The organism is Vibrio sp. NC2, from assembly GCF_025195005.1.
Lineage (GTDB): Bacteria > Pseudomonadota > Gammaproteobacteria > Enterobacterales > Vibrionaceae > Vibrio > Vibrio splendidus.
The window spans coordinates 265,314-322,984 of record NZ_JANVFC010000001.1 but is presented as its reverse complement, the minus strand read 5'-3'; the positions used below and the strand labels follow the sequence as shown (position 1 = coordinate 322,984).

Below are 57,671 nucleotides of genomic sequence, written 5' to 3'. Positions count from 1 at the left end.
TCTGAGTTTATCGCGATGTACTTGTTGGTTTGGTCTCCCACACTGTGGCAATGTGTAAACCGAGAGCGTTTAATCGAGAATAACTTCACGCAAGGTGGACGCCAATTAACACCGACTGAGCAGCAACAGTGGCGTGATGAAAACGTCATCATGGATGATTTCATTGCAGGCTTACCGCAAGTGCAGCGTCTGTTCGCTCATATTCCGACTTACATGATCTTCGATGATCACGATGTTACCGATGATTGGAACCTTACCGTGGGTTGGGAACATGCTGTCGACCAAAACCAGTTCGCCACTCAAGTCATTGGTAACGGCCTCGCGGCCTACTGGATGTGTCAGGGTTGGGGTAACAAACCGGAGAGCTTCGACGAAACGTTTATCGAGCAAGCAAAACAGCTTTTTGTCGATCAACCGCTCATTACTAAACAGCCGCGCATTAGTAAACAAACTCATAATGAAGCCGGCAATGCAGTGACTATTCACTCTGTTAGCAATATCGAGCCAGACAAGCATCAAGCTTTTATTGAGATGCTGAGTCGCTTTGAAGAGTGGCATTACACAATAGATACTTCACCCAAAGTCATTGTGTTGGATACTCGAACGCGTCGTTGGCGTTCCGAGTCTCGCATGAATAAGCCTTCAGGTTTGATGGACTGGGAAGCCTTGATTGAGTTTCAACATCAGTTAATGAATCAAGATAAGGTGGTGATCGTTTCTGCTGCACCGATGTTTGGCGTGAAGTTTATTGAAACACTGCAAAAGATGGCGACCACAATCGGCAAGCCATTAGTGATTGACGCTGAAAACTGGATGGCGCATCCGGGCAGTGCTAATACCCTGATCAGTATCTTTACCCATACCAAAACACCGACCAATTTCGTGGTGCTTTCTGGTGATGTTCACTACTCCTTTGCTTACGATATCAAGCTTAGGTATCGTCGCAACAGTCCGAACATCTACCAAATCACCTGCAGTGGCATTAAAAATCAGTTCCCTGCTTCGCTGCTTAAATTCTGCGATGTATGGGACCGCCTGTTATACAGCCCTCGCTCAGTTTTGAACTATTTCACGAAGCGTAAGCGCTTAAAAATCGAGAAGCGAAGCCCTGATAATCAGACCTTCTATCGCCTTTCAAACCGCAGTGCGATTGGGGAGTTGAGGCTAGACACTGATGGGAAACCGCAATCGATCACGACACTCAGTGGCGACGGAAAAATTACACGCTTCCCTGAACCTGACTAAGAAAGTGCGCCTTATCGTTCACCTATCCGTAATGTCAGTTTTTAGTAAAGACGCTTGCGATCACACTCTGTAGACCCAATAGTTATAATTATAGTTAATAACTATCAGCGTTACGGAACCCGATACAAATTTTAACTGGAGCTCGTTATGTTCAATTCTCTCACATCAATGTTTAAACAATTGATTGAAGGCCAGGACCTAAGCAAAAACCAAGGAACATCACCTAATGTCGCCATTGCGAGTTTATTGTGTGAAGTCGCGGGAGCCGACCATCAGATCAATGAATCAGAAAGAGTTGCTAAGCTACAGCTTCTGCAACGTTTGCTGGATTTAGACGAAGAACAAGCAAAGGTGCTGCTAGAGCAAGCAGAACCGAAAGTAGAGCAATCAGTCTCGCTGTATGACTTTACATCGCAACTCAGAGACCTGTCTCAGCCAGTGCGAATCGACTTAATCAAAGCAATGTGGGAAGTGGCGCACGCAGACGGAGAAATCGACCCTATCGAAGATTCTGTGATCCGTAAAACAGCGGAGCTGCTCTACGTTGACCACAGTGACTTTATCAAGACTAAGCTGAACGTACTCGGTAAAAGCTAACCAAAGGCTCTCTACTAGCATTAAGCCTCTGTATCAGCGTAATCGATCGCCATGCATGATGCCTTTGAGCTCTAACGGCGTGCCCTTCTTAGTGACATAAAGGCCGCGCTGATTCGATACCAACACACTGCGCTTGCCTTGTGTTTGTTGAATGTATAAGTGCTTGATATTGAATGTCTGCTTATCTTGGGCCTGATCCTGGTCCAATTGATAAAGGTAGTAGTGATTCCCCCAGCGCAAGAATACACCAAACATCTGCTTAGTTTGAGCGACATTCCCATCCATGTCATAACCAATGTACTGCATTTTGACTCGACCATTTTCCAATCGGAGCGAGATTCTCTCCCACCCGACCATCGGGTATTCCGCAGAAAATCGATAGGTACTTTTGGTTGCGAGCCCAGAGATTAAGCCTACATTTAGAATTACAAACAGCGTCAATAAGATAGGCATCCAAAACTTACGATTCATACTTATTGCCCTCGCTCATTGTTATTGTCGCCTTCGCAAGAGACAGTTTTAAACTGATGGCTTATCTCTTTCCAATGTCCATTTATCAATGCGACGGCTTGGATATTCTGACACCCAACGCCAATGCGATGCAGATAGAGCGAATCAACACCGAGCTCTGACACGGCATCCAACTCTTTTATGACGGCTTCATCAAAATTCAAACTATCGTGATAAACATCCATACCTCGGTAGGCACTCTTATCTATAAAAAATGCAAACTGATAAAACAGCATGAGAAGAAGCGCGCTGACTACAATTCCGGCAATACGAGATTGGTGACGAACAATAAAGTGCTTCGCCTTGAACTGACGTGATTGTGGATCCTGTTGCTTTGATTGCCCAGCTTGTTGGTTCATGCCTGAAAGCTTAAACGGTGGCGGTGATGTTAACTCATCGACGATGGTGGTTTTCTCTGAAACGATGCCAGCTTTCTCTGAAAACGCAGCTTCAACATGCGCTTCAGCGGTAGGTATTGGCATCGATAAATAACTACCGACCTGTTTCAAACCATTGAAGCTGTACCCTTCCTTTTGAACCGTTAAGATTTTGCAATCACACTCAAATGAATTTAATGCCGTGCGAATGTTCTTAACCGCGACATTAAGTGAACTGCCCGTCACAACCCTGCCCGGCCAGCAATGCTCAAGTAAAAAGTCTCGACCAACGGCTTTTGGGCTGTTCTTCACTAGATGCTCAAGAATCAGGCCTTCTGAGGGGGATAAGGTGACCCGCTTACCAGATTCCGAATCAATGAGTGTGTTATTAATCAACTCGATGCCCGAAGCGTCTAAGGTGATTTTTTCATGGCTATTGGCGTTCATTTCGGCGAGGTGTTCATAAATAAAAAGGTCATCAAAAAAGTGTTTGTTTGGTCGAACTAATAGCAAACCATACATAGAAAAGAGTAGTGATAAGTTTAGCCAATAATTAAGCTAAATATAAGCTCAGCGAGTAACAATATAAGCTCAGTGAGTAACAATATAAAATAACAACAAGGTGAGTCAGTCACGTAAACTCACTCACCTTTGAACATAGCCAAGGTTTAACTCTAAACTGGTCATGGCCCTATATTAAAACCTCGTCGTTACGCAATCTGAAAACGAGGTCACAATTCTGTTCTATCGAAATTAGAGTTCCAGTTTGAATCCAAGTTCACTTACCATAACTTCAGCGAAGCCTAACTTTACTGCATTCAACTGATTGGCAACTTCGCGCGCTTGCTCTTCGTTTTTAGCCAATATTGCCATTGAATAGACTGGCCTGATCATCGCTTTTTGGTTTGGCTTCTCTTCTGCTATTTCTTGATGTTTTAAGTAAGCAGACGTAATCACACCTTGAGCACTCCAATCGACAACCATTTGTAAATCTTTGCTAATAACCTCATCGACAATGAATTGATTCTCTGGCTCTTTCCAAGCAAGTTCTACTGCGTAGTTTGTGAAAGCGACGTCCGTGTTTAACCACTTATTACCGATGTCTCTGATTTCAGTCACCTCTACAAGCTCTTTAAATTGGAATGGTAAGTTACCAATCAAGTCTCTAACGTGCTGCTCACTGTCCGCTTCAATCACAAACTTAATCATCGGAAACTTTTTATCCCCAATAAAGCTTTGTGATACGAACATATCGTGTACCAAGCCCGCATCAATCAGGTTGGCAAATGCTTTTTTCTGATGAGGCATTGCCTCAAATACGGCTTGGGCGTCATCGGTTTTCCAAGCCACTGACACGCCGTATGCCGCTGCGTGGGCATGGGTTGAAAAAAGAATGGCTGAAAATAGAAAGCTAAAAATAGCTAAAAAGGTTCCTAGAGTTGTTTTCATTATGGTGGCTTCCTAATTAGTCGCGAATAATTTCATACAAGTTAGGGTCAGCAGAAACCCCTTCAATTTTTAAAGGTGGTAATTCTTTTCTCATCGCCTGTATCGCATCATGGAAATGCTTTTTGCTTTCCCACTCTGCAACATTAATAAAACGGTATGTCGCATCCGAGCTTAACGAGCGGTGCAATTTGGTAGAGATATATCCTGGTTGCTTCACCAATACGTCTCGCGCATCTTCCCAATACGTTAACGTAGCGGCTTCATGGGCTGGCTCGACTGAAAAAGTGTTTATCAATACAACGGGTTGTGCCGAAACCAACGCACTTACGCTTAGCGCCCCCAGTGCCAATCCATACTTAATAATGTTCTTCATCCTATTCTCCTTGTTTTGGGTGAGCTAACGCTACCACCTAGCCCTACCCAATCAAGGTCGAGACCTAAGATTTAATATTAATTAAAAAGCTAAATTTCAAACGAATATTATTCACTCGTAAAATAAGCGATGTAGCCATTCACTATTGATAAACCACTTGTTGAAATTAGGTTTCTTGGGATAGTCATTGCCCTCAAATAACAGGCACAAAAAAACCACCTAATAAGTAGGTGGCTCTTCATTTTAATAACTCACAAGATTCAGGCTAACTTTAAGTGTTTAACCTTTCAGTATTTAACCAAGCGCCTCTCTGAAATACAAACGATTACAACATCGTCAGCGCAAGCTTTGCCAAGTTATAAGCATCGACATAACCGGAGTGCTGACGACCTTCCCACTCAATGTTTTTCGCTTCCTGAGCAGCACGGTGACCAATACGTTTTTCTTTCAATCGATTCTGAACTCGATAAAGCGTGGCGATATTCAAGAACTCGCTGAACGGAGGTTCGATGCCTTTCTCAATACACTCTTTGTGTAAGATAAGATCATCACGTCCCCACGCTGCATAGATTTTCTTTGGGCCACCGAAGTTCTTAATCATCGACTTGATAACAGACTCTAATGGGCGACCCTGTTTTTCGATTTTACGAGGTGTAATGCCCGTTAACTCGGCGCAGAATAGAGAGACTTCGTCTTTTTCGGGCTTAACGTAATATTGCGCGCGCTTCACGATGGTTCCAGATACAAGATCGATCTCAGCAAGACCAATTTCAATGATCTCCCCTGTTGTTCCTACACCGTCTTCGCTCCAACAGCACATTTCCAAATCGAAACACACCACTCGATTGTGATTCATACGTCGCCTAATTCTCTCGTCAAAAATTTCGTGAAATTGTACATGAGCCTAATAAAGAACTCGACCCCAGTTGCATCAAGTGCTCATTTAGCCTGCAATTGTGACTCGATTTCGGCCATTTGACTTACTTAGGTACAACATGCTGTCAGTTTTTTGAAGGAGCGCTTCAATGTCTTCATTAGTGCGGATGGTCGCCCCGATGCTTAGAGTGCAACTCAATAGCTGGCCAGAATGCTCGCAATGAGACTCACTCACCGTCTCCAAAATACATTCTAAATAGCGAGACAATGAGTCATGTTCGGTGATGCTCGAAATGATACCGAACTCATCCCCTCCCATCCGGAATAGGTTATCTCCAGACTTCAAGCTCACTGAGATAACCTTAATCACATGGATAAGTAACGCATCACCGGCTGGGTGCCCAAACTTATCATTGATCTCTTTAAACTTATCAACATCAAACACTATTAAGCTAAACGGCTTATCGCTTTGTATCGATTGACCAAGCATCTTATTAAAAGCTCGGCGATTATAAATTTCCGTTAAACTGTCATGATTGGCAAGAAAGCGAAGTTCTTCTGTTCTTTCATCAATCATTCGATACAAGCGCTCTTTCTCTCGAATTTGCAGGTTCACAATATAAGCAAGCAGTAATGAGATAGTGGTACCAACTATGCCGATTCCCGCCAACACTAAGTAACCATTAAATGAAATACATGCATCTATCTTGAAGTCGATGATCCATTCACGGTTAGTTAATGTAATCGTCTTTGTAATGTGCTGCCCAGTTACCGCTTCATAACCATTGGTTTCGAACATTATCGGGGCATCTTCAGCTTCAAAACCGCTATCGGTAACACGCACATAAACGTCCATATCGCCGACAGTAGACGCCAGAAGTTTCTCAAAATAGTATGTGGTACGAACAACACCAATCACAACCCCTAACAAATTGTCCGTTTGACCATCAAACACAGGGTGGTAAACCAACATTCCGCTCTTAGGTGTGTTGCTGTCTAAACCATCTTGCAATAGACGAACTTTGTCTGAAATATTCGCTTCACGTGTTTTTTTAATGTTCTCAATGATCAGATTAAACCGCTCACGAGAAGAGTAAAAACCCAAAACACCGTTGTTCACTGGATCATTCGGATAAATATCTGTCGCGATAAATACGGGCTCGCCATCCAAGACATAACCATAAGTTTTTGGCCCATGTTTAGGGATAGTAAACATTCTATAGGATGGGTATTGAGCTTTCATTTTGGCGGTGTGCTCGGCAAGATCTTCTACCGCTACTTTTTGCATCCACTGCAATCCGATCAGGCTTTTCGAGCCGTTAATCGTTTGCTGAGCAAAACGATCAAATCGATCCCGACTATCGACATCATTAGAATAGAAAAAATTCGCACCGGAACCGATATAAGCAACATCGTTATCAATAAACGCTTTTAAACTGAGCGTTTGATGCTGAGCAAAGCTATCCAGATTCTCATTCAAAGACCTATTTTGATTCGCCGCAACCAAAACAAAACACAACACCGTCATCAAAAATGTGGCAAAAAAGACAACTAACGGCAAAGTTCGTTTCTTCAACCCTGTTATGGGGTCGGTAGTGTGGGGCATACAGCTTCCCATATGATGTTATTTTGAGTCGAAAGTATACACTGCCGGAATGCTAGGCTCTATTTATCTTTGACTCTCACAATGGGATAAAACTAACACTATTTACAACCCATGGACATTTGCGGCTAATAAACCAACAAATCTCGATTAACTTTCAAGCTAACTCACCAAAAAGCCAGTTTATTGAAAACATTAAATAAAGCCCTTAAGCCTTGAATATGCTAGTATCCACCCATATTTATAGCTTGAAAGTGACCATTTCGGCCTTATGCCACTGAGTTTCTTTCCAACCTGTATATTCCTTTAAACCGACGAATATACCGTTAAATCAATTTTAAAGAGAAATCACTATGATCGTTGATTTGAACCTAATCCCACAAACGTTTGATATGCTTCACGCAGGCCTAACTGCATCAAGCGTTTTACTACTGCTAATTGCCGTTTCTCGTAAAACCAAAGTGGTTGAGAAAGTCGTAGAAAAACCAGTAGAAAAGATCGTTGAAGTTGAAAAGCCAGTTGAGAAAATTGTCGAAGTAGAGAAAGTTGTTGAAGTTGAACGTGTGATCGAAAAAGTAGTAGAAGTTGAATCTAAGCTGGCAACAGCACCAACAGATTCTGCAATGCAGCTACTGTCTATCATGCAGCAAGAAGCTCGTTTAATTGACTTCCTAAAAGAAGACCTAACATCATTCTCTGATGAAGAAGTTGGCGCGGCAGCACGTGTAATCCACACTGGCGGTCAAAAAGTACTTGCTGATTACGTAACCCTCTCTCACATCCGTACGGAAGATGAAGAAACACGTATCACGGTTGTTGAAGGCTTCAACCCACAAGAAATTCGCCTAACTGGCAATGTAACGGGTAACGCACCGTTCAATGGCACATTGGTTCACAAAGGTTGGAAAGCAACTGACATGAACCTGCCTAAGCTTGCTGAAAACTACGATGCATCTGTAATTGCACCGGCAGAGGTAGAGCTATAATGGAACACCAAACTCAGCCATCATCGCACGAGTCTTCTTCTCAAGAACATACGCCGCAGATGCATTCACAAGAGCTATCTTCTCAAGAGCAACATCAGGCGCCTAAGTTCAGTGTTGGTATCGATTTAGGTACCACACACTGCGTTTTGTCTTACATCGACACAACAAATGAAGACGCTCGCGTAGAGGTGATGCAAATCCCTCAATTGACGGCTCCAGGTACAGTAGAAACTCGCAGCCAACTTGGCTCGTTCCTATACCAGCCGCACGAACATGAAATGAATGCGGGCTCTCGCGTTCTACCTTGGTCTTCTGAACCTAAAGCACTAGTTGGTGCCATTGCGCGTAACCTTGGTTCGAAAACCCCTATCCGTTTGGTTGCAAGTGCAAAATCTTGGCTATGCCACGGTGGTGTGAACCGTCGTGATGCGTTCCTTCCTGCAGGCAGCCCTGAAGAAGTTGAAAAGGTATCTCCGCTTAAGACAACTGAATTGTACCTTGAGCACCTTAAAGATGCTTGGAACCACGCTAACCCAGAACACAAACTGGCAGACCAAGATGTAACGATCACGGTTCCAGCTTCGTTTGATCCTGCGGCTCGTGACCTAACAGCAGAAGCTGCACGTAATGTTGGTTTCACTCACCTAACGCTTCTAGAAGAGCCACAAGCGGCTCTTTACAGCTGGATTGATAACAGCAACGACACATGGCGTGATGAAGTGAACGTTGGTGACATCGTTCTTGTTGTCGATATAGGTGGTGGTACGACTGACCTTTCGTTGGTTGAAGTAACACAAGATGAAGGCAACCTAAGCCTGAACCGTATCGCTGTAGGTGAACATATCCTACTGGGCGGCGACAACATGGACTTAGCTCTGTCTTACCGTCTGAAGATGAAACTGGCTCAAGAAGGTAAAGAACTGGCTCCTTGGCAGGTTCAAGCAATGACTCACGCGTGTCGTGATGCGAAAGAAGCATTGCTTAACGATGCTGAGCTTCAATCTGTGCCAATCGTTGTTCCAAGCCGTGGTTCTAAACTACTGGGCGCAACACTGAAAACAGATCTGACTCAGCAAGAAGTACAACAAACATTGGTTGATGGCTTCTTCCCGAAAGTAGCGGTGACTGAGCACCCAGTACAAAAGACGCGTGGCGCACTGACTCAAATGGGTCTGCCTTACGCTCAAGACGCAGGTATTACTCGTCACATTGCTGCATTCCTTTCTAAGCAAGCGAACGCGCTTTCTGGAAATAGTGAAACCGCTCAGCAAGATTTCAACCCGTTTGCAAACATGCCCGGTATGCCCGGTACAGAAGCGCCAGCGGCAGACTTCATCAAACCAACAGCGGTACTGTTCAATGGTGGTGTTCTAAAATCTAACCTACTTGCAGATCGTCTTTCAGACACGATCAATGAATGGCTAATTAATGCCGACGCTGAATTTGCTAAACAACTTTCAGGTTTAGACTTAGACCTAGCGGTTGCAAGTGGCGCTTCATACTACGGCGCAGTTCGTCGTGGCCAAGGCGTTCGTATCCGTGGTGGTATCGCATCTTCTTACTACGTTGGAATTGAAAGCGCGATGCCAGCTATCCCAGGTATGGCTCCTCCAATGGAAGCACTGTGTGTTGCACCATTTGGTATGGAAGAAGGTTCAAGCGTACAAGTGCCTAGCCAAGAGTTCGGTCTAGTGATTGGTCAGCCAGTTCACTTCCAATTCTTCGGTTCAACCACTCGTCGTGAAGACCAAGCGGGTACGCACCTTGATCACTGGGCTCCAGAAGATCTGGATGAGCTTCCTGAAATTCAAGTGACACTGCCTGTTTCTGAAGGTCGTCGCGAAGGTGAAGTGGTTCCCGTAACTTTGGCTTCTCGCGTTACTGAACTAGGCACGTTATATCTAGAAGCCATTGCGACTGACAATGGTCAGAAGTGGCATGTTGAGTTCGACGTTCGTGAAGACTCGAATAACGACTCAAACGAACAAGCATAATGAATCAACGGCACCTTAACGGGTGCCGTTACTTTATCAATGCGATTCCCTAGCCCTGTATTAAAAGCATTCCAAAGACAACAATAAGACCAAGATTATCCATTAACTGGTCATCACTTTGGCAGAATAAGGTTTTGTATGGCATCTCCTCGTTTTTTAGTCGGCATTGACTTAGGCACAACGAATACTGTTGTCGCTTACTGTGAAATCAACGACGACCTACAACATGCTCCCGTTTCTCTTTTCGATATTGACCAACTCATCGGCCCCGGTGAAGTGGTTCGCAAGCCGCTACTTCCATCATTTCGTTATCATCCCGCACAAGGTCAGATCTCCCCTTCCGATCTCACCATGCCTTGGGAACCGAGCTTAGTTGAAGGCGATATTCAAAATGTCATCGTAGGCGAATGGGCACGAGAATTAGGTGCTAAGGTTGAAGGTCGCCAAGTATCGAGTGCTAAAAGCTGGTTATCTCACCAAGCGGTTGATCGTAACTCCGACATTCTGCCGTGGGCAGGCGCAACTGACGTCGATAAAGTATCGCCAGTTGTCGCAAGCGCAAGCTACCTCAACCACATTCGCCAAGCATGGAACTACCGCAACCCAAGCAATAAGCTGGAAGACCAAGACGTTGTAGTCACCGTTCCCGCTTCATTCGATGAGACAGCACGTAAACTGACACTTGAAGCGGCAGCACTTGCTGGCTTAGGTAAGATTCTATTACTCGAAGAGCCTCAAGCTGTGTGTTACGACTGGTATGCCCGTCATCAACAAACCGCAGCCGATGAGCTTCAACAGATCCCGCTGATTCTAGTGTGTGATGTCGGCGGTGGTACCACCGATTTAAGTTTGATCGAAGCAAGCTTCAACTCAAACAATGGCGATGACCAAGAACTCGCACTCGACCGTATCGGCGTTGGCGAACACTTGATGCTCGGTGGTGATAACCTAGATTTAGCCCTTGCCCACCTTGCAGAGCAACGCTTCAATCAAAACAAAAAGCTGAATGCTTCGAGCCTAACCAAACTGATTCAACAGACTCGCGCCGCAAAAGAGAGCCTGCTTTCTGTTAACGCGCCAGACGATGTAAAGATCACCATGCTGGGCAGCGGTTCAAAGCTACTTGGCGGTACCAAGAGTATTGGTTTAACGAAACAAGAAGTTCATCAGATTGCACTGGAAGGTTTCTTCCCGCTTTCTGAGTTTACGGAAGTACCCGACAAACGACGTAGCGCGGTGGTAGAGTTCGGCCTACCCTACGCAGCAGATCCTGCGGTAAGTAAGCACGTTGCCGAATTCTTAGCGACACATCAGCAAGTATCTAAGGCCGCATTGGAAAAGTCAGACTCTGTTGAGTTTGATGACACCAAACCTGCAATTCCTGTTGGTGTGCTACTCAATGGTGGTGTGTTCAATAGTGAGCTGGTAACAGAGCGAATTACTCAGCTACTGGACAACTGGAACGGTTCTCCTATCACAGTGCTTGATAACCCTCATCCAGATTGGTCTGTAGCCCTTGGTGCAGTAGCTTTTGGTAAAGCACGCCGCGGTGCACAACTGAAAATCGGTGGCGGTGCTGCCCGTTCTTACTTCCTGCATCTGCAAGAGAAGAACAAGATGGGCAAAGCGCTTTGTCTGCTTGCCAAAGGAACCGAAGAAGGCCAAGAGATACGCTTGAACAGCCGTCGTTTCTCGCTGACTTTAGGCGAACCGGTACGATTTAATCTTCTGACTTCAACACACGATCAAATTGCTCATGACACCGCTATTCAAAATGGTGTGATGGTCAATGTCGACGCTGACTTGTTCTCCCCTCTTCCACCGTATATTTCTACACTGGAAGGTTCAGGTACTGCAGAGCTCCAAGCCAACCAAAAAGAACGCGTCGAAGTATTGCTCGCGTGTCAATTAACGGAAGTCGGCACACTGAAAATGGAGTGTGTGAGTACAGAAGATGACACTAAGCGTTGGTTGCTTGAGTTCGAAGTCAGAAACAAGCAAGGCGATGAGTCTGATACCGCTAAACTTCACCCAAGACTGGATGAATGTAAGGAATTGATTTCTCGTCTGTACAGCGGCAACAAGAAGAGTGCTGAATCGAAAGAGATCAAAACACTGTCTAAAGATCTTGAGAAGCGACTTGGTAAGCGTGATGAATGGGACTTCACGACCCTTCGCCATCTGTTTGATACCTTTTCATTAGGTCGTAAACGCCGCCGTCGTTCAGAAGCACACGAGAAGAACTGGCTGCGTTTGGCGGGTTACTCGCTGCGTCCAGGCTTTGGCGATCCGACTGACTCATGGCGTATCGAACAAATTTGGGGCCTTTACCAACAAAACATTCAGTTCCAGAACCACCAAGGTTGGACGGACTGGTGGGTATTCTGGCGTCGTGTTGCCGGTGGATTAAACCAAGAGCAGCAAGAGAGTATCTTGGCTGACATCGCTAAATACCTTCATCCAGGGGCAATGAAAAACCCTAAGACAGCCAAAGATGCACAAGACAATGGCTATGAAGCCATGGTTCGTTTGGCGGCGTCACTTGAGCAACTTGAAGTGGAAGACAAAGTTCTGCTGGCAAGCTGGTTCTTGAGCAAAGCGATTAACCATAACCAATTTGAACAGGCTCACTGGTGGGCGCTAGGTCGATTAGCATCAAGAACGCCTTTGTATGGCAGCCAACACAACGTAATTCCTAGAGAGCAAGCTGAACAGTGGTTACCAAAACTGCTTGAACAGAACTGGCAGAAAGAGCAGATGATCGCCTTCGCTGCTGTAATGATTTGTCGTAAAACCGGTGACCGTCAATTTGATATCTCTGACGACTATCGTAATCAAGTGATTGAGAAGCTAAAGCAAAGCAAGGTACCTGATTCATGGCTAACGCTAGTGAGTGAAGTGACTGAACTTTCTGAGAGCGAGTCTAAGCGCGTATTTGGTGATGCATTACCAAGCGGGTTAAGCCTGATTAATAACTAGTTTCAGGCCTCATTAGATTGGAGCGCTAACTAGTAAAGAAAAAGCCACTTTCGATTCGTTGAAAGTGGCTTTTTTATTGGTGGCTTAAGGCTGGTATGTTTAGTCGACTTATCGCTTCTTGGTTAAGAGCCTTAGCCGTATTGCTGTTCATCATTGTTAATGTTTCGTTCCTGTTGGGTTGATAGGAAAATCCGTATTTTCATAAATATCAGATAACTTTTTCGGTTTCTTGTCTTTAGCTCCTTTGTTCGATTGATTATGAGTTTCGCTTAAAAGCCATTCCTCATGCATTTTTGCTGAATCCAAAAACTCTGGATCTTCCATTGCTTCCTTGCGAAGTTTATTTACACGTTCGAGAGTGTCCCAAATCATAATACTTCACCTCCACTAAGGCAGTAATATAAAGATAGCTCAACCCCATAAAACTTCAACTAAGCCAATGAGATAGCGATCTCAATTTCGAAAATTAACTGCTCTATGTCAGTAAAAATAGTCATCATACACTGGGCTGAAATAGTCGCTTCCTTCCGATGATCTTCGAAGATCATTAGGCATAAAAAAAGCGAGCTCAATGCTCGCTTTTTGTCTGTCTATCTGTTGATCGGATCGTCAATACTCGCTCGATTAAATCACACCGAACTTAAGCACGGTTACCAATTTTAACGGTACCATTTGTAGCAAACCAAAGTGCTTCTGAACGACGGCGGCCTAGTAGAATCGGGCCATCATCGTAGAACAAAAAGTTCTTCCAGTGTTTCTTAAAAACTGACCATTTGGTTTCTAAAACATTGTATTTTTCGTAACAAAAATAAACAGTTACGTCATCTTGCCAATCAATGAAGTTTAGAATTTCTTCCGGCATTTCAGGCTCATCCGCTTCCCAATTTGCCATCCAGCTGATCTCTTCATTCCAGTTCGATGCTTTGCTTGGCCAGTCTTGCGAACTTAGTCTTTCCGCATCAGGGCTTTGAGGGCTCACGTTCTCTTTCCAAAACTGAGATGCTCTCGCCTGTGTCATTGGTTTAATCTTTTCCAAATCCTCTGCCGGCAGCGGCATTGACTGGTGAGTGAAAATCCATTTTCTTTGGTATTCGTCCAAAGTTGTGTATGACATCAAAATTCCTCAAATATCTTCTCAGGCTGATGGATCTACCATGCCTATATGTTCTTTTTGATACAGCGGCGACTAGAGATCGCTTGATATTCGCTGCCTTTAAATTCGTTACTTGTTCTTACGCCTAGATACTATTTAGTCTAGACATTGCGTTTGTCTTCCCAGTTAGGGTTAACTAACGCGGTCAGTATATGGTCTTCCCATTTACCGTTAATCTGTAAGTAATCTTTGGCGAAGCCTTCTCGAACAAAGCCAAGATGTTCCAATACACCCGCACTGCGTTCATTGTGAGGCATGTAGCCCGCCATTAAGCGGTGCATATTCTGCACATCAAACATGTAGTCTTTTGCCATGCTCAAGCCTCTGCGCATGTAACCGTGGCCCTGTGCACTTTGACTCAATGAGTAACCTACATTACAGGCGTAGAACGGGAAACGAGACAAATTACTGAACGATATTGTGCCTAGCATCTCGTTAGAGTCAGCGTTAATCAATAAACAGTAGTAGCCTAGCCCCATTTTATGAAGCTCGTTTAACTTGATCAGTCGCTGCGCCCAACTCGCTCTATCAAAGAACGCGTCTTCGCGAATCGGTTCCCAAGGTTTCAGGTACTCTCTGTTAACCTGAAAGTACTCACTGATCATCGCTGCGTCATCTATTTCAGCCGTTCTCAGAATCAGGTTACCGTCACGCTTATAAATGCGCTCCGGTGTACTCAAATCTTCCATAATCTTGTTCTTATTCGATCAGTTCTTTCTAATACCGTAATCACGAAGCTTATTCGCAATTGAGGTGTGAGATACATTCAAACGTTTTGCAAGCTTACGGCTTGATGGGAAAGACTGGTAGAGCTTCTCTAGAATCTGAGATTCATAGTCTTTCATGATCTCATCCAGCGAGCCGTCTAAGCTCAAGTTCGCCATTCCAGCAGTCATGGTTTCAAGCTGTGGCAGGTGGAATTGCTCAACCGTTAACGTATCTGAATCCAACTCTGTTAGAGCACGTAGAACCATGTTGTCTAACTGACGAATGTTGCCCGGCCATTGGTAGTTACCTAATTGGTCGATTAGTTCTTGAGTCAGCTTTGGTTTCAACATGCCTAATTGCTGTGCGTACTTTGCAACGAATAGCTCCAGTAATGGGGCAACATCGTTTGAACGTTCGCGCAAAGCAGGAATCGATAAAGTCAGCACGTTCAAGCGGTAGAACAGATCTTCACGGAACGAACCTGAGTCGGCTAATTCAGAAAGACGATGGCGCGTTGATGCGATAATACGAACATCCGCGTGCATCTCTTCTTCTTCACCAACACGACGGAATGAACCATCTTGTAGGAAACGCAGCAGTTTGATTTGTAGATGCGGGCTCATCTCGCCAATTTCATCTAAAAATACGGTACCGCCATTCGCTTGTTCGAAAATGCCTTTATGACCTTGTTCATGGTTAAATGAACCCGGTGCATGACCAAACAATTCCGTCTCCGCTACGTCATCAGGCATCGATGCACAGCTTAGAATCAAGAATGGGAATGACGCTCGGTTCGAACGGTTATGACACGCTTTAGCCAGCATCTCTTTACCCGTGCCTGTATCCCCTTCAATAAGCAGAGGTTGATCCAGCATAGCCAGTTTCTTAGCTTGGCTGATCAAGGCTTTATGGCGATTAGAGACACCAACAAAGTGTTCAAAACCTAGGTTATTCTGTTCAGGGATTGCGTCTGGCGTGTTCATCTCTTGGTTGCAAGAACGAATTGTCATTACCGCGCTAGCCAGTACCGCTTCGTTCACATCACCACCAAGGTAAATCGGCAGGATCTCAATAGAGAAATCTAAACCATCTAACACCACAACTTCACGATGGCGCGTTACATCGCCTTCAATCCAACGAGCGAAGTTAAAGCTAGGAACGAACGTCGCTAACGGCTCACCGATCACTTCGTCTTCTTGCTTGTTAAAGAGGTTCAATGCAGCGTGGTTTGCCATATCGATTGAGCCTTTAAGGTCAATCGCTATCACAGGGTCAGGTAGGTTTGCCAGCAGAGCAATCAACTCTGTGTTGTGCCTTTCGCTTGGCATAAATTGGATTTTACGTACATCCTTCACACCTGAAATTCGGCGAATTTCAGCCATAAGTTCACTAAAAGCATCAAAATTAATATCAGGGCAGTTTAAGTAAATAATGCCTTTAACATCAATTTCGATTCCTCTTAAATCAATGCTTTTTGAGGCCAAGATATCGAGCAACTCACGCGTTAAGCCGAGTCTGTCTTCACACAATACTTCAAGACGCACAAATAGTCCTATTATAGGTGTCAGGATAAGTTGACAGTAGTGTGGATTAAGCTCTGAGTTCAGTCAAGAAGAAGAGTAAACATATGTTTACTCTTCACTCGCAAACGACTCAATGTCATACACTTTGTTGGTCAGTAGATCGCTTTGTTGATCAGTAGCTCGCTTTGTTTAAGCGTGATGCGCTTTATTGATAAGCAACTCACTCTATTTAAGCGTAATGCGCTTTATTTCAGAAAGGACGGCTTTACGAAGATCTGATATTTTTACTTTTCGCTCATTATGCCAAGGCATAGGACGCAGCAATGTCATGGCTTTTAAACCCAGTCTCGCAGTGAGAATACCGACACCGAGCCCCTGGCCTGCTCGAGCTGAAACCTTGCCTGCAAGATCCATCGAGACGAGGTCCATACTCGCGTCTATCGCGAGTTCACTGGCACCTGCCGCTGCCATGTTGATCAACACCAACTTGAACAACTTAATACGCGACCAGTAACCAAGCTCAATGCCATACACATCAGCAAGCTTGTCTATCATGGTGAAATTGCGCCACGCCACCAGCAACATATCGGCAGCCGCCAATGGGCTCACAGCAACCAAAGCGGCCGATTCGGTCGAGAATTTAGTGACAATTTGAGTCGCCACTTTATCTTGTTGGGCAACAACGAGTGCATCATACATATCCAAGACTTCAGCATCGCTGTGCGCAGGGTTAATGCTGTTTCGCCATTTATCATAAGCGGGTGATTCAGCGACAATACCGCCCTGCTTCGCAATGTGTTCACAGAACGCTTTGCCTTTACCAACACTCTGGCTTTGCAGTAGCTCTTCACTCTGCTCTTGGACACTGAAATGGTCTTTCAGCGAACGCAGCTTCCACAACTCTTTGCCTATTGCGCCTAAACCTAATGAAGCAATGGCAGCGATAAAGCCAGCCCAGCCTAAAGCTAGCCAGTCAGCGGTTTGAATAGCAGTAATGACAGAGTCAATCGCCTGCCAGCCCACCAGACCGGAGAAAGCGACAAGTAAGCCCGTTCCAAACCACTTCTTCTTTTTGCTCGGTCGAATCACTTGTTCCAATTGCTGCTCAGCTTCACCATCAAGATCGGCTTCCACTTGCGGTGCGACAGGAACAAATTCCTCTTGCTCTGTGAACAGTTGTTGAGCGCCTAAATCCGGGCCAACTTCACTCTTGTCTTGCTCACCAAAAGAGGTCTTCAACGGTTCATCAAAGACCTGTTTCGTTTTTAATTCACTCATTTTAATTGCCTCAATTACTTCAACTTGTCGCCAATGAGATATTCTAAAACCTTGTCGATTCTCAGATGCTGGCAAGGCTCATCGGAATGTTGCTCCATCGGCCTAAAACTCGTGAAATCAAATTGGTTGGTTTCCCAATACTGTTTATTGGGCAGTTTACGCGGCACCTCACCCGGATACATGGTTTGAGGAGCATTATCTAAAGTCACACCTTGCAATGCAGGGACATTATCTGAACCTGACGATATATAACCCGCGCTGGTCGCTTGAATAGACGCGATGCTCATGCAACTCATGTCGATATGTTCAAACGCCGCCTGTTGCCAAGCCGGATGTACCATCTGTTGTAACAGCGATACCAAGTTCGGATGTTGATCCGGTGTCACGTGATCGGCCTTGGTGGCTGCAAATAAGATCTTGTCGATCTTCGGGGCAAACAAGCGTCTTAGCATATTGCTTCGACCATACTTAAAGCTTTTTAGTAGCTGCTCTAATGCGCCACGCATATCCATGAAAGAGTCATAGCCCGCATTGAGCGGCTGTAAGCAATCCACCAGCACGATTTGTCTGTCGAACGTCGCGAAGTGATTCTTGTAGAACGCCTTTACGACCTTTTGTTGATACTCTTCATAACGCGCTTTTAAAACCGCATAGTTACTTGTTTTAGAGAACTTGCCCTCAGGTGCGATGCACGGGAAAAATTGCAGCACAGGCGCGCCTTCAAGCTCACCCGGCAATACGAATCGCCCCGGCTGTACCCAGTGCAACCCGTTATCCTTACAAGTGTGAAGGTACTGAGTATAGCTATCAGCAATGGCGACCAATTTCTTTTCGTCTGCTTCGGCTAACAAGTCAAGGTCACCACGCATTGCGTTCCACTGTTGCGAGTAGGTTTCTCTATCGCCTTTTAGTGCTGTAAATTGAGACTGACTCCAAGTATCAAAATCCATATCCAGCAAAGGTAAATCAAGTAGCCACTCTCCCGGATAATCAACAATATCGAGATAAAGGGTGCTGTTTTTGCTCAGCAGCTTCTTTGCGCCTTTGGCTGGCTTATATTTGATAGCTAGACGAATCTCACTGACATCGCGCGTCGGCACTGGCCATTCTGGTGGCTGTGCATTCAAAGATTCCATCGCTTCATCATAAGAGAAGCGTGGAATCATCATGTTTTGTTGCGGGATGCGCTTTGCGCCAATAATTCTGCCATCTCTCGCTGATGCAAGCAGTGGTAGATTTTTGTGGGTAGACGTATGAAGAAGCTGATTTACCAGCGAAGTAATGAATGCTGTCTTACCCGCACGAGAAAGCCCCGTAACCGCTACTCGAATGTGAGAATCCGTTCCTCTGCTTATAAAGTCACTCATTTCTTGAGTTAGGTGTTTCATTTGAACGACTCCGTGATAGTTAGGCTAGCTGATTATGATAATAGAGAGGCAAGCCTATGTTCTTTCCCTGTTGGGATAGTATGTATGCTTTTGCTTGTTCTTTTACTAATAGTGATAAGTATGCAATACACATTCTTAATGCTAGATGAATAAAAGCCCCTGACTACATTCATAATCAGGGGCTTTAGAATTTTTCTGCGATATCCGACGTTTAATCGTCTTCAATCAACTTGTAGATAACAAACAGTGCAATCTCTGCAATTAGCCAAAGCGCACAAGTAATTGTCACGTATTTATTATCAAAGATGCTGATCCCTTTCAAGATCAGGTCGTAACCAACAAAAGCACCAATCACCACTGCCAAGATAATCTGTAGGATCTGAATAAAACGAGGCATTCCTCTCTCCTATATTCTTATATCAAACTATGTGTTTATCACTATATCATTGATAATAAGACAAAAGTGCAAATAATGCTGCACTTTTGTCTTCAACTTTCTGTCAAGAATTGCAATTCAAACGCTGAAGCTAGCGCCTGTTACTACTTTTGACTTCGGTAAATTATGCTTTTTCAGCTTCAGCAATTTTCACTTTCCACGTATCAGGGCCGATCTGGTGCGCGTTCACGCCGTTAGAGTCAACCGCGACCGTTACCGGCATGTCTTCAACTTCAAACTCGTAAATCGCTTCCATACCGAGATCTTCAAACGCAACCACGCGTGCTTTTTTAATTGCTTTCGCGACTAAATAAGCTGCACCGCCAACCGCCATTAGGTAAACCGATTTATGTTGTTTGATTGACTCTACCGTTGCAGGGCCACGCTCTGCTTTACCAATCATTCCCATAATGCCGGTTTCTTCTAGCATCATGTCGGTGAACTTATCCATACGAGTAGACGTTGTCGGGCCAGCAGGACCAACCGCTTCATCACGTACCGCATCAACAGGGCCAACGTAGTAAATGAACTTACCTTTCAGGTCGACGCCTTCAGGTAAACCTTCACCACTTTCAAGCATGCCTTGAATACGCTTATGCGCTGCATCACGACCGGTTAAGATCTTGCCTGATAGAAGAACCGTTTCGCCAGTCTTCCACTCTTGAACGTCTTCTTTAGTAATTTCATCTAGGTTAACACGGCGTGTATTCGCGCCTGCTTCCCAAGTAATATCTGGCCACTCTTCTAACTTAGGTGGGGTTAGTTCTGCAGGGCCGCTGCCGTCTAGCGTGAAGTGAACGTGACGCGTTGCTGCACAGTTCGGGATCAAGCAAACAGGCTTTGAAGCTGCATGCGTTGGCGCTGTTTTGATTTTAACGTCAACCACAGTCGTTAGACCGCCAAGACCTTGTGCACCAATACCAAGCTTGTTTACACGGTTGAAGATGTCTAAACGAAGCTCTTCTTCTGCGTTCTCTGGACCTTTGTCGATAAGATCTTGAATATCGATGTGTTCCATCAGAGATTCTTTCGCTAGTACTGCTGCTTTCTCAGCCGTACCGCCGATGCCTATACCAAGCATGCCCGGTGGACACCAGCCCGCGCCCATTGTTGGTAGCGTCTTCTCTACCCACTCTGCAATATCATCAGAAGGGTTAAGCATTACCATCTTGGTTTTGTTCTCAGAACCGCCGCCTTTTGCCGCGATTTGAATTTCAACTTTGTTGCCTGGAACCATATTAATGTGAACAACCGCTGGTGTGTTGTCTTTTGTATTAATACGCTTACCTGCAGGGTCCATTAGGACAGATGCACGCAATGGGTTATCTGGATTGTTGTAAGCTTGACGAACGCCTTCATCAACCATCTGTTGTACTGTTTGATCCGTTTCCCACCTAACATCCATACCGATGTTCACGAAACAAGTAACAATACCCGTATCCTGACAAATTGGACGATGGCCTTCCGCAGACATGCGCGAGTTAATCAGAATCTGAGCGATAGCATCTTTTGCTGCTTGGCTCTCTTCTTTCTCATACGCTTTTTCTAGGGCTTGGACAAAGTCTAAAGGGTGATAATAAGAAATGTACTGAAGTGCGTCAGCGACACTGCTGATCACATCTTGCTTACGAATAACCGTCATTGCATGCCTCTTTATTGTTCTGGTTCCATGTGGGTTCATGGTTTGACTATTCAGGCCTAATTGGCTTAGCTTTTTATTGTGTTGAGCTGTATTTAGTTGCTTTAGCAATCGCTTGCATAGCTGTAAACTAAACCACTTGTATTACACCGTTCTAATCAAGAACCCATTTTATTTTCAATTTATGATACTCTTGCTTCCTCTCACACGCCATGCAGTGATCGAACTCTTTGTCACAAATTAAACAAATGAATAACAACGAATTTCGCTCTATCCAAATCAAGCCGCTTGAATATCAATCAACTTTAGCTAAACAGCTGTTTTCCCATATTGAAAACCTACCGTGGGCAATGCTATTACGCTCAGCTTCAGAAAGCCACGTTGATAGTCGATACGATATTTTAGTTGCTCAACCCATCGCCACCTTTGAGACAGTCGGTGCAAAAACGACCGTTAATGTTAATGAGACGTGCGAGGTTTCAGACTCCGATCCTTTCGAACTACTCGACCAATATCAGCAACAGTTATTGCCCGTAACGAAAGAGCACGTTGAGTTGCCATTCGTTGGCGGTGCATTGGGCTATTTTAGTTATGATTTGGGGCGCAGAGTTGAAACACTTCCTTCACTCGCAAAGCGAGACATTGAAGCGCCAGACATGGCGGTTGGTTTGTATGAGTGGGCTGTGATCGTTGACCATCAATTAAAAACGGCGTGTATTGTCGGCAGCAATATCGATGAACATCATGATTGGCTGATGCAGCAAGTGGCTCGGTCAAACCGAACACATGCGCCCTTTGGATTAACCACACCGTGGAAATCCAACATGAGCGAACAGAACTACGCAATGAAATTCGATAGTGTTCAAGAGTATCTGTTATCCGGCGATTGCTATCAGATTAACTTGGCTCAGCGTTTCAATGCCCAATACCAAGGCAGTGAATGGCTAGCCTATGACAAATTGGAACAACACAACTCAGCACCCTTTTCTGGATTTATCCGTTTGGCCGACTGCGCAATCATCAGTGTTTCGCCTGAACGATTCTTAGAACTTAATAGTGGCACCATTGAAACAAAACCGATCAAAGGCACACGCCCTCGTTCTGAAGACCCTATGATTGATGATGCCAACGCACAAGACCTAGTCAACGCCGATAAAGATCAGGCAGAAAACTTGATGATCGTCGATCTGCTTCGTAATGATATTGGCCGAGTCGCAAAGCCGGGATCGGTTCATGTACCAAAGCTCTTCGATATTGAAAGCTTCCCTGCTGTGCACCACTTAGTGAGCACGATACGAGCGGACCTTGATGACCAATACTCTGCAACTGACCTTCTGAGAGCCTGTTTCCCTGGAGGCTCGATTACCGGAGCACCAAAAGTTCGCGCGATGCAGATCATTGAAGAGTTAGAACCGCATCGACGTTCAGCGTACTGCGGCAGTATTGGCTACATCAGCCGAAATGGCAGAATGGACACCAGCATTACTATTCGTACGTTAGTGGCAGAGAACAATACGCTTTATGCATGGGCTGGCGGTGGTGTGGTATTCGATAGTGATTGTGCTTCTGAGTACCAAGAGACGTTGGATAAACTAAGTCGTATTCTACCTGTACTTGAGGAATGTTAAGCATAACGTCATTAGCTGACAGTTTCGCTGCTTAACGGCCAGCGAAAGCTCTATATAAGAAGAAACCGAAATAAAAAGAAACCGAAGGATCGTAAGATCACTTCGGTTTTTTAGTCTTTGAGCTAGAACACATGACTCACAACGCTTTATTAATCTGTTTGAACGACCTTCACTGCAGAGACACCCCACTTCTTGAGCATTTCTTTAAGATCATTGGCTGTGTAAGGCTTACTAAGAATGTCATCCATTCCGCACTGAATACAACGTTCTCGCTCTTCCAGCGTCGTTCCGGCGGTGAGTGCCACAATAGATCTAACGTAACCCTTATCTCTAAGTTTCTCTGTCGCTTCAAATCCGTCCATGACGGGCATTCTGCAATCCATGAAAACAATGTCGTATTCATTATCTGAAGCAAGCTCAAAAGCTTCTACACCATTGCTCGCGGTAGCAGGTTCAATCTCATGTTTACGTAACATTTGTTGGATGATGATCTGGTTCATCTTAATATCATCAACCACCAGCACTTTAAGCAGTGACAATTCGACTTCAGATTCAAAGCCTCTAGCGACACTATCACTCTCTGCTGGTACATCGACAACCTGAAGAGGAATCGAGATGGTAAACGTAGTGCCTGAGCCAACAACACTGGTCACCCCAATCACGCCATTCATCAGAGCCACCAGCTTGCGGCAAATCGCTAAACCAAGCCCAGTGCCCTCATAATTTCGGCTACTTGAGTTGTCAGCTTGTGTGAAAGGTTCAAACAGCGTCTTATGTGCAGATTCGGCAATGCCTACCCCAGTATCTTCCACTGAGAAAACAAACTGGTTTTTGTCCCATTCAATATCGACATTGACGTGCCCCTCTTCTGTAAATTTGATCGCATTACCGATTAAGTTTACAAACAGTTGCGTGATACGTTCTAAATCGCCTTGGAAATGAGAAGGTACGTTAGATGCGACACTGATATTAAATTCGATCTGCTTCTCAATCGCCCGATTGACGAAGATACTTTCAATCGTATTTCTCAAATCATGCAACGCAAATTTCTTAGGAATAAGATCCAACATCCCTGCATTGATTTTGCTGAAATCAAGCAAGTCATTAATGATGGTTCTGAGAAACTCTCCAGATTGACTCAGGTTATTCACTATTTCACGCTGAGAATTGCTGAGTTCGGTATCGCTGATCAATTCTGCACTACCTAACAAACCATTGAGCGGAGTTCTTAGCTCATGGTTAATCATGGCCACAAAGTCGCGCGTTGCCCTCTCGGACTCTTCCGCTCGTTTACGTGACTCAACATTTCGATTGATAGCAAGCTGATGAGTTAATGCACTGCAGATAAGATCGGTCACTAACAACAGTTGGCTTTGAATGAATTCGTAGTCTTGGTCTAACAATCTAACCTTCACGATTAACGCGCCGACTATGACCTTTTCGACCTCTAATGGCACCGTTAGCAAGTTGCCTTGCCAATGAGGTTCTTGAATGTATTGCTCTATCACCTCGACGGCTTCGTCACCATAGTCGTAGGTGTGTAACTGCGGGATCAGCTTGGGAGGCAAAATCAAACGACTGGCTTCGATCAAGTAACTGTTGGTCACATTCATCGTCAATTGTGACAACATGACGTCATCGAGATCATTTCTAAGGAACGCGCGCCCGAAATCAATCAACAGGTTGTCGATTTGTTCTTGGAATTCAATACGGCGTATATTCGCGTTAGAGCGCTTTTCTAACTGACGCAGAGCAAGCTCAAGCTGTTGGTTAGCCTCAAACAGTTCGAGGCTCTTTTGTTCCAACAGCGCTTCAGCCGCTTTCCTTGCCGCGATTTGACGCTTAAGTTTCTTCTCTATGGCAGATGCCGGATCCATATCACTTTTCTACTTTGAGATTAAACCTAACCACGCTTTGGTCATCATTTTGCGGCGTCATTTCAACCGCGATAGATTCACCGTGGTATTCAGCACACCCTTCAATAAGCCCTAAGCAAACGTGAGACATGCACCTTGCGCTTTTATAGTCAAAAACAAGCTGTGCTTCAGTCGTAGTAATAAAGCTGAATTCCGGCGGCTCCGCATCCGGATAGAGCTTCTTCACTTCAACGTGAATATAGCGCTCTACGTGTTGGATAAATTGAAAGGTGGTCGTGCTATGAGCAAGGCTCGCTTTATTAGGCAATGAGGCCAATAAGTTCTTAAAGACCGACTGCCCAAAAACACGCTGTAAACTGGCGGCATCAATATCGGTTTTCTTACTCAAGTTGATAATCAACCTGACAAGGTCTTTGTGGTCATAGCTTCCGACCGACGTGTAGATCCCTTCGTCTTCTGACATCTCTAAAACTTCTTCCAAAAGCTCTAGCCCAAACTTGTCTTCAACAAGCTCTAAAAATTCGGTGAATATGATTCCTTTCATCTCATACCTTTTCTTCTATTTCTTTTTAGAATGGTCTACTAAGTTATTGTTATCAAATTCTTAAACAAAAAAACTACGTTTCATCACCTAATTTTATGACATGGGTAACGCTTACTCGGAAATGTACAAATATTGAATATAGCAAAACCCCTCATTTTGAGGAGATGGGTGACTGCCCCTCCCCTTTATTGTGCTTAGTTAAAGACTGAACTAAGGGTAAGTAAATGAAGACACACTCAAAATTGGTAATCAGCCCACGGTTATGTCTATACTTAAAATCATAATAATCAATATATTGGCTTGATATGAATAAAGAAAACTTCCTTCAACAATTCCAGCTTAACCCTACAGTTGGCTATCATCCCGAATCTGTAGAGCGTGTTTCGCATATCAGTGGCGATCAATTGCGCAAAGCGGCAGTGGTGGTCGGTTTAGTAGAACGAGAAGATGGTTTACATGTCATTTTTACTAAAAGAGCCGCTCATTTAAAGCATCATCCAGGCCAAGTCAGCTTTCCTGGGGGAAAACACGAACTTTCCGACCCTTCTATGCAATTTACTGCACTTAGAGAACTCCACGAAGAGGTGGGGATTCGATCGGATCAAGTTAAAATTGTTGGCCAATTACCTGCATTGAGTACTATTAGTAAATTTTCTGTGACACCGATTGTTGCAATGGTCGATCCTGACTATGAAGCCATCATCGATGAGAACGAAGTGGCCTCGATTTTTGAGGTGCCTGCCACCTATGTTTTAGACCAAGCCAAGTTACACAGCCACACTGTTAACGTTAAACAAATCAAGCATCGTGTTTTTGCGATGCCCTTCGAAGAGCACCTAATTTGGGGCGTTACAGCACAAATCATCCAATCTCTGCAGCGACATGTAGTGCAACAAATTACATAGCAACTACGTTTTGTTTAATCTCTGTTAACAAAATCCACCCTTTCTATAGAACAGATTTATTAATGCAATTTTACGCAAACGTTTCCCTGGTATAAATCTGACCACCCCCGCCATTCGCATAATAAAAACTAATGTCTAGCATGAGCATAAATCACCTGTAGCACGCCAATTTCGTGATCAAAAATCCGTTTTTCGCATATCATGTGACACGCCGTTTCATTACATGATTTAGATCTATTTTTTACAGAAGAAAATTCTGCAGAATTAGCCCCAACTTATTTCCTGTTCCCAAAAAATGAGTAATTTAACATGAACACAACAACTTCTTCGGCAAATGCCGTTAAAGATTCAAGCAAGTTTAACTATAAAGATTTTACCTGGTGTTTATCACTATTCGGTACAGCAGTTGGTGCTGGCGTACTATTCCTTCCAATCAAAGCTGGTGCGGGTGGTTTTTGGCCATTAGTTATCCTAGCTCTAATCGCGGCACCAATGACTTGGTTCGCACACAAATCTCTAGCTCGTTTCGTACTGTCTGCTAAAAACCCTGAAGCTGATATTACAGACACAGTTGAAGAGCACTTCGGTAAGACTGGCGCAAACATTATTACTTTTGCTTACTTTTTCGCTATCTACCCAATCGTTCTTATCTACGGTGTTGGTATCACGAACACGGTTGATTCTTTCCTAGTAAACCAAATGGGTATGGAATCTATTCCACGTCCTCTTCTTTCTGGTGCACTGATCCTTGCTATGACAGCAGGTGTTGTATTCGGTAAAGAACTGATGCTTAAAGCAACGTCAGCAATGGTTTATCCACTAGTATTCGTCCTACTAGCGCTGTCTTTCTTCCTAGTTCCTGAATGGAACACTTCAATGATGGAAACAAGCCCAGAATGGTCTTCAATGCCTTCTATTATCTGGCTTGCGATTCCAATCATCGTGTTCTCTTTCAACCACAGCCCAATCATTTCACAGTTCTCTAAAGAGCAACGTCGTGTATACGGTGAAGACGCAGTTAAGAAAACTGACGCGATCACTGGCGGCGCAGCAATGATGCTGATGGGTTTTGTAATGTTCTTCGTATTCTCTGTAGTGCTTTCTCTATCTCCAGAGCAACTAGCTACAGCGCAAGCGCAAAACATCTCGGTACTTTCTTACCTAGCTAACGTTCACGAGTCTCCACTTATCTCTTACATGGGTCCTCTAGTAGCGTTCGCAGCGATTACTTCTAGCTACTTCGGTCACTTCCTAGGTGCTCATGAAGGTCTTGTTGGTCTAATCAAGTCTCGCTCTGGTTCTTCAATCAGCACGATTGAGAAAGCATCTCTAGCGTTCATCGTTGTTACAACTTGGATTGTTGCAGTAGTTAACCCAAGCATCCTAGGTATGATTGAAACAATGGGTGCTCCAATGATTGCAGCTATCCTGTTCCTAATGCCTGTATTCGCGATGCAGAAAGTACCAGCAATGGCTAAGTACAAAACATCAGCACCTGTGCAAATCTTTACAGCTTTATGTGGTCTAGCGGCTATTAGTTCTGTAATCTACGGCGCTCTTTAATCTCAAGTCCTTTTTATAAGATGACATCCATCTTATATCGCGAGATTAGACAAAAAATATAATGATAATAAATGAGCCTCCCTACTCCCCTTGGGAGGCTCTCTTTTTGAGGTAATCGCTATGATTAGTGTATTTGATATCTATAAAATCGGTGTTGGTCCATCGAGCTCACACACAGTTGGACCAATGAAAGCGGGTAAAGAATTTATTGATGACCTACGTTCAATGGGAAAATTGCGCGACATCACTAAAATCACCGTGGACGTATATGGATCACTATCACTGACAGGGAAAGGTCACCACACAGATATCGCTATCATCATGGGTCTTGCTGGCAATACTCCTGAGAAAGTAGATATCGACTCTATCGCAGGCTTCATTGCTCGCGTAGAAGAAACTGAACGTCTACCTGTTGGTATGCACTGTCATACTGTTTCGTTCCCGAAAGATGGCGGAATGAATTTCCATAAAACCAACCTTTCTCTACACGAGAACGGCATGAGCATTCATGCTTGGGTTGATGACGAAGTAGCTTACTCAAAAACGTACTACTCAATTGGTGGCGGTTTCATCGTTGACGAAGAGAGCTTCGGCAAAGAAGAAGAAAACCCGATTAAAGCACCTTACGAATTCACAACAGCTGAAGAGCTGGTTAATCAGTGTAAAGAAAGTGGTCTTTCTATCAGTACACTGGTTATGAAAAACCAAGCGGCTTTCCACTCAGACGAAGAGTCTCGTACTTACTTCGCAAACATCTGGAAAACGATGCGTGAGTGTATGGATCGCGGTATGAATACTGAAGGTATCTTGCCGGGTCCACTGCGTGTACCTCGCCGTGCAGCTTCACTTCGCCAACTTCTGATTACTTCAGAAAAAACAACCAATGATCCAATGACTGTTGTTGATTGGGTGAACATGTTTGCATTCGCAGTAAACGAAGAAAATGCTGCCGGTGGCCGTGTTGTTACTGCACCAACTAACGGCGCATGTGGCATCATCCCAGCTGTATTGGCGTACTACGACAAGTTCATCCAAACGGTGACAGAGAAAGATTACATCCGTTACTTCGCGGCTTCTGGTGCGATCGGTGGTCTTTACAAGCGTAACGCTTCTATCTCTGGTGCTGAAGTTGGCTGTCAGGGTGAAGTTGGCGTAGCATGTTCTATGGCTGCTGCTGGTCTTGCTGAGCTTATGGGTGGTAGCCCAGAGCAAGTATGTATGGCTGCAGAAATCGGCATGGAGCATAACCTAGGTCTAACGTGTGACCCAGTAGCAGGCCAAGTACAAGTACCATGTATCGAGCGTAACGGTATTGCTGCAGTTAAAGCAATCAACTCAACTCGTATGGCACTTCGTCGCTCTTCTGCTCCTACTGTTTCTCTAGATAAAGTTATCGAAACTATGCTAGAAACCGGTAAAGACATGAACGCTAAATACCGTGAGACATCTCAAGGTGGTTTAGCAGTTAAGGTGGTTTGTTAATTAACATTCGTTTGTTAATAGCTTTCGAATCAATCTGCTTTTAACGAGCAGATAATAAAAAGGAACGCCGATGCGTTCCTTTTTTTGTATCTAAAGCTTTTGTAGCTGAAGCTTAGTGACTAGGGCGTGTTGATCTTTCGAGCTGATTTTTGCAGCGAGTTGCTGGGTATTTATACAAGGCAGAGGCGTCGATGTGTAGCTAGCCTACATGAGAAGCCGATAACGTAGTAGAAATGGCCAGCAAACGCTGCCCGAAGGGTTCGAGCTGGGCGCCCACGCAAAAAGCGTTTTACTCTTTGTTGAGGGGGATTTGCTTAGAGTGACTAGGCTACTTCCCCCTCGCCGCGATTAAAACGCTTTTATCTCGAACAAAATTTAACCACGAAAGGTCAACACGCCCTAATTATTCAACCGACTAAATTGGTTTGCTAAATCACTTGCGAGATAAGTAAGAAGCAACCAAATAGCAAGGAGAACAACATCATTGGGCGGCCACCTTCAGCGCTGTATCTGTCTTCCGCTACTTTCATGAAGCGCTGCTTGTGAACCATCACCAGAGGAACAAACACAGCTAGGAACACTAAGATGATACCTGCGTAGTTCAACACTTGTAGGAACTTGTCCGCAGCAAGCAATGAACCCGCCAACGGCAAGATAAAGCTAATGCAGTACGTTACTGCGGTGTTCTGGTTGAACATGTCCTTGTTCTGGTTGAATAAAGACATCGCCACACCAAAGAAAGAGGTCAGCAACGCCAAGCCAGTGAAGGTAGACAGAACGTTACCCACCCAAGGAGACTGAGCCTCAAACGCCGCCATCAAATCTGATACGTTCTTGAAGCTTCTGAATTGCTCTTCGCTCAAGTTACCCACTACCGCAAACAACCAACATAAGTAACACACTAATGGGATCAGAGAACCGACGATCACCATGTTACGCAGCTGTTTGTCTGTCGCTTCGTGGTTGTAAGAAACCAAGGTTGGAATCACAACCATAAAGCCAAAGCTCGTAAACAGGATGGCACTGGTTTTGATTAGATCAACATGGTCATGGCTGGTTACCTGCATCAAGTTTTCTTGAGTCATGCTCGGCGCTAAGAACACCATGGTTGCAAACAAGCTTGCTAACATCACAAAGAACAATGCGCGGTTGAGCTTATCAATCACTCCTGTGCCACTTGCGACGACTGCACCAGCAAGTAACGTAAACACGACTTGGCTCGTGGTCGCGGTGAGTTCAACGCCAAAGTTAGACAGTAACTTACTCAGCAAATCACCTGCGCCTAGAATGTAAGCCATCAATAGGCAAATCAATAACGCGTATAGCAAGCCGTTAGTCAGTAACTGGCCTTGTTTACCCAAGGTTTTTCGGGCAATTGAGTTTAGTCCTAGACCACCACCCGCTTTGATGGTCGCTTCTAGAAGTAATAATGCTGCGTAAGTGGTACCGAAGCAGATCAGTACCATCAGCAGTGTGCCGTAAAGCAATCCGAATTGAGCTAATACCATTGGGATCGCAAGCATACCAGCACCGAGAGCGGTACCAGCGATAATTAGGGAGCTACCCATCATTTTAATATTCATTGTTTTTAACTTATTTGTTTAGTTTTTATAGATGTGAGTCTTCGTACATCGAGCGGATGACAAAGGAATTCAGATAGAAATAGAGTTATAAAACGAATAACAATAGGAGCGATAAGCGGTAAAGAAGCGTGCAGAGACGTGGTCGAACAAGGTGTTCAAAGGGGAGCTTGTCTTAAAAGAGGTAAAACGAGAAGCGTGAGTTTGCGTTAACTGATGTGGTGAACCTTCCGTAGGTTCAATAATCGGTGATGTAATCTTGAATTTCATGTATGTGTCCAATAATTAAGTCACATTCCATAGTATTTGAAGCAGCGTATCCATTGCTGCCCTACCTCTGTCATTAGAGGTGTTTTCATCTTATCGAATGAGCTTTGAAACACAACGCTATAACCACATTTTTTGCTATTAAATTGAACAAAACAGCCGTTTGGATATAAATTAACCACCAATCCGCGTAAAACAATAATCATTTATAATAAAAACCAAAGAGAGACACAATGGTCTCTCTTTTTATCCAAACGAAAACATGACATTAAGGCGCAGGGCTATATAGACGAGGTGGACTGCTGTTGGGTAAGTGAATCAGATTTAAGCGATTACGTCTTGCCCATTCGACCGTCAGTGAGGTCGGAGCCGACAAACAAACCAAGGTTGCGATTTCAGCACGCACGGCTTTATGGATAAGCTCTAAACTGCAACGACTCGTCATAATGGCGAAACCCGACTTAGGGTTGATCTCGTTTGCGGCCATTGCCCCTATTAATTTATCCAGTGCGTTGTGGCGGCCGATGTCTTCACGACAAAGTGAAATTTCACCTTTCGAATTCGCAAACAAAGCGGCATGTAAAGCACCGGATATTTTGGCTGCTTTTTGATGTTCGGCAATTCGCCCTCTCAACCCCTGAAAAACCAGTGGACTGGGTGATAACGACGATGGCAATGGAACCAAATCCGGAAGTGCTTGTTCAAGCGCCTCAACACCGCACAAACCACAGCCTGTAGTTCCAGCCAAGTTACGCCGCTGAGTTTTCATGTCCCAAAAAGCACGGTTGCTGATTTCTACTTGCGCGAAATGAGATTCACCATTGCCACCAATCTCAATATCACGAATTTCACTGAATTTTTTTACGATACCGGTGCTTAAACTAAAACCACGCACAAAGTCTTCCATGTGACCAGGCGTCACCATCATAACCGCCTGACTGATCCCGTTATAACTGATCGCCAATGCAGATTCGTTTGCCAGAGGTGCATCCACCACCATGCTATAGCCCGTAAGCTCTCGATAGCTCATGGTATTGGGCTGTGGAGGCGCTTGATTAAAATCAGGCAGTTCAATATAGGATTGAGTTATACATCTCATAAAATCACCCGGAAAGACAGTCAGCTTGACGATATCGACTCAGACTGAAAACGTTACTTATTAAATAAATATCACTGGTTAAACAAACATCACTGATTAAACAAGTGTTTTGCTTCAGCAAAGCACTGATCAGTGAGTGCCGAATAAGGTTCTTGTTTACGCTTAAGTAGACCGAGAGGCGAATGCACCACGGCTTTTTCTATCGGTACGATACGCAGTTGTTCGTTGAGCTCTTCCAATCCTGAGTTAAGCGGCATAACAGCACAGCACAGGCCACTGGTGACAGCTTGGATCAGGTGAAACGTAGAGTTACTTTCAATCAAAGTCTGCGGAACTAGGCCTTTACTACCGAAACTCAAATCAATCGAATGACGATAATGCATGCCTTTAGACAAAAGCCCCAAAGGAATGCTATTGAGTGATTCCCATAAGACTTCCGACTCAGCAAAATCAAAGAATCGGCTATCATACAGAATGCCTAAATCCGTCGAGTTCATTTCTATAACGTCAAAATAAGCCGTATTGATCTGGTCGGTGTAACACATGCCTAAATCAAGTTGGTTACGATTGAGCTGGTCTATGATCTGCTCAGATGTCATCGACAAAATTTGAAAGCGAAGTTCAGGGAATTTTTCTGCTAAAGGCTTAATCAACTGCATCGGGTTTTGACTGGCTAAAGGCACCATGCCAACTCTTAGCGAGCCGACCAGTTGGCCACGGCAGTTAGCCGCTTCGGCTTGTAAACCGTCATGAGCCGCTAAGACGGTCTTTGCCCAAGCCAATATACGCTCACCCGCTTCGGTAAACCCTTCAAAACGTTGACTTCTTGAAATCAACTCGAGGTCTAACTCTTCTTCTAAACGCCTTATCCTCATCGACAACGTAGGCTGAGTAATATGACAAAGTGTCGCAGCCTGACCAAAGTGTTTCGTTTGATCTAAAGCGATTAAATACTTAAGTTGTTTTATATCCATGAATGATTAGTAAAACCTTGAAATGAAGCGTCTTCTTCGCGTTCGTCGTACATTAACGGTTCTCTGTGATTGAAAATACCTATCACGGAAAATGGCTCAATCTGTAAAGCAACGGCTAAAATAACAACGGTATTTTTGATTTAAATCAAAGTATGCCTAATTTAAATATAGGTCAAATCTAAATTATCTATAGCGTGATAGACAGCAACTATCACGGGAGACTCAGCTATATCAAGGCTGCCCAACGAATCTCTCGTAAAATAGAGCTCGCATCGCACTGGCTAATAAATTTTATTTATCACAGTGACAGGTCTATTTATCACTGTGACACAAGCAACACTTTCCATATTTACTCCGCATGATAGATTCTATTTATCACTTAGTCGGCAATATCAATTGGACGCACCGCCCCTTAACGGCATAACCTTTGATTTAGATCATGGCAAACAATTAGCCAGTCTATTTCTAAATATTCAAAGCAGTAAACAGGTATCGATACCAAATAATCAAAACCGTTTTACTCCCGCCTTATTTTTATAACGCGCCTGTTTTTACCGGTTCCCTTGTTTACTGCCGTTCCCACGAGTGAGGAGTGCAGTTGTGAGCCAAAAAGAACAGATAAAAAAATATAAAGGTCCTGCTGGTGGTTGGGGGGCGTTAAAAGCCGTCACTAAGAGTTGGTGGGGCAGCGAAAACGCCATCAAAAACATTCGAACAATGCTTAAAACGAATCAAAACGGTGGTTTTGATTGTCCGGGATGCGCATGGGGTGAATCCCCACACAGCAGTAAAGTGAACTTCTGTGAGAACGGTGCAAAAGCCGTGAACTGGGAAGCCACAAATCGATTTGTGGATCCTGAGTTTTTCGCCGAACACAGCGTAACATCCTTGTCATCACAAACAGACTACTGGCTGGAATACCAAGGCCGAATAACCCATCCGATGAAGTACGACGCAGCATCCGACCACTATATTCCTATCGAGTGGGACGAAGCATTCTCGCTCGTAGCCAAGCATTTGAAGCAACTCGACTCGCCACATCAAGCCGAATTTTACACTTCGGGTCGAGCCAGTAATGAAGCGGCGTTTTTGTACCAACTCTTCGTCCGTGCGTTTGGAACAAATAACTTCCCTGACTGTTCAAACATGTGCCACGAAGCTAGTGCAATTGGCATGAAAGATACGGTCGGTGTGGGCAAAGGAACCGTGGTTTTTGACGACTTTGAACAAGCAGACGCGATCTTTGTGCTCGGGCAAAACCCAGGTACTAATCACCCCCGCATGCTTGAACCATTGCGTGAAGCGGTAAAACGCGGCGCTCAGGTGATCTGCTTCAATCCATTGAAAGAACGTGGACTTGAACGTTTCCAAAATCCTCAAGTTCCAGTTGAAATGTTAAGCAATGGTTCAAAACCAACCAATACCGCTTATTTAAGACCAGCATTAGGTGGCGATATGGCGGTATTTCGTGGGATGGCTAAATATTTGCTGCAATGGGAACGTGATGCGCTCGCAACCGAAGGCAAAGCCATATTTGATCGTCAATTCATCAGCGAACACACCACAGGTATTGATGAATACTTAGCAGAAGTTGATGCGACAACATGGGAGCATATCGCTGAACAATCGGGGTTAGCTTTAAGCGAAATAGAAATGGTCGCAGACATGTACCGCCGTTCAGAAAAGGTGATCATGTGTTGGGCTATGGGGCTAACACAACATCGTCATTCAGTACAAACCATCAAAGAAGTAGCCAATGTGCAATTGTTGCGCGGCAACGTCGGTAAGCCAGGTGCTGGGCTATCACCAGTTAGGGGGCATAGTAATGTCCAAGGCGATCGTACGATGGGTATCGATGAAAAACCCTCAAACCAATTTCTAGATAGCATAGAACGCCGCTTTAACTTCAATGTCCCACGAGATGTAGGCCACAACACCATACAAGCGATTAAAGCTATGGAGGAAAAACGCTCGAAAGTCTTTATTGGTTTAGGTGGTAATTTTGCGCAAGCCACACCCGATACTCCTCGCACACATCTGGCGATGAAAAATTGTGACCTTACCGTTCATATCTCAACCAAACTCAATCGCTCTCACCTTGTTACCGGTCAAGATGCCTTGATTTTGCCATGTTTGGGGCGAACGGAAATCGATACACAAGCTAATGGGCCACAAGGCATCACCGTCGAAGATACCTTCAGCATGGTTCACATCTCTTACGGACAGCTCGAACCTCGATCAGAGCATTTACGTTCTGAACCAGCCATTGTCGCGGGTATTGCCAATGCCACACTGGGCAGCCATCCAATCGATTGGAATTGGGTCATTCAAGATTATGGACATATTCGAGACCTCATTGCAGATACGATTCCGGGCTTTACTGACTTCAATCAGAAACTAGAAAATCCGGGTGGATTTCATTTAGTCAATCCTGCCGCAAATCGTCAATGGAACACCCTCAGCGGCAAAGCGCAATTTGGCTCCAATGAACTGCCAAAACAGCTGATTAATGAAGCGGTGTTGCAAGGGGGTAATAAACCCGATCTGATCTTGCAAACCATGCGTTCCCATGACCAATACAACACCACGTTATATGGCTTGAATGATCGTTACCGCGGTGTCTTTGGTATGCGCGAAGTTTTGTTTATCAATGAAGCCGATATATTGAAGCTCGGTTTTAAACCGGGTGACAAGGTCGATATGGTGTCGCTTTGGGAAGATGGTGTAACGAGAAAAGTGAAAGGGTTTACCCTGGTAGCTTATGACGTTCCACAGGGTCAGGCGGCGGCTTACTATCCTGAAACCAACCCTTTGGTTCCTCTAGACAGCTATGGTGAACGAACCTTTACCCCTACCTCGAAATTTATCGCCATCAGATTAGAAAAATCAATCTCTGACGCCATTCCCCTTTCAACCGTCAGTTAACTGGCAATTGGCAATTGAAAGTAAAAGTAAAAATCCACCTGTTTTGGCAGGTGGATTTTAATAATGACGCTTGACCAGTATAAAGACAGCCCGCTGAATATGTTTATTCAAGTCATGTACGTTTATTAGGCTTTTCATGCTCTTCAAATTTAACGATAAACTCCCTTTCATTCGCCCAAAGAACATCATCACAAACTCGCTACATCACAGAAACATAACCACAACCGGAGTGTGGTCACACAATCGGTTATACCTCATAGGTGGTATGGGTCTCTTACACGTAAAGTATGCGCGTCATTATAATTAATAAAAACAAACACCTTATGCGCTCAACAATCACCTTTAAAATCCTAGTGGCCCTCGCCATCGTGTTCACTTTTCTATTAGCAATATCGACCTACTTTCAATATTCGCAGCAAAAGCAACTTGTAAACTCAGTGTTAAGTGAGCAGCTTCACGATAAAGCGAGCAACTATTTCGATAGCCTCAATATGATGATGCTCACTGGCACCATGGCACAAAAAGAGACCCTTCGTCAGAAAGCGTTAGCTCAAGAAGGCATTGAAAATGTTCGTGTATTGCGTGCTGATGCGGTAAGTAAGTTATACGGGCCTGGCAATGACAACCAAACACCTGTGGATGATATTGATAAACGAGCGCTAGCGGGTGAAACCGTTATCGAACCCTTTTCTGCCGATTGGGGAAAAGGCTTGGTTATTGCTCTGCCAATGAAGTCGAGCGAGAACTATCGCGGCACCAATTGTGTGGCATGTCATATGGCGCCAGAAGGGGAAGTATTAGGTGCAATTCGACTTGAATATAACCTTAGCCATGTCAACTCGCTGATCAATACTCAAACGATGACAGCGATCGGTATCATGGCGGTGATCTCCTTTGCCGGATTCGTTCTTACTATGGGATTGATTCGTAAGATAATCGTTCGCCCGCTTCAACAAACCTCTCGCTTTATGACTCAAGTCAGCAGTGATAAAAACCTATCCACTCGGCTGCCAGAGCAAAGCAAGGATGAAATTGGCACGCTTGCTAACTCCATCAACTCGTTCATGGGCACGGTTTCCAACAGCTTAGAGAGGGTACAAGACACCTCGCACAAACTGAATGCGTCTGCCAACCAACTGACCAGTGTTGCACAAATTACCGAGCAAGCCGCCAGCGATCAACAAAACGAAACCACTGAAGTACAAAACAATATCGAAGGGATACAGGCGCAGCAAGTTAATGTAGAACAAGCCACTTTAACCGCGTCAGAACTCATCAATCATACCGCTGATGTGGCCTGTAACAGTGCTAACCAAGCACATGATGCAAGTAGTGAGATAAAGAACCTAGTCAGCAGCATAGAAGAAGTGAAACACAAAATACTGACACTCAATGAGCAAACCGGAGAGGTCTCTTCAATATTGAGCGTGATTCGTGGCATTGCCGACCAAACCAATCTTCTAGCCTTAAATGCGGCGATTGAAGCGGCTCGTGCGGGAGAGCAAGGTCGGGGCTTTGCGGTAGTTGCAGATGAAGTTCGAAATCTTGCATCACGAACGGCAGAGGCAACTGGCAGTATTGAGTCAATCATTCATCAGTTCCAGCAAGGCAGTGAAGAGTCGCTGACTTCTGCCGATCGCGTTTGCGAACAAGCACATCAAAGCTCAACAGATATCGACGCACTGTCCGTTGAAATGAATGGTGTCGTTGAAGAAATGAAACAAGTGCTGGCTCATGCGAAAAATATTCAACAACAGACGCAATCCACTACACACGCGACCGAAGATGTTCAACAAAAGGTTGAAACCATCACTTCTCACGCCGACAACACATCGCAGTCTGCGGCTGAGACTCGTGGAATCAGTAATGATTTAGAAGAGCTGTCTGATCACCTTGAATCTCTTATCAACCAATTCACCTTATCGAACTCAAAGACCAACGATAAAGGTCAGTCATAGGTCGCTAGAACTCCCCTACCGACATCAACAAAAAAGCGCTCAATGATGAGCGCTTTATCTTCATAACAATGTCTAGTTCAGGCTTTCAGGCTTTCAAAGTACCTTAAACAATGATTAGTGCGTAATGGAAACCGCGGTTAAGTCTTTATGCTTGTGGTACATCGCGTGCTTGAATATCAGATTCGCACTCACGGTATCCATTCCTGCGACTTCTACATAAGCGCCCTTTTTACGGAACTTAAATACGACCTTATCAAGCGCCTCAACCGACGTGTTATCTAGGAAAGACGCATCCGAAATATCGATGGTCACTAAAGAGGTCGCATTGTCATAATCAAATAGATCGACAAACGCATCTGAAGAAGCAAAGAAAACATGGCCTTTTACTCGGTGGGTAGTGTGCATTTCGTTAGTCACGACTTCATCGGATATAAACACCATGGATTTGCTGGCATGTGCATAAAACAGAGCCGATAGCACCACGCCAACCGCAACACCTATTGCGAGATTGTGAGTAAACACCACCACCGCCACGGTTGCTAACATGGTTACATTGGTTGGGAGTGTGTGGTCTTTAAGCTCAACAACAGAGCGCCATGAAAACGTGCCGATTGAAACCATGATCATCACAGACACTAAAGCGGCCATCGGTATCAGCTTCAACCAATCAGAAACAAACACCACCATTAGCAGTAAAACAACCCCGGCGATCAAGCTGGATAATCGGGTTAAGCCGCCTGATTTGATGTTAATGATCGACTGGCCAATCATCGCACACCCCGCCATACCACCAAATAGTGAAGCCACGATGTTCGCAACGCCCTGCCCTTTACATTCATTGTTCTTATTACTTTCAGTATCGGTCAGGTCATCCACGATCGTCGCCGTCATCAATGATTCCAATAAACCTACAAGAGATAGAGCAATAGAATATGGAAGGATGGTTGTGAGCGTATCAAACGTGAATGGAATATTAGGGATCAAGAACACAGGCAGTGAATCCGGAAGCTTGCCCATATCGCCAATCGTTCTGACATCTAAACCAAATAACAAACTGATAATAGTCAGGGCAACAATCGCGACTAATGGAGAAGGTATTGCACGACCAAACTTGGGAAAATAAGGAAGCAGATAAATGATCGCCAAACCCAAGGCGACTAACACGTAAACGCTCGAAGGGACGTTGATCAACTCAGGGAGCTGAGCCATAAAGATAAGAATAGCGAGCGCGTTAACAAACCCAGTAATCACCGATTTGGAAACGAAATTCATCAGATTACCAAGCTTGAGATACCCAGCCGCGATTTGAATGACGCCAGCAAGAAATGAAGCTGCGAGTAGATACTCTAGCCCGTGTTCTCTCACTAAGGTGACCATCAACAGCGCCATTGCGCCCGTTGCCCCAGAGATCATCCCCGGACGACTGCCAACCAAAGCGGTTACAACACAGATACAGAAAGAAGCATAAAGCCCTACTTTAGGGTCGACGCCTGCGATAATTGAAAATGCGATGGCTTCAGGGATTAATGCGAGTGCAACCACAATCCCAGATAATGAATCTCCTTTAACGTTTGATAACCAATGTTTTTTTAAATAATTAAGCATGTAATTCTCTTTTACTTGTACAGCCAGTCCTGCCTTGTTCAGACATAATTTGATCGACTGTTTTTCTTGAATGAGCGAGCGCTCGAAAAGTGCGGGTGTAGAGAGAATGCAGGGGTTAAGGCGGCGTAATTAACACGTGAATATTAAACTCCTCTTGTAGCTTTAGTGGGAAATTTAGAAGGTGATCAAGTCCAAAATGACTGAATCCGCGCCAATATAGAGTGAGTCTCAGCACAATCACACTCCCATTATTGAAAACAAAGGTTTCGATTACGTCTTGCTCGTTCAACAACTCACATAGGGTGAAAGGTAAGGCTGACGCTAATATCGAACAAAAAACACACCCTCAAACCTATTTATCGTCAGTAGACACAATATTTCTTTCACCAAGCAAGAATAAAGGTTGAAGCTGTCGGTATGACAGGTAATATGTTCAATCGATTTAAAAAGTTTATACAACTCAATGTTTCGGCTAATTATTGTGCAAATATATGTTCATTTGCCTCAATGCCAGAGACTTTGAGTTGAATTTGTCCCTCAATGGAGAATGAAATCAACATGACTTACGCGCCTGTAACAGACGTACTTGGCGGCAAGCTAGCGGTAGACAGTGAAGTAACTGTTCGCGGCTGGATCCGTTCACGTCGTGATTCCAAAGCTGGAATCTCTTTCCTTGCCATTTATGACGGCTCTTGTTTCGACCCGATTCAGGCCGTGGTTCCTAATAATCTTAATAATTACGAAGACGAAGTATTAAAGCTAACAACTGGCTGCTCTGTTGAAGTAACAGGTAAGATTGTTGAGTCTCCTGCGAAAGGTCAAGACTTCGAACTAGCAGCAACTGACGTTAAAGTTGTAGGCTGGGTTGAAGACGCTGACACTTACCCAATGGCTAAGACACGTCACTCTATCGAATACCTTCGTGAAGTTGCTCACCTACGCCCACGTACAAACGTGATCGGCGCAGTAGCACGTGTACGTAACTGTCTATCTCAAGCGATTCACCGTTTCTACCACGAGCAAGGTTTCTTCTGGACTTCAGCTCCGCTTATCACTGCATCTGATGCAGAAGGCGCTGGTGAAATGTTCCGCGTATCGACGCTAGACATGGAAAACCTGCCTCGCACTGACGAAGGCAAAGTTGACTTCAACGAAGATTTCTTCGGTAAAGAAACTTTCCTAACAGTATCTGGCCAACTTAATGCTGAAGCTTACGCTTGTGCACTAAGCAAGGTTTACACGTTCGGTCCTACGTTCCGTGCTGAAAACTCAAACACAAGCCGCCACCTAGCTGAATTCTGGATGGTTGAGCCTGAAGTTGCGTTTGCAGACCTTGACGATGTAGCGAAATTGGCTGAAGACATGCTTAAGTACGTTTTCGCTGCTGTTCTTGAAGAACGCCGCGACGACCTTGAGTTCTTCGCTTCTCGCATCGACAAAGAAGCAATCACTCGTCTAGAGCAATTCGTAGACGCTGATTTCGCACAAGTTGACTACACTGACGCAATTCAAATCCTACTAGATTCTGGTAAGAAATTTGAATTCGACGTTGAGTGGGGCATCGACATGTCTTCTGAGCATGAGCGTTACCTAGCTGAAGAGCACTTCAAAGCACCTGTTATCGTTAAGAACTACCCGAAAGACATCAAAGCTTTTTACATGCGCTTAAACGACGACGGCAAAACAGTTGCAGCAATGGACGTACTTGCACCAGGCATCGGTGAAATCATCGGTGGTGCACAACGTGAAGAGCGTCTAGACATTCTAGACGAGCGCATGATTGGTATGGGTATCGACCCTGAGCACATGAGCTGGTACCGCGACCTACGTAAATACGGCACAGTGCCTCACGCTGGCTTCGGTCTTGGCTTTGAGCGTCTAGTGTCTTACGTAACAGGTATGGGCAACGTTCGTGACGTTATCCCGTTCCCACGTACACCACGCTCTGCTAACTTCTAATCTTAGCTTTCTTCTTTCAGAGAAGTCAGTATAGATAGATAATTAAATAGATAAAAACCTCCGTATATACGGAGGTTTTTTTATACGCACTTATTTATAAGGGTATGTTCATAAGCCCCTATTGCTAAGCGCCTACTGATAAAAGCTTAACAGCTCAGTCTACTCGACAGTACGAACCAAAAAGTGATCTAAAAGTATCTTCTCGCCCGTCTGTTCTAGCGGCTTAAATTCAATCACCATCTGGTCACCCTTTTGTTCAAAAGCATTCACCTTAAAGAATAAGCTATCCTTATCCGCCTTAATGTTATGAGCAACCTGACGACCATTTACAAACACATCAAAAGCGGGCGCTTTTGGGTTTGCAGGAATGACAGTTTCAAAAGTGTACGTTTCACCTTCTTGCGCATAAGCTGTGTTGTAAATACCGCCATCCTTCGTCCAATAAGTACCATTAAAATCCATACTTCCAGCTTTCCAATAGCTGTAAAAGGCGTGAAGATCTTCGATACTGTTCTGGGTCGTTGGCGTCCATCTTACGTCACCAAGATTGACTGGCTTCGTGTAACTAAACCCATGCTCCCTCATATCCTTGTTTAAGGAATCTAATCTCCCCAAAACATCATCAAAGGTATCTTGCCAACCAAGCTCGCCATAATATTGAAGGCCTATCTCCCCAATAATGTAAAACTCATCGTCTCGTTCAATCGTAATGCCTGAACCTGAGTCTCCATGTATGATCAGCCACTGCAAATCACTTTGAGGCATGATCACCGGGTTATATTTATATTCAGCTAACCATTTCTTGTCTGTGTCATTGTACTTAACAAATTTCTTCCCGCCATTACGGCCGTTGTAGTTACCAAAGCCAACGCTATTTACTTCATAAACCTGTGAATGATCGAACATCCCTTTCTCTGGTAACTTCGCGGGCTTAATACCGGTGATTGGCGTGTCTAAGCGCACCAGAGCGAAATCATAAATGCCATCAGTAAATTCATATTCGCCCCACTCACCATCAGGGTCAGTAGTCGCACGTGATGTATGAATAACGTTGTACTTACCGTTCTCATCTTTTTCATAAGAAGAACAAGTTACTGCATTTTCATACCCTTCACTTTTAGAGCCTGATACGTGATTTGCCGTTATCACCCAGTAAGGGTCAATTAAGGTCGCGGAACCCGCATTCATATGACAGGCAAAATCGAACTGAGTTTGTAGAGCGAACGTTTTGTGTTGAGTGACCGAACGATCCATTTTCCCGAGACCTGAGTGAGCAGAAAAGCTCGCTACAATTGCTGATGCTAGAATGATTCTTTTCATGTTACTCAACCTCTCTCAACTGGATAGCCTCAATAGCGTGATAGCCTTGTCTCGATTCAAAATCAAACTGCCTATATTGGCGTGAATATGAGATTTCTACGATGTCATCTGGCGATTGAGATTCGAAAACAATCGTATTTTTGACACTGGTCATGTGAAAGGAAATGTCATTTTTAATTGTGATGCATTGCTTGTTAATACATGCGGTTACATCAGCAGAAGACAGCCAATTATGTGTATAAAGCTCTACAGAAAATCGCCCTTCTTTACTCGGCTGAACGTCAAAAGAGAAACCACTAGAACCAACAAGTAAACCTGAAAAAGCCAGCTCTTGGTTATAATCCGTAGAGTCGCCGTCTTGCCAGTAGTAACGATTACCAACTGCATTTTTAGTCTCTGAAGTAGCGACTTGTTTTAAATCACCAATAACCTTCACATCACCAATTAAGGCGCTATTGGGTTTATCTTTTCTTTGATGCTCTCCATAAAGAAAAGCCCAATCTAAGCCGTTTAAGTCAACATCTCTTGCGTAACGATACTTTCCCTCATCAAGCTCATAGCCGATAAATTCACTGGTAATAGACAATCTATTAGTACCAACTTCCGAAAAATTGCTTAGTCGATTCAAATCAACATGGAGTTCGCTTGCTGAAGCATTGGTGGCTAACAAAGCCAACATGCACAGGTTTGTTTTTGTATATTTCAATCTCATAATCCCGCATCTCAATTAGTCATAACCAATTGTAATAAATGGGAAATTTAAACCTGTAAGGTACTGTAAGCCTTTACTCTGGTCACTTTTATCGCATAGCGACCAATAATTGACGTGAATATATAACAACGAAAGGTAGGCTCTGGTTATTTCCTAGCGCAACCAATAAGCCAAGTTTTTGACTAAAGGTGATGCATATTCCAAATAATCACCATTTCTCGCTTACACAGACTTACAAAGCCTGTGGCATTAAAGTATGAGATAACCTTCAGAGCTCAGGTTTAATGCAATTATGCAAAAGTTCAGGTCATTTAAAACCAAAAAGCCCTGCCAATTTCTGGCAGGGCTTAAAATAATTCGACTGGATAATCGGCTTAATCGACATCTTGGTCGATAGCGTATTTTATCGCGAGACCGCAGATTGCCATCATAACGAACGGGATAGCCGCTGTTGTGTATTCAGCCCAAGCCATATCAGCGAAGGCTTTTGCCAGCAATACGTGTCCGAGAATAAGCAGAAGCGCACACACAATCGCGACGATAATCAGCTTAACTTCATTTCCCATAGTCATTTTCAACATAACGGTATCTCCAATATTTGGTCTGACTGTATTGAATCACAACTCTTTGTTGTACAAGGCGTACAGTTGCACCAGAAACAATCCGTACAGTTGAAATCATGGTCTGTTTTATGAGTGACTTAAGATTTTACGAATGCGTAAGTTGATGTGCCAGTTTGCCAAGCAAGATTAGTGCTTGTTCTTTCTCTTCTGTGAGTTCATAAGAGAAGTTCAATCTGATCGCGTTATCTACTCTGCCCTGCTCACTAAACAGATCGCCTGAAGCGACGCTGATCCCCTGAGCAATCGCTAGCTGGTAAAATTGTTGACTGTCGAATTTGGCGGAAAGACGAATCCATATGAAGTAGCCACCAGCCGGTTCTTCAATCTCGACGGAATGCGGGAAGTACTGCTTGATGACCTCAATGAATCGTTCTTTTCTCACTAGAAGATTTTTACGTAATTTACGAAGGTGATTGTCGTAGCTTTCATGTGTTAAAAAGTGTGCGACGCCAAGTTGCACAGGCGCACTACTCGACAGTGTAGAAAGAAGCTGCAGCTTTTGAATGGCATCATTGAAACGCGTGTTCACAACCCAGCCGACCCGATAACCCGGACACAGACTTTTTGAGTACGAACCACAAAGCAGAACAGAATCGGTCTTATCGAAGGCTTTTAGTGGCTTGGGTTTATGCCCTTCGAAGTAGAGGTCACCATATACGTCATCTTCAATAATGTAGGTTTCGTGTTGTTCTGCAATCTGAACTACACGGCGCTTCGCTTCTTCAGACAAACTTGTCCCTGTCGGGTTTTGAAACGTCGTCATCAGCCAACACGCTTTTACATCTTGGTTTTGTAGTGCGCTTTCAAACTGCTCAATATTCAATCCATTGATTGGACAAACATCCACTTCGATAGGATTGAGTCCTAATCTTTCTACGGCCTGTAAAGCACCATAGAAAGCGGGAGATTCAATCACAACATTATCACCCGACTTAGTAACCGTTTGCAGGCTTAAGTTAAGCGCTTCCATTGCGCCAGAGGTAATCACGATATCTTGATGGTTAACCGTAATGCCTTGTTGCAGGTAACGCTGCGCGATTTGTCTTCTTAAGGACTCACTTCCCGGTGGCAGATTATTGATCACACTGGCACCTGTCATCTTTCTACCAGCACTGGCAAGGTTTCGAGTCAAGGTAGGTAATGGGAAAAGGTCAGGATCGGGGAATGCTGAGCCAAAAGGAATCACACCCTCTGCTGAACTCGATTTCAAAAAGTCGAATAAGCGATCATTAATGGCTTTCTTTTTGTGTACTAACGGCAGTTCATAATCAACGCCGTCCACACGTGGTGCAACAAAGTAGCCCGACTGAGGCTTAGCGATGATCCACCCTTCGCTTTCTAACAATTGGTAGGCTTGTAAGACAGTACTATTGCTGACGTTGTAATTTCGACAACTCATGCGTACCGAAGGGATCTTCTCTCCGGATCGCCAAGTGTTATTAGCGATCTGAGTTCGAATATCCTTTGCAAGCTCTTCATAACGCGCCATCTAATTGTACTACCTAGATAAATTCTAATAAGCCGGGGATTTTATCACTAACGTTAACAACTATTGCTGCTATCCATATGATTGGACCTAATTTCTATAATAGTGTGAATTGGTTCACAGATAACTTTGTATGCTTTGCTAAGTTTGTAACCAAGGCGGGAGCCAAGTTCGTTCTACGCCTCTATAATTTGATGTAACCCAAAAAACATGCGAGATAACAATGAAAAAAATAGAAGCAGACCAATTAAGTTATAAAGGAGAGTCAAACGGTGTTCATAGTTGGACAACACCGAGTGGCCAGCCATATTACTGGCACCCAGATTGGCTACATATCGCTGAAGATGCAACAGGCTCACATCCAAAGCAGAAGATCGACGTCGATCAAGACCAAGCACCAACTGAGAAACACGCGGTGTCTGCTATTCTGAAACACCTTAACCAATGGGCATCAGACAAACTAGCGTCTCACCCTGAGATTGAAACAGGTTCTATCGAAGCTGAAATCAACCTGAAAAAGTAATTGTTTTAAAGTAGATAGCGAACTCAATCACTCGCGATTCCACTCAAGTATACCGACTGAATAGCCTCTAATCTCAACGAGGCTATTCAAGTATCTTCATAGTAATGCTGCAATAACCCCCACCTAGCTAACAAATCACTAACACAAACCAGTTTCTTGTATCATTCCACGAAAGCTATCGATAGAATTTCCGGTCACATTCACGACAGCAATGCTAATCATGCAGATTTCCAATATCGTGAATCAATGTGAAAATCGTAAATCAATGTGAAAATCGCGTATTCGTAAACTTAGGATTAGTTACGAAACCCTAAGATGAAAATCAACAAAGGCTTATCGATGGATACTTCAAATTACAATCAATCGCTAACGACTAAATTATACGTCATCGCTGGCGTGCTGTTTGGCACCTACGGCAGTCGGGTGTGCCCTATGCTCGAAAGCTTAACGACGTTAGAGATTTTCACACAAGTCAGTATTGTGTTTGTCTTATTATGGCTCGCGCGTCATTACTTATTAGCGCAACACTCCTTAGTCAAACAAGGTCGATTAGCGCAGCTCGATACCCTGTTATTTTTTGCTGCAAGTGTCCCTTTCGCGCTCTACTACAACTTAAGCTATGAATTCACCATAGACAGTAATTTGAAAGTACTGTTTGGCATGAGCCTATTTGGCTTCTTTACTGGAACCATTCTTCAACTGAATGCCAAGCTTAGTCAAATGGACAAGATGGAAGAGTCTGGACAATTTGATTTCCGATTGATTGGTGAAAGAAGCTCTCTGGTCAAACAGATGATTGGTTTAGTTATCGTGCTTCTGGTAACACTAACCACCATGCTAACTATGATCGCCGTCAAAGACATCTTTTGGCTAGAACATAACCCTGACCGCTTGTTGGATGGCACAGGCAAGATCAGCGTGATCAAAGAGTTCATTTATTTGGCAGTAGTTCTAGGGGGATACGCGATAACCATTATGACTTTATGGAGCAAGCTGATTAAGCGAATTCTCCTAAGCCAAGAACACGCATTGAGAAAGGTTACCAGTGGCGAACAAGGCGTTCGCTTACCTATTTTCGGCTACAATGAGCTGGGGTCAATGGCATCAATGACCAACACCATGCTTGATAGCCTCGAAACGGCACAAAACGAAGTCAAAACCACACGTGACGTTGCGATTGTAAGCTTGTCTGCGTTGGCAGAATCTCGAGACAATGAAACCGGTGCTCACATTCTGAGAACCCAAGAATACGTAAAGGTACTCGCACAAGAGCTCAGTAAGTCGGAAATCCACGCAAACTTGTTAACACCAAACTACATAGAGCTGCTTTACAAATCTGCTCCACTTCATGACGTAGGCAAAGTAGGCGTTCCTGATAACGTGTTATTAAAGCCGGGTAAATTGACGGACGAAGAGTTTGAGATAATGAAAGGTCACCCCGCGATTGGTGCTGAAGCGTTATCTATTGCAGAAAAGCAGTTAGGAAGCAGCTCTTTCCTGAGAGTCGCGAAAGAGATTTCTCTGACCCACCACGAAAAATGGAACGGCAGCGGTTATCCAAATCAGCTGTCTGGTGAGGACATTCCATTATCTGGTCGCTTGATGGCATTAGCCGATGTTTATGACGCGTTAATATCAAAACGAGTCTACAAGCCAGCCTTTACTCATGAACAAGCTAAGCAGATTATCTTGGAGGGCAATGGGACGCATTTTGATCCGCAAGTTGTCCAAGCTTTTCTGGCTGTCGAACAAGAGTTTGTTTCGATTGCCGCGACCTACAAAGATGGCAAAAATGTACCAAGTGAACTCGAGCGTGAAAGCTTTATTGCTCAACCAGCTTAATCTATATAAAAACCACTAACTTCTTGCACCCTATAGGTTAATCCGTAGGGTGTTTTGTTATCAAATACCCTCTTTAGTCAATAAATCTGATTGAAATGGATTTTTTTTGGCCTTTCTGTTCACTTCGTATTGTCTTAAAAATTCCATACAGGTATAACTACCCATAGATACTATCCCCTCTCAATTGACATGGATGAAGATTATGTTTGAAAAAGTGTTAGCTGCTCCCGCCGATCCTATCCTCGGCCTTACTGAAGAGTTTAAAAAAGACTCTCGTGCAGAGAAAATCAACCTTGGTGTTGGCATCTACAAAAATGAAGCTGGCCAAACGCCTGTACTTAAAACAGTAAAGAAAGCAGAAGCTGCACTTCTTGAAAGCGAAAAAACCAAATCTTACCTGACAATTGAAGGTACAGCTGAGTACGGCCTAGCGGTTCAGAAGCTTCTTTTCGGTTCAGACGCAGAGATCGTAACGTCTCAACGCGCGAAAACTGCACAAGCTCCTGGTGGTACTGGTGCACTTCGCGTTGCTGGCGAATTCATCAAGCGCCAACTAGGCGATGCTAAAATCTGGATCAGTAACCCAACGTGGGCAAACCACAACGGCGTTTTCGCTGCTGCGGGTATCGAGACAGCTCAATACAGCTACTACAACGCTGAAACAAAAGACAAAGACTTCGCAGGCATGGTTGCTGACCTAGAGAAAGCTTCTGAAGGAGATATCGTTCTTCTTCACGGCTGCTGTCACAACCCAACAGGTATCGACCCAACAACTGACGAGTGGGAAGTGCTAGCTAAACTGGTTGCTGAGAAGAAACTGCTTCCTTTATTCGATTTTGCTTACCAAGGTTTTGCAAAAGGCGTTGAAGAAGATGCAGCTGGTCTACGTATTTTTGCTCAATACAACAAAGAGATCCTTGTTGCGAGCTCATTCTCTAAGAACTTCGGCTTGTACAACGAGCGTGTGGGCGCATTCACTCTAGTTGCAGAATCTGCAGACGTAGCAACGACAGCGTTCTCTCAAGTTAAGAGCATCATCCGTTCTATCTACTCTAACCCACCAGCGCACGGTAGTGCTGTAGTAACTCACATCCTTGGTGATGCTGATCTACGTGCTGAATGGGAAGCGGAAGTGGCAGAAATGCGTGACCGTATCCAAGAGATGCGTGAGCTATTCGTAACAACACTGAAATCTGAAGGTGTTGATGCAGACTTCACATTCATCGAGCGCCAAAACGGCATGTTCTCGTTCTCTGGCCTAAGCAAAGAGCAAGTAACTCGCCTGAAAGACGAATTCGCTATCTACATTGTTGGCTCTGGCCGTATCAGTGTTGCTGGCATGACTAAGTCAAACATGGGTCCTCTATGTAAAGGTCTTGCTGCGGTTCTTTAATCGAAAAGCGAAACCTGTATCTGTCGACCTATAGCCCATAGCCTATAGATATGCAAAAGCCAGCGATTAAGCTGGCTTTTTTGTGTCTGTCTCTTTGTTTATAAGAGCTATGTATATAATAGCTATTAAGGCACTTAGCCTTTTCGTTACTAACACTTGGTCTCTGCGTACTAACGCTTAGCCTCTGCGTTGCTGGTTAATACTCTAGGAAAAATTCCACACCTAGCTCGTTCGTCCTCTCGCTTACACCTTTACTTCCCTCACCATCTCGGTGTTGATAAGAGCCACCAATCGCAAACTTATTGGTCACGAGATAACGTAAACCCACGTGGTAAATTTCTTCATCAAACAGGTCACTTCGGTTCACTTGCACACTGCCGTTAGCAATCCAACGTTTTGCAAAACCATAGTTAAGTTCGGCTTTTACACCTTGGACAAATTCAGTATCCGATTCGATGGTTTCGTTGCTGCCATTAAGCTCTACCTCACCTTTAGTAATGCCCAGCAAGTAAGAAGCGACAATATCCAAATCTTTCTTGATGCTGTAACGATACCCAGCCCCTGCCATTAAGGTATCAATTCGAGTGGTACTTTCATCTGGATGAATGAAGCGCGCACTATAGTCACCTAACAACAACCAATCATCGGTCATCGCGTAACTGACGCCTAATCCGTACGACGAGGCATTGTTATTACTGCCTGCATCTTCATTTAAACTGCCCGAATGCGCGGTGGCATAAACATGGTCATAATCAAGAATATCCACCGCGTTAGTGTCCGCCCACAAACTTGGAGAAAACATAAAAACCGCAGTTACCAAACTAAGCTTCCACTTCGACATTCCTATCATCCTTCAACTGTCACTCCATTAACTAAAAGATTAGTCTATCCATAAGACTTTAAAAAGGTTTTAGCTCACAGATTGATTTGTGCCGGAAAATTATTATCAAATGTTGTACCATGAAATCATACAAACCAATGGATGATCATTATGGATGCTGAGTTATTAGAGATTCAAAACTTTCTGGCACAATACCCCCCTTTCTCTGAACTTCCTGAAGAGATATTGGTGAAAGTGACCAGTAGTGTGGAAATTTCTTATTACCGCCAAGATACCCCTATCATTCACTTTGGTGATCAAATTCATGACCTCTATATCGTTCGAAGTGGCGAAGTTGAAGTCTATCGTCGTAAGGGCGAACTCTATAATCGCCTTGATGAAGGGCATGTGTTTGGACAAATGGGGTTGCTGACCAACAACAAAGTTCGCTTCCCAGTTAAAGCGACCGAAGATACCCTTCTCTACTGCATCCCTGAGCCGATTTTCCAAGAGCTCTACGACAACTATGATTCATTCGCCGACTTTGTCGAGGTAGAAGATAACGCGCGACTTCGCCAAGCAAACTCAGACAGCAACGACGCCAACGATTTATCGACATCTAAGGTCAAAACGCTATTGACCAGCGAAGCGCCGATGATCGAGAAAACGCGCACCATCCAACAAGCAGCAACCATGATGGCAGAAGACAATGTCTCTTCTCTACTGATCATCGACCCTGATATTGTTGAAGATGATGAAGACGATTCAACACCTGTTATCGGCATCATTACCGACCGAGACTTATGTACTCGCGTTCTAGCCGAAGGCCTTGACCCGTCGGATGAAGTATCCAGTGTGATGACACCAGAGGTTATCTCACTCGACCACAATGCCTATGTATATGAAGCAATGATGACCATGCTTCGCTACAATGTGCACCACTTGCCAGTGCTTAAAGATAAGAAACCTATCGGTATTATCGAAGCGACCGATATTGTTCGCTACGAGTCTCAAAACTCGCTGTTATTGGTAAGCAGCATCTTCCAGCAACAAAGCATTGAAGATCTTAAAGTACTTTCTGAACAAGTAAAAGACAGCTTTGTGCGCTTGGTTAACGAAGATGCCAACGCACACATGGTGGGTACCGCAATGTCGGTAATCGGCCGTAGCTTTAAGCAACGTATTATCGAGCTAGGCGAAGAGAAATTAGGTAAAGCGCCCATTCCTTATTGTTTCCTTGCACTCGGCTCGATGGGACGTGATGAGCAGTTGCTCGTTACTGACCAAGATAACGCCATTATTCTTGATGACACCTACGACGAGAAAAAACACGGTAAATACTTTGAAGAGCTATCGACCTTCATTTGTGATGGCTTAGATCAGTGTGGCTATGTGTACTGTACCGGTGACATCATGGCCACCAATCCAACGTGGCGTATGACTCGTCGCCAATGGGAAGAGTGCTTTGCCGATTGGATTGATGATCCAAACCCGAAAGCGCTATTGAACGCTTCTATCTTCTTTGATTTAGACGGTGTCTACGGCCGCTTAAAATGGGCGGAACAACTGAACAGCTTTATTGTTCGCCGTGCACGTAAGAACAACCGTTTCTTAGCATGTCTTGCTCGTAATGCGCTTAACCGCACACCGCCACTCGGGTTCTTCAAAGATTTCGTTATGGAAAAAGATGGCCGTCACAACAACTCAATCAACCTTAAACGTCGTGGTACTGCGCCACTGGCCGATCTAATTCGTGTTCACTCGTTGGCGGTAGCCTCTCGTTCTAAGAACTCATTCGAACGTTTAGATGACATTATCGACGCAGGTATTCTGCCAAAAGGCCGAGCTCAAGATTTGAAAGATGCGATGGAGTTTATCTCCTTAGTTCGTATTCGCCACCAGGCACACGATGTCGACAACAACATAGAACCGGATAACAACATTGAGCCAGAGAACCTATCTGACTTCGAGCGACGTAACCTAAAGGACGCATTCCAAATATTAAGTAATGCGCAGAACTTCCTTAAGTTCCGTTATCAAGCCAGCAATAAGTTTAAGTAGGGCCTATGAACAAACTATTCAGATCACCTGCGGTCGATTGGCCATTTAAGTTTGCTCAAAAGCTGGAACGAGCGAGAGACGAACGCTTAAAGCAATTTTATAGCCAGCCTCTTCCTGCGCCTGATACGCCATTATCAGAAGTGACCTTCTTGGCTGTCGACTTTGAGACTACGGGTTTAAACCCAAACAAAGATGGCATCATTACCATTGGCCTTGTCCCGTTTACGCTAAATCGTATTTACTTACGACAAGCCAAACACTGGACACTGAGACCAAAGCAGAAATTAGAAGAGGACTCCGTGGTTATTCATGGCATCACTCACAACGACATCATTGACGCGCCAGACCTTAGCGAGGTGTTAGATGAGATATTAGAATCACTGGCGGGGCATATTCCGGTGGTTCACTATCGTCGTATCGAGCGTGATTTCTTGGATAACGCACTGAAAGTGAGATTAGGTGAAGGGATCGAATTTCCGGTCCTCGACACGCTCGAGATTGAATCTCAAATCCAGAACAAACTGGCTGGCGGCCTATGGAATAAGCTCAAAGGCAAGAAACCAGCATCAGTAAGGCTTGGTCAGAGTCGCCGTCGATACCACTTGCCGGACTACACGCCGCATCATGCATTAACAGATGCAATTGCAACCGCAGAGTTACTACAAGCGCAGATTGCGCATCATTTTAGCCCTGACATGCCGGTTAAAGATTTCTGGTTATAGCTAGATTTAAATACTGTTTAAATCGTACGTGAAGCGATTAGGCATTAGCCGTTAGCCGTTTTACACCTTAAGACTCATAACGCTCACATTATCGAAATAGTGAGCGTTTTGTTTTTGCGTATTAGGAAAAGCTTACTCCGCTGTCGGACCAACTAATCGCATTTCCCAATCTTCGACTTTGCCAGTTTCAAGGCGACGCTCTATGAGTGCTCCCCAAGATTCGACTAAAGGTAGCTCCGCCAGTTCTTTAAGCTCTTGTTTATCCAAACAACCTGTGAACACCGCGCCCATGATGCGAGTTAACGGCCATTCTGGATAAGGTCTTTCACATAGAATGATCTCATCTCCAGCACCGATATCCCCCTCTTCCAATACACGGAAATACCAGCCAGTTCTTAGCGTATCTTGCAGCCTTCTTGCCATATCATTTTGATCGAATCTCACGTTCAGCTTCCAGCACGGCATACGCCCTTGCGAGACTTCCAACAATGTTGAACCAATACGAATCTTATCTTTCAAGCAAATGGAGTGCTCCGTGATGCCGCTTGAGCTTAGGTTCTCGCCAAATGCGCCTGCAGATTGAAAGATGATTTTGTCACCTAACTCTTCCTGCCAAACTGGGTAGTGCTCGCTTGGGTAGATATGAAGGGCTTTTTGAATACCACCGTGAAAGCGAGGGTCGCCTTGTTCGTCATTGGTAAAACCAAGTTCTGTGGCATGCTGACGCTCAGGTAAAACCTGCTTGTTGATGGCACTGTTTGCACCGTGTGCAAAGGCAACAGTTTTGCCTACCAATACGCTATTTACTAAGCCTAACTTCTTCATATCTCTTCCTTCTTACCTGAAACTTATTTGCTGTTTTATACGAGCTAAAGCCAACTTATTGCTCGCCCAGTGATTTAAATACCGGAACCGCTGCTAATACTTCAATGTGGTTTTCTGTGCTCTTTAGGTAACGCGTTTCGCTGTTCGAAAGCAATAGATGGCGCTGATAACCTTCTGTTTTCGGAAACTTAGCCAAGACCGTTTCGAGCGATGTTTCACACTTATTTTGGTTAATACCTTCAATATCAACTTTGAATAGTAGTTGGTTTTCTTTCGATATTTCAACTTGATATCGCATACGCGTGCCCTCTCTACTTCATTCACTCTGCCGGGCATGATAGCCTAGTCTCGCCACGTCAGAATAGGGACATAGAGCCAGTTAACCATGCCAACCCGCCAAATAGATTCTCACTCCGGAATCATCACCTCAAATGAGATGATGGTCGCCAATCCTAATTCACCAGCGTTAGTGAAGACCATCGATATGCCCAAGGGCTACGTCGATGCAATGCACCAACATACGTGGCATCAAGTGATCTTCCCACTCAAAGGCCTATTGCAAACGAAAACCGAGCACTTCCAGCATCTTGTGCCCCATACTTCTGCTTTGTTTGTGCCTGCAGGTATTCAACACGAATCTATCGCATTGAGCCATACAACATTTGTCGGCATCTACCTTAATCCTACATTTGGAAATGAATATAAGCCTCAAGTACGAACCATTACCCTCACGCCGTTTTTAAATGAGCTCTTGCAGGAAATTCGCAGACAGTGCGAAGGATTTGCGGGTGATGAAGAGGTATCGCGATTGCTTTCGGTATTGCACGATCAGATCTTGAAAGACAACATTCAAACTTTTCAATTGTTGCTACCCGAAGACAGGCGCTTGAAGCTTATATTTGAAGCGCTGACAGAGGCACCAACGTTGGATTTGTCGTTGAAGGAATGGGGAGATAAAGTCGGCGCATCAGAGCGAACCTTATCGCGCTTATTCTCAAAAGAATTCAATACGTCATTTCAGTTATGGCGACAACAAATCCGCCTGATTTACTCGTTGTCTTTGCTCGATGAAGAGTTCTCAATCCAAAGCATTGCCGACCAAATCGGTTATCAAAACGACTCGTCCTACATCAAAGCATTCAAGGCTTCCTTCAATGTCACCCCGCAGCAGTTTCGCTTAAATGGTCGAAGAAGATGATTTCAGCCTCTATGTTTTTAGCATCTGTAGAGATAAAAAAAGAGGAGCCCCAGGCTCCTCTCTTTATTGGATAATATCGAAGTTTGCCTATTGAATTAAGCGTATTTCTCTTCGAAGTCTTTCATGAAACTGACTAATACTTGCACGCCTTCCAAAGACATCGCGTTATAAAGTGAAGCTCTCATTCCGCCTACCGCTCTGTGACCTTTTAGCGATTTCAGACCCGCAGCATCAGCTAACTCTAAAAACTTTGCGTCTAGTTCTGGTTTCGCCAATTGGAAAGGTACGTTCATTCTTGAACGGTTTGCGGTGTGAACATCGTTTTTGTAGAAAGCAGAGCTATCAATCGCATTATAAAGCAACGCCGCTTTCTCTTTGTTCACCAACTCCATCGCTTCAACGCCACCTTGAGCTTTCAGCCACTTGAATACAAGGCCTGATAGGTACCAAGCGTACGTTGGCGGTGTGTTGAACATTGAGTCTTTTTCAGCAAGTACTTTGTAGTTCAGAATGCTCGGCAATACTTCGTTTGCTAGTTCTAGTAGATCATCACGTACGATAGCAATGCAGATACCAGCTGGGCCGATATTCTTTTGAGCACCCGCGTAGATAACACCATACTGAGACACATCGATCTTACGAGACAGAATGTTAGATGACATATCCGCGACGATTGGCTTATCCGTTTGAGGAAGCTCACTGATTTCAATGCCATCGATGGTTTCGTTTGGACAGAAATGTACGTACGCCGCTTCTGGGTCGATTTTCCAATCTTTAGCCGGAACAACCGCCGCTTTGCCATCAATAGATGTCTTCGCGTTAAATACATCGATTTCGCAATATTTGCTCGCTTCAGTCACTGCGCTTTCTGCCCAGTAACCCGCATCAATGTAAGTTGCTTTCGTCGCGTCACCTAGAAGGTTTAGAGGGACAGCAGCGAATTGAGCACGAGCGCCCCCCTGACAGAAAAGAACTTTATAGTTGTCTGGGATGTTCAGAAGATCACGTAGGTCTTGCTCAGACTCATCGGCAACTTGAATAAATTCTTTGCTGCGATGGCTGATTTCCATAACGGAAGTGCCTAAACCATTCCAATCAATGAAGTCTGCTTGCGCTTGTTTCATTACCGGTTTAGGCAGTGCCGCTGGGCCAGCACTAAAGTTGAATACGTTATCTAATGTAAGTTCCATGGGGATAATTGCTCCTGCTAAATAATAACTATGCAAGTAATACCATGTTTTACCCAACATAAAAACAACAAAAGAGGTCTTAAGACCTCTTTTGTTTCGTACCGTACAAAATGTTTAACTTAACCCGTTAGATCGCCCTATCAGTATTAAGCCCGACTCTTTTTATTGAACAAAAGCCGGCATAAGCAGTGCAATTAATGGAATTTCTTGTCCATTTTCAAACACTAGATTTCCATTCTCTAGGTCAGCCGTGATTTCATAACCACTTTCTGTTTGCTTGATCATTTCCATCACGATCAATTCGTCGATACCTTCACGGATAAAAGGGTATTCTTCAACAAGCTCATTTGAGAAGCTAGATTGAACATTACCTGTTAATGCAGGAACAATCATTGAAGGGTTACTGCTGATGTTTTCTGTGCCTTCCGGTACGCTCACCAACCATTTAGATTCAAACTGACCCTTGCCTAATTCTAACGACATATTGTTCATTGAAAGGTCGAAGCCTTTAGCAAACAGTACGTCGATGAACGGAATAATCTCAGCCACATCTTCTTGTGTCAGAACAGGATTCGCCTGGTAAATTTCAAAGATTTTCTCAAACGACTGGCTGTCCAGTTTCGACATTTCAAAATCAACGTTTAGATTGTTCAACTGGCCTTCGTTGGTCTCAATGTTGGCGATATCCAACTTAAGACTGCTGCTCAAGCGCTTAGTCGCTTCATCTAGATGCGATTCAAAATCGTACTTAGAGTTTTCGATGGTCATGAATGGCTGCATTGCAGAATCTGAAATCAAGAAGCTATCAATAGTAAAATTCTGCGTGCCTAACCAGTAACCTTTCGCTTGCTGGCCTGAGCCAATGCCTTTTAAGTTAGAGAGTGTTACCTCTTCACCCGTTTCAAAATCAATTTGAACCGATGGGATAGAAAGCTGGTAATCAACCTGCCCTAATACAGTAGCGTGGCCAGACAGATTCGACTTCGTGATAGATACCGAGGTACCATTTTCTTCTGAGCCTTGGTGATTGAACTGGCTTAACTCGAAGTTGAAATCCGTGTTGCCGTTTAGCTCAGTGCTGGTAGTCAGAGTAAGAGGCAGAATGTCAGTGTTCTCAAACGTCGACAGCGCGTTTAAGCTCACTAAGCCATGGCTCACCGCACTATTAATGACAAACTCACTCGGTAAGCCATCGAGCGCAAGCTGCTCTTTCAAGCTCTCATCCGTCACAGTTACGCGAGTGGTTACAGTAGAAGAAAGATAACCTCTATCGTATTCCACGATCTCAGCTTGAATGCTTGAATTGTTAAGCTTTGCAACGCCATCAGTAATCGCATTTTGTCCAATTTGCCCAACCGCTAATGGCCAACAAAGTGCCAATGAGATTGCTCCGCCAATTGCACCAATTTTTCTTAACTGTTCCATGAGTTCTCTTTCTACACTAGTCTGTTTTTTTTAGTCTAACCCATCAGTAGC

The 57,671-nt window shown here is 44.3% G+C and carries 48 protein-coding genes (1 of these 48 only partly in view); 18 read left to right on the top strand and 30 right to left on the bottom strand.

Annotation, left to right across the window (positions count from 1 at the left end):
• Together NX845_RS01455 and NX845_RS01450 are read left to right on the top strand one after the other, a co-directional pair.
• On the top strand, positions 1 to 1,245 hold the 3' portion of the coding sequence (locus NX845_RS01455) for an alkaline phosphatase family protein (RefSeq protein ID WP_260256420.1). It extends 819 nt beyond the left edge of the window; 1,245 of the gene's 2,064 nt are visible here — the last part of the coding sequence; the start codon falls outside the window, past its left edge; its stop codon occupies positions 1,243 to 1,245.
• A gap of 147 nt (positions 1,246 to 1,392) precedes the next feature.
• Positions 1,393 to 1,842 (top strand): TerB family tellurite resistance protein, encoded by a 450-nt coding sequence (locus tag NX845_RS01450; RefSeq protein ID WP_004734748.1) that lies wholly within the window; start codon positions 1,393 to 1,395, stop codon positions 1,840 to 1,842.
• A 33-nt stretch (positions 1,843 to 1,875) separates the two neighbouring features.
• Here NX845_RS01450 and NX845_RS01445 read toward each other — a convergent pair whose 3' ends face one another.
• The 6 genes from NX845_RS01445 to NX845_RS01420 form a co-directional block, all read right to left on the bottom strand.
• Positions 1,876 to 2,313 carry a hypothetical protein gene (locus NX845_RS01445; protein WP_017077881.1) on the bottom strand — a complete coding sequence of 146 codons (438 nt, stop codon included), beginning with the start codon at positions 2,311 to 2,313 and terminating at the stop codon, positions 1,876 to 1,878.
• Positions 2,314 to 2,315: 2 nt separating this feature from the next.
• On the bottom strand, positions 2,316 to 3,041 hold the full coding sequence (locus tag NX845_RS01440; protein ID WP_065681286.1) for a helix-turn-helix domain-containing protein: 726 nt from the start codon (positions 3,039 to 3,041) through the stop codon (positions 2,316 to 2,318).
• Between the two features lie 441 nt (positions 3,042 to 3,482).
• Positions 3,483 to 4,178, bottom strand: a complete 696-nt coding sequence (locus NX845_RS01435; protein ID WP_004734745.1) for a hypothetical protein — start codon at positions 4,176 to 4,178, stop codon at positions 3,483 to 3,485.
• Positions 4,179 to 4,194: 16 nt separating this feature from the next.
• On the bottom strand, positions 4,195 to 4,551 hold the full coding sequence (locus NX845_RS01430; protein ID WP_004734744.1) for an antibiotic biosynthesis monooxygenase: 357 nt from the start codon (positions 4,549 to 4,551) through the stop codon (positions 4,195 to 4,197).
• Between the two features lie 325 nt (positions 4,552 to 4,876).
• Entirely contained in the window at positions 4,877 to 5,407 is a 531-nt protein-coding gene (locus NX845_RS01425) for a 3'-5' exonuclease (protein WP_004734743.1), read from the bottom strand.
• 87 nt (positions 5,408 to 5,494) lie between these two features.
• The gene (locus tag NX845_RS01420) at positions 5,495 to 7,033 is read right to left on the bottom strand and encodes a sensor domain-containing diguanylate cyclase (RefSeq protein WP_065681268.1); all 1,539 of its coding nucleotides are present in this window, start codon (positions 7,031 to 7,033) and stop codon (positions 5,495 to 5,497) included.
• Between the two features lie 350 nt (positions 7,034 to 7,383).
• Between NX845_RS01420 and NX845_RS01415 the strand changes: the two genes are divergently transcribed.
• The 3 genes from NX845_RS01415 (at position 7,384) to NX845_RS01405 (ending at position 12,989) form a co-directional block, all read left to right on the top strand.
• Complete coding sequence (locus tag NX845_RS01415) at positions 7,384 to 8,016, top strand: DUF2760 domain-containing protein (protein ID WP_017083365.1); 633 nt, start codon at positions 7,384 to 7,386, stop codon at positions 8,014 to 8,016.
• On the top strand, positions 8,016 to 10,010 hold the full coding sequence (locus NX845_RS01410) for an Hsp70 family protein (RefSeq protein ID WP_065681267.1): 1,995 nt from the start codon (positions 8,016 to 8,018) through the stop codon (positions 10,008 to 10,010). The genes NX845_RS01415 and NX845_RS01410 overlap by 1 nt, the downstream gene beginning before the upstream one ends.
• A gap of 138 nt (positions 10,011 to 10,148) precedes the next feature.
• Positions 10,149 to 12,989, top strand: coding sequence for an Hsp70 family protein (locus NX845_RS01405; protein ID WP_065681266.1), 2,841 nt, complete (start codon positions 10,149 to 10,151; stop codon positions 12,987 to 12,989).
• Between the two features lie 156 nt (positions 12,990 to 13,145).
• On the opposite strand, the gene NX845_RS01400 is transcribed toward NX845_RS01405, so the two are convergent.
• From NX845_RS01400 to NX845_RS01365, 8 genes are all read right to left on the bottom strand, one after another.
• Entirely contained in the window at positions 13,146 to 13,361 is a 216-nt protein-coding gene (locus tag NX845_RS01400; RefSeq protein ID WP_065681265.1) for a hypothetical protein, read from the bottom strand.
• A 268-nt stretch (positions 13,362 to 13,629) separates the two neighbouring features.
• Positions 13,630 to 14,103, bottom strand: coding sequence for a DUF2947 domain-containing protein (locus tag NX845_RS01395; protein WP_004734736.1), 474 nt, complete (start codon positions 14,101 to 14,103; stop codon positions 13,630 to 13,632).
• A 140-nt stretch (positions 14,104 to 14,243) separates the two neighbouring features.
• Complete coding sequence (gene rimJ, locus NX845_RS01390) at positions 14,244 to 14,831, bottom strand: ribosomal protein S5-alanine N-acetyltransferase (protein WP_017091026.1); 588 nt, start codon at positions 14,829 to 14,831, stop codon at positions 14,244 to 14,246.
• An 18-nt stretch (positions 14,832 to 14,849) separates the two neighbouring features.
• On the bottom strand, positions 14,850 to 16,394 hold the full coding sequence (gene tyrR / locus NX845_RS01385; protein ID WP_017077872.1) for a transcriptional regulator TyrR: 1,545 nt from the start codon (positions 16,392 to 16,394) through the stop codon (positions 14,850 to 14,852).
• A 204-nt stretch (positions 16,395 to 16,598) separates the two neighbouring features.
• A complete protein-coding gene (locus NX845_RS01380; protein WP_260256419.1) occupies positions 16,599 to 17,651 on the bottom strand; it encodes a YcjF family protein in 1,053 nt (350 codons plus the stop codon).
• A 14-nt stretch (positions 17,652 to 17,665) separates the two neighbouring features.
• Complete coding sequence (locus NX845_RS01375; protein ID WP_260256418.1) at positions 17,666 to 19,039, bottom strand: YcjX family protein; 1,374 nt, start codon at positions 19,037 to 19,039, stop codon at positions 17,666 to 17,668.
• Between the two features lie 211 nt (positions 19,040 to 19,250).
• Positions 19,251 to 19,436, bottom strand: coding sequence for a hypothetical protein (locus NX845_RS01370; RefSeq protein WP_004734731.1), 186 nt, complete (start codon positions 19,434 to 19,436; stop codon positions 19,251 to 19,253).
• Positions 19,437 to 19,599: 163 nt separating this feature from the next.
• Entirely contained in the window at positions 19,600 to 21,117 is a 1,518-nt protein-coding gene (locus tag NX845_RS01365; protein ID WP_004734730.1) for a fumarate hydratase, read from the bottom strand.
• Positions 21,118 to 21,362: 245 nt separating this feature from the next.
• Here NX845_RS01365 and pabB point away from each other — a divergent pair, with 245 nt between their 5' ends.
• Entirely contained in the window at positions 21,363 to 22,742 is a 1,380-nt protein-coding gene (gene pabB, locus NX845_RS01360) for an aminodeoxychorismate synthase component I (protein ID WP_260256417.1), read from the top strand.
• Between the two features lie 149 nt (positions 22,743 to 22,891).
• On the opposite strand, the gene NX845_RS01355 is transcribed toward pabB, so the two are convergent.
• Together NX845_RS01355 and NX845_RS01350 are read right to left on the bottom strand one after the other, a co-directional pair.
• Positions 22,892 to 24,619, bottom strand: a complete 1,728-nt coding sequence (locus NX845_RS01355) for an ATP-binding protein (protein ID WP_260256415.1) — start codon at positions 24,617 to 24,619, stop codon at positions 22,892 to 22,894.
• Between the two features lies 1 nt (position 24,620).
• On the bottom strand, positions 24,621 to 25,163 hold the full coding sequence (locus tag NX845_RS01350) for a heme NO-binding domain-containing protein (protein WP_017080579.1): 543 nt from the start codon (positions 25,161 to 25,163) through the stop codon (positions 24,621 to 24,623).
• 305 nt (positions 25,164 to 25,468) lie between these two features.
• Between NX845_RS01350 and NX845_RS01345 the strand changes: the two genes are divergently transcribed.
• The 3 genes from NX845_RS01345 (at position 25,469) to NX845_RS01335 (ending at position 29,113) form a co-directional block, all read left to right on the top strand.
• Complete coding sequence (locus tag NX845_RS01345) at positions 25,469 to 26,068, top strand: CoA pyrophosphatase (RefSeq protein ID WP_017080578.1); 600 nt, start codon at positions 25,469 to 25,471, stop codon at positions 26,066 to 26,068.
• 309 nt (positions 26,069 to 26,377) lie between these two features.
• Positions 26,378 to 27,631, top strand: coding sequence for an aromatic amino acid transport family protein (locus tag NX845_RS01340; RefSeq protein WP_017091019.1), 1,254 nt, complete (start codon positions 26,378 to 26,380; stop codon positions 27,629 to 27,631).
• Between the two features lie 120 nt (positions 27,632 to 27,751).
• Positions 27,752 to 29,113 (top strand): L-serine ammonia-lyase, encoded by a 1,362-nt coding sequence (locus NX845_RS01335; protein ID WP_004734717.1) that lies wholly within the window; start codon positions 27,752 to 27,754, stop codon positions 29,111 to 29,113.
• A gap of 428 nt (positions 29,114 to 29,541) precedes the next feature.
• On the opposite strand, the gene NX845_RS01330 is transcribed toward NX845_RS01335, so the two are convergent.
• The 4 genes from NX845_RS01330 to NX845_RS01315 form a co-directional block, all read right to left on the bottom strand.
• A complete protein-coding gene (locus tag NX845_RS01330; RefSeq protein ID WP_029224515.1) occupies positions 29,542 to 30,684 on the bottom strand; it encodes an amino acid permease in 1,143 nt (380 codons plus the stop codon).
• A gap of 81 nt (positions 30,685 to 30,765) precedes the next feature.
• Positions 30,766 to 30,963 (bottom strand): hypothetical protein, encoded by a 198-nt coding sequence (locus NX845_RS01325; RefSeq protein ID WP_131825228.1) that lies wholly within the window; start codon positions 30,961 to 30,963, stop codon positions 30,766 to 30,768.
• A gap of 265 nt (positions 30,964 to 31,228) precedes the next feature.
• Complete coding sequence (fdhD, locus tag NX845_RS01320; protein WP_260256413.1) at positions 31,229 to 32,059, bottom strand: formate dehydrogenase accessory sulfurtransferase FdhD; 831 nt, start codon at positions 32,057 to 32,059, stop codon at positions 31,229 to 31,231.
• 89 nt (positions 32,060 to 32,148) lie between these two features.
• Entirely contained in the window at positions 32,149 to 33,033 is an 885-nt protein-coding gene (locus NX845_RS01315) for a LysR family transcriptional regulator (protein ID WP_004734714.1), read from the bottom strand.
• Positions 33,034 to 33,633: 600 nt separating this feature from the next.
• Between NX845_RS01315 and NX845_RS01310 the strand changes: the two genes are divergently transcribed.
• Together NX845_RS01310 and NX845_RS01305 are read left to right on the top strand one after the other, a co-directional pair.
• Entirely contained in the window at positions 33,634 to 35,958 is a 2,325-nt protein-coding gene (locus NX845_RS01310; RefSeq protein ID WP_260256412.1) for an FdhF/YdeP family oxidoreductase, read from the top strand.
• Between the two features lie 323 nt (positions 35,959 to 36,281).
• On the top strand, positions 36,282 to 37,916 hold the full coding sequence (locus tag NX845_RS01305; protein ID WP_029405860.1) for a methyl-accepting chemotaxis protein: 1,635 nt from the start codon (positions 36,282 to 36,284) through the stop codon (positions 37,914 to 37,916).
• A gap of 114 nt (positions 37,917 to 38,030) precedes the next feature.
• On the opposite strand, the gene NX845_RS01300 is transcribed toward NX845_RS01305, so the two are convergent.
• Entirely contained in the window at positions 38,031 to 39,521 is a 1,491-nt protein-coding gene (locus NX845_RS01300) for a SulP family inorganic anion transporter (RefSeq protein ID WP_004734711.1), read from the bottom strand.
• 558 nt (positions 39,522 to 40,079) lie between these two features.
• On the opposite strand from NX845_RS01300, the gene asnS reads away from it, so the two are divergent.
• Entirely contained in the window at positions 40,080 to 41,480 is a 1,401-nt protein-coding gene (asnS, locus tag NX845_RS01295) for an asparagine--tRNA ligase (protein ID WP_004734710.1), read from the top strand.
• A gap of 159 nt (positions 41,481 to 41,639) precedes the next feature.
• Here asnS and NX845_RS01290 read toward each other — a convergent pair whose 3' ends face one another.
• The 4 genes from NX845_RS01290 to NX845_RS01275 form a co-directional block, all read right to left on the bottom strand.
• A complete protein-coding gene (locus tag NX845_RS01290) occupies positions 41,640 to 42,800 on the bottom strand; it encodes a serine protease (protein ID WP_017094355.1) in 1,161 nt (386 codons plus the stop codon).
• A 1-nt stretch (position 42,801) separates the two neighbouring features.
• Positions 42,802 to 43,479 (bottom strand): hypothetical protein, encoded by a 678-nt coding sequence (locus NX845_RS01285; protein ID WP_017094356.1) that lies wholly within the window; start codon positions 43,477 to 43,479, stop codon positions 42,802 to 42,804.
• Positions 43,480 to 43,886: 407 nt separating this feature from the next.
• Positions 43,887 to 44,093 carry a hypothetical protein gene (locus tag NX845_RS01280; protein ID WP_004734707.1) on the bottom strand — a complete coding sequence of 69 codons (207 nt, stop codon included), beginning with the start codon at positions 44,091 to 44,093 and terminating at the stop codon, positions 43,887 to 43,889.
• 127 nt (positions 44,094 to 44,220) lie between these two features.
• Entirely contained in the window at positions 44,221 to 45,624 is a 1,404-nt protein-coding gene (locus NX845_RS01275) for a PLP-dependent aminotransferase family protein (protein WP_017077860.1), read from the bottom strand.
• Between the two features lie 220 nt (positions 45,625 to 45,844).
• On the opposite strand from NX845_RS01275, the gene NX845_RS01270 reads away from it, so the two are divergent.
• The 3 genes from NX845_RS01270 (at position 45,845) to NX845_RS01260 (ending at position 49,379) form a co-directional block, all read left to right on the top strand.
• Entirely contained in the window at positions 45,845 to 46,144 is a 300-nt protein-coding gene (locus tag NX845_RS01270; RefSeq protein ID WP_004734705.1) for a hypothetical protein, read from the top strand.
• Positions 46,145 to 46,459: 315 nt separating this feature from the next.
• Positions 46,460 to 47,986 carry an HD-GYP domain-containing protein gene (locus NX845_RS01265; protein ID WP_017094357.1) on the top strand — a complete coding sequence of 509 codons (1,527 nt, stop codon included), beginning with the start codon at positions 46,460 to 46,462 and terminating at the stop codon, positions 47,984 to 47,986.
• Between the two features lie 202 nt (positions 47,987 to 48,188).
• Complete coding sequence (locus tag NX845_RS01260; RefSeq protein ID WP_017086475.1) at positions 48,189 to 49,379, top strand: amino acid aminotransferase; 1,191 nt, start codon at positions 48,189 to 48,191, stop codon at positions 49,377 to 49,379.
• A gap of 196 nt (positions 49,380 to 49,575) precedes the next feature.
• Here NX845_RS01260 and NX845_RS01255 read toward each other — a convergent pair whose 3' ends face one another.
• Positions 49,576 to 50,220, bottom strand: a complete 645-nt coding sequence (locus NX845_RS01255; protein ID WP_065681257.1) for a TonB-dependent receptor — start codon at positions 50,218 to 50,220, stop codon at positions 49,576 to 49,578.
• A gap of 150 nt (positions 50,221 to 50,370) precedes the next feature.
• Here NX845_RS01255 and NX845_RS01250 point away from each other — a divergent pair, with 150 nt between their 5' ends.
• Both NX845_RS01250 and NX845_RS01245 read left to right on the top strand, forming a co-directional pair.
• Complete coding sequence (locus tag NX845_RS01250; RefSeq protein ID WP_004734701.1) at positions 50,371 to 52,260, top strand: DUF294 nucleotidyltransferase-like domain-containing protein; 1,890 nt, start codon at positions 50,371 to 50,373, stop codon at positions 52,258 to 52,260.
• A 5-nt stretch (positions 52,261 to 52,265) separates the two neighbouring features.
• Positions 52,266 to 52,982: a 3'-5' exonuclease gene (locus NX845_RS01245; protein ID WP_004734700.1), complete on the top strand. Its 717-nt coding sequence runs from the start codon at positions 52,266 to 52,268 to the stop codon at positions 52,980 to 52,982.
• A 132-nt stretch (positions 52,983 to 53,114) separates the two neighbouring features.
• On the opposite strand, the gene NX845_RS01240 is transcribed toward NX845_RS01245, so the two are convergent.
• Together NX845_RS01240 and NX845_RS01235 are read right to left on the bottom strand one after the other, a co-directional pair.
• Positions 53,115 to 53,807 (bottom strand): MOSC domain-containing protein, encoded by a 693-nt coding sequence (locus NX845_RS01240; RefSeq protein WP_017094359.1) that lies wholly within the window; start codon positions 53,805 to 53,807, stop codon positions 53,115 to 53,117.
• A gap of 55 nt (positions 53,808 to 53,862) precedes the next feature.
• Positions 53,863 to 54,105 carry a hypothetical protein gene (locus tag NX845_RS01235; RefSeq protein ID WP_004734698.1) on the bottom strand — a complete coding sequence of 81 codons (243 nt, stop codon included), beginning with the start codon at positions 54,103 to 54,105 and terminating at the stop codon, positions 53,863 to 53,865.
• Positions 54,106 to 54,192: 87 nt separating this feature from the next.
• Between NX845_RS01235 and NX845_RS01230 the strand changes: the two genes are divergently transcribed.
• Positions 54,193 to 55,005 carry a helix-turn-helix domain-containing protein gene (locus NX845_RS01230; protein ID WP_065681256.1) on the top strand — a complete coding sequence of 271 codons (813 nt, stop codon included), beginning with the start codon at positions 54,193 to 54,195 and terminating at the stop codon, positions 55,003 to 55,005.
• 95 nt (positions 55,006 to 55,100) lie between these two features.
• On the opposite strand, the gene serC is transcribed toward NX845_RS01230, so the two are convergent.
• Together serC and NX845_RS01220 are read right to left on the bottom strand one after the other, a co-directional pair.
• Complete coding sequence (gene serC, locus NX845_RS01225; protein ID WP_029222145.1) at positions 55,101 to 56,195, bottom strand: 3-phosphoserine/phosphohydroxythreonine transaminase; 1,095 nt, start codon at positions 56,193 to 56,195, stop codon at positions 55,101 to 55,103.
• A gap of 162 nt (positions 56,196 to 56,357) precedes the next feature.
• Positions 56,358 to 57,620, bottom strand: coding sequence for a DUF945 family protein (locus NX845_RS01220; protein WP_017091692.1), 1,263 nt, complete (start codon positions 57,618 to 57,620; stop codon positions 56,358 to 56,360).
• Positions 57,621 to 57,671: the final 51 nt, after the last annotated feature.

What these genes read in the sequence shown, in the direction of transcription:
- NX845_RS01450 (WP_004734748.1), top strand. Translation starts at nt 1,393, where the DNA reads ATGTTCAATTCTCTCACATCAATGTTTAAACAATTGATTGAAGGCCAG.
- NX845_RS01445 (WP_017077881.1), bottom strand. Translation starts at nt 2,313, where the DNA reads ATGAATCGTAAGTTTTGGATGCCTATCTTATTGACGCTGTTTGTAATT.
- NX845_RS01435 (WP_004734745.1), bottom strand. Translation starts at nt 4,178, where the DNA reads ATGAAAACAACTCTAGGAACCTTTTTAGCTATTTTTAGCTTTCTATTT.
- NX845_RS01430 (WP_004734744.1), bottom strand. Translation starts at nt 4,551, where the DNA reads ATGAAGAACATTATTAAGTATGGATTGGCACTGGGGGCGCTAAGCGTA.
- NX845_RS01425 (WP_004734743.1), bottom strand. Translation starts at nt 5,407, where the DNA reads ATGAATCACAATCGAGTGGTGTGTTTCGATTTGGAAATGTGCTGTTGG.
- NX845_RS01420 (WP_065681268.1), bottom strand. Translation starts at nt 7,033, where the DNA reads ATGCCCCACACTACCGACCCCATAACAGGGTTGAAGAAACGAACTTTG.
- NX845_RS01415 (WP_017083365.1), top strand. Translation starts at nt 7,384, where the DNA reads ATGATCGTTGATTTGAACCTAATCCCACAAACGTTTGATATGCTTCAC.
- NX845_RS01410 (WP_065681267.1), top strand. Translation starts at nt 8,016, where the DNA reads ATGGAACACCAAACTCAGCCATCATCGCACGAGTCTTCTTCTCAAGAA.
- NX845_RS01405 (WP_065681266.1), top strand. Translation starts at nt 10,149, where the DNA reads ATGGCATCTCCTCGTTTTTTAGTCGGCATTGACTTAGGCACAACGAAT.
- NX845_RS01400 (WP_065681265.1), bottom strand. Translation starts at nt 13,361, where the DNA reads ATGATTTGGGACACTCTCGAACGTGTAAATAAACTTCGCAAGGAAGCA.
- NX845_RS01395 (WP_004734736.1), bottom strand. Translation starts at nt 14,103, where the DNA reads ATGTCATACACAACTTTGGACGAATACCAAAGAAAATGGATTTTCACT.
- rimJ (WP_017091026.1), bottom strand. Translation starts at nt 14,831, where the DNA reads ATGGAAGATTTGAGTACACCGGAGCGCATTTATAAGCGTGACGGTAAC.
- NX845_RS01380 (WP_260256419.1), bottom strand. Translation starts at nt 17,651, where the DNA reads ATGAGTGAATTAAAAACGAAACAGGTCTTTGATGAACCGTTGAAGACC.
- NX845_RS01375 (WP_260256418.1), bottom strand. Translation starts at nt 19,039, where the DNA reads ATGAAACACCTAACTCAAGAAATGAGTGACTTTATAAGCAGAGGAACG.
- NX845_RS01370 (WP_004734731.1), bottom strand. Translation starts at nt 19,436, where the DNA reads ATGCCTCGTTTTATTCAGATCCTACAGATTATCTTGGCAGTGGTGATT.
- NX845_RS01365 (WP_004734730.1), bottom strand. Translation starts at nt 21,117, where the DNA reads ATGACGGTTATTCGTAAGCAAGATGTGATCAGCAGTGTCGCTGACGCA.
- pabB (WP_260256417.1), top strand. Translation starts at nt 21,363, where the DNA reads ATGAATAACAACGAATTTCGCTCTATCCAAATCAAGCCGCTTGAATAT.
- NX845_RS01355 (WP_260256415.1), bottom strand. Translation starts at nt 24,619, where the DNA reads ATGGATCCGGCATCTGCCATAGAGAAGAAACTTAAGCGTCAAATCGCG.
- NX845_RS01350 (WP_017080579.1), bottom strand. Translation starts at nt 25,163, where the DNA reads ATGAAAGGAATCATATTCACCGAATTTTTAGAGCTTGTTGAAGACAAG.
- NX845_RS01345 (WP_017080578.1), top strand. Translation starts at nt 25,469, where the DNA reads ATGAATAAAGAAAACTTCCTTCAACAATTCCAGCTTAACCCTACAGTT.
- NX845_RS01340 (WP_017091019.1), top strand. Translation starts at nt 26,378, where the DNA reads ATGAACACAACAACTTCTTCGGCAAATGCCGTTAAAGATTCAAGCAAG.
- NX845_RS01335 (WP_004734717.1), top strand. Translation starts at nt 27,752, where the DNA reads ATGATTAGTGTATTTGATATCTATAAAATCGGTGTTGGTCCATCGAGC.
- NX845_RS01330 (WP_029224515.1), bottom strand. Translation starts at nt 30,684, where the DNA reads ATGATGGGTAGCTCCCTAATTATCGCTGGTACCGCTCTCGGTGCTGGT.
- NX845_RS01325 (WP_131825228.1), bottom strand. Translation starts at nt 30,963, where the DNA reads ATGAAATTCAAGATTACATCACCGATTATTGAACCTACGGAAGGTTCA.
- fdhD (WP_260256413.1), bottom strand. Translation starts at nt 32,059, where the DNA reads ATGAGATGTATAACTCAATCCTATATTGAACTGCCTGATTTTAATCAA.
- NX845_RS01315 (WP_004734714.1), bottom strand. Translation starts at nt 33,033, where the DNA reads ATGGATATAAAACAACTTAAGTATTTAATCGCTTTAGATCAAACGAAA.
- NX845_RS01305 (WP_029405860.1), top strand. Translation starts at nt 36,282, where the DNA reads ATGCGCTCAACAATCACCTTTAAAATCCTAGTGGCCCTCGCCATCGTG.
- NX845_RS01300 (WP_004734711.1), bottom strand. Translation starts at nt 39,521, where the DNA reads ATGCTTAATTATTTAAAAAAACATTGGTTATCAAACGTTAAAGGAGAT.
- asnS (WP_004734710.1), top strand. Translation starts at nt 40,080, where the DNA reads ATGACTTACGCGCCTGTAACAGACGTACTTGGCGGCAAGCTAGCGGTA.
- NX845_RS01290 (WP_017094355.1), bottom strand. Translation starts at nt 42,800, where the DNA reads ATGAAAAGAATCATTCTAGCATCAGCAATTGTAGCGAGCTTTTCTGCT.
- NX845_RS01285 (WP_017094356.1), bottom strand. Translation starts at nt 43,479, where the DNA reads ATGTTGGCTTTGTTAGCCACCAATGCTTCAGCAAGCGAACTCCATGTT.
- NX845_RS01280 (WP_004734707.1), bottom strand. Translation starts at nt 44,093, where the DNA reads ATGTTGAAAATGACTATGGGAAATGAAGTTAAGCTGATTATCGTCGCG.
- NX845_RS01275 (WP_017077860.1), bottom strand. Translation starts at nt 45,624, where the DNA reads ATGGCGCGTTATGAAGAGCTTGCAAAGGATATTCGAACTCAGATCGCT.
- NX845_RS01270 (WP_004734705.1), top strand. Translation starts at nt 45,845, where the DNA reads ATGAAAAAAATAGAAGCAGACCAATTAAGTTATAAAGGAGAGTCAAAC.
- NX845_RS01265 (WP_017094357.1), top strand. Translation starts at nt 46,460, where the DNA reads ATGAAAATCAACAAAGGCTTATCGATGGATACTTCAAATTACAATCAA.
- NX845_RS01260 (WP_017086475.1), top strand. Translation starts at nt 48,189, where the DNA reads ATGTTTGAAAAAGTGTTAGCTGCTCCCGCCGATCCTATCCTCGGCCTT.
- NX845_RS01255 (WP_065681257.1), bottom strand. Translation starts at nt 50,220, where the DNA reads ATGTCGAAGTGGAAGCTTAGTTTGGTAACTGCGGTTTTTATGTTTTCT.
- NX845_RS01250 (WP_004734701.1), top strand. Translation starts at nt 50,371, where the DNA reads ATGGATGCTGAGTTATTAGAGATTCAAAACTTTCTGGCACAATACCCC.
- NX845_RS01245 (WP_004734700.1), top strand. Translation starts at nt 52,266, where the DNA reads ATGAACAAACTATTCAGATCACCTGCGGTCGATTGGCCATTTAAGTTT.
- NX845_RS01240 (WP_017094359.1), bottom strand. Translation starts at nt 53,807, where the DNA reads ATGAAGAAGTTAGGCTTAGTAAATAGCGTATTGGTAGGCAAAACTGTT.
- NX845_RS01235 (WP_004734698.1), bottom strand. Translation starts at nt 54,105, where the DNA reads ATGCGATATCAAGTTGAAATATCGAAAGAAAACCAACTACTATTCAAA.
- NX845_RS01230 (WP_065681256.1), top strand. Translation starts at nt 54,193, where the DNA reads ATGCCAACCCGCCAAATAGATTCTCACTCCGGAATCATCACCTCAAAT.
- serC (WP_029222145.1), bottom strand. Translation starts at nt 56,195, where the DNA reads ATGGAACTTACATTAGATAACGTATTCAACTTTAGTGCTGGCCCAGCG.
- NX845_RS01220 (WP_017091692.1), bottom strand. Translation starts at nt 57,620, where the DNA reads ATGGAACAGTTAAGAAAAATTGGTGCAATTGGCGGAGCAATCTCATTG.